Annotated in this window: 51 protein-coding genes and 1 other RNA gene (1 of these 52 running past the window's edge); 29 read left to right on the forward strand and 23 right to left on the reverse strand. The window is 33.4% G+C overall.

Features of this window, described 5'->3' with window-relative positions; genetic code table 11:
• Together IRZ99_RS20675 and IRZ99_RS20680 are read right to left on the reverse strand one after the other, a co-directional pair.
• A partial coding sequence (locus IRZ99_RS20675; RefSeq protein WP_194659274.1) for a VWA domain-containing protein occupies window positions 1-2,162 on the reverse strand: 2,162 nt, incomplete at its 3' end.
• Window positions 2,163-2,200: 38 nt separating this feature from the next.
• A complete protein-coding gene (locus tag IRZ99_RS20680) occupies window positions 2,201-2,749 on the reverse strand; it encodes a hypothetical protein (protein WP_194659275.1) in 549 nt (182 codons plus the stop codon).
• Between the two features lie 497 nt (window positions 2,750-3,246).
• Here IRZ99_RS20680 and IRZ99_RS20685 point away from each other — a divergent pair, with 497 nt between their 5' ends.
• The 6 genes from IRZ99_RS20685 to IRZ99_RS20710 all read left to right on the forward strand — a co-directional run bounded on the left by IRZ99_RS20685 (window position 3,247) and on the right by IRZ99_RS20710 (window position 8,634).
• Window positions 3,247-3,732 (forward strand): histidine phosphatase family protein, encoded by a 486-nt coding sequence (locus IRZ99_RS20685; protein WP_072976070.1) that lies wholly within the window; start codon window positions 3,247-3,249, stop codon window positions 3,730-3,732.
• Between the two features lie 5 nt (window positions 3,733-3,737).
• Window positions 3,738-5,819, forward strand: coding sequence for a polyphosphate kinase 1 (gene ppk1, locus IRZ99_RS20690; protein WP_194659276.1), 2,082 nt, complete (start codon window positions 3,738-3,740; stop codon window positions 5,817-5,819).
• A gap of 32 nt (window positions 5,820-5,851) precedes the next feature.
• Window positions 5,852-6,742, forward strand: coding sequence for a Ppx/GppA phosphatase family protein (locus IRZ99_RS20695; protein WP_072976074.1), 891 nt, complete (start codon window positions 5,852-5,854; stop codon window positions 6,740-6,742).
• 110 nt (window positions 6,743-6,852) lie between these two features.
• Entirely contained in the window at window positions 6,853-7,428 is a 576-nt protein-coding gene (locus IRZ99_RS20700; RefSeq protein ID WP_194659277.1) for a TMEM175 family protein, read from the forward strand.
• Between the two features lie 10 nt (window positions 7,429-7,438).
• Complete coding sequence (locus IRZ99_RS20705) at window positions 7,439-7,999, forward strand: Crp/Fnr family transcriptional regulator (protein WP_194659278.1); 561 nt, start codon at window positions 7,439-7,441, stop codon at window positions 7,997-7,999.
• 56 nt (window positions 8,000-8,055) lie between these two features.
• On the forward strand, window positions 8,056-8,634 hold the full coding sequence (locus IRZ99_RS20710; protein WP_194659279.1) for an NAD(P)H-dependent oxidoreductase: 579 nt from the start codon (window positions 8,056-8,058) through the stop codon (window positions 8,632-8,634).
• An 18-nt stretch (window positions 8,635-8,652) separates the two neighbouring features.
• On the opposite strand, the gene IRZ99_RS20715 is transcribed toward IRZ99_RS20710, so the two are convergent.
• Both IRZ99_RS20715 and dnaX read right to left on the reverse strand, forming a co-directional pair.
• Entirely contained in the window at window positions 8,653-9,069 is a 417-nt protein-coding gene (locus IRZ99_RS20715; protein ID WP_228519139.1) for a DNA polymerase III subunit gamma/tau, read from the reverse strand.
• Window positions 9,070-9,323: 254 nt separating this feature from the next.
• Window positions 9,324-10,409, reverse strand: a complete 1,086-nt coding sequence (gene dnaX, locus IRZ99_RS20720) for a DNA polymerase III subunit gamma/tau (RefSeq protein ID WP_194659280.1) — start codon at window positions 10,407-10,409, stop codon at window positions 9,324-9,326.
• A gap of 260 nt (window positions 10,410-10,669) precedes the next feature.
• Between dnaX and IRZ99_RS20725 the strand changes: the two genes are divergently transcribed.
• The 7 genes from IRZ99_RS20725 (at window position 10,670) to IRZ99_RS20755 (ending at window position 14,892) form a co-directional block, all read left to right on the forward strand.
• The gene (locus tag IRZ99_RS20725) at window positions 10,670-11,374 is read left to right on the forward strand and encodes a hypothetical protein (RefSeq protein WP_194659281.1); all 705 of its coding nucleotides are present in this window, start codon (window positions 10,670-10,672) and stop codon (window positions 11,372-11,374) included.
• A 19-nt stretch (window positions 11,375-11,393) separates the two neighbouring features.
• Entirely contained in the window at window positions 11,394-12,188 is a 795-nt protein-coding gene (locus IRZ99_RS20730; RefSeq protein ID WP_194659282.1) for a peptidase, read from the forward strand.
• A 5-nt stretch (window positions 12,189-12,193) separates the two neighbouring features.
• Complete coding sequence (locus IRZ99_RS20735) at window positions 12,194-12,697, forward strand: LemA family protein (RefSeq protein WP_194659283.1); 504 nt, start codon at window positions 12,194-12,196, stop codon at window positions 12,695-12,697.
• A gap of 46 nt (window positions 12,698-12,743) precedes the next feature.
• Window positions 12,744-13,241: a hypothetical protein gene (locus tag IRZ99_RS20740; protein ID WP_194659284.1), complete on the forward strand. Its 498-nt coding sequence runs from the start codon at window positions 12,744-12,746 to the stop codon at window positions 13,239-13,241.
• Window positions 13,242-13,389: 148 nt separating this feature from the next.
• Window positions 13,390-13,875 carry a cupin domain-containing protein gene (locus tag IRZ99_RS20745; protein ID WP_194659285.1) on the forward strand — a complete coding sequence of 162 codons (486 nt, stop codon included), beginning with the start codon at window positions 13,390-13,392 and terminating at the stop codon, window positions 13,873-13,875.
• 155 nt (window positions 13,876-14,030) lie between these two features.
• Window positions 14,031-14,513, forward strand: a complete 483-nt coding sequence (locus IRZ99_RS20750) for a BON domain-containing protein (protein ID WP_194659286.1) — start codon at window positions 14,031-14,033, stop codon at window positions 14,511-14,513.
• 7 nt (window positions 14,514-14,520) lie between these two features.
• Window positions 14,521-14,892 carry a LysM peptidoglycan-binding domain-containing protein gene (locus IRZ99_RS20755; protein WP_194659287.1) on the forward strand — a complete coding sequence of 124 codons (372 nt, stop codon included), beginning with the start codon at window positions 14,521-14,523 and terminating at the stop codon, window positions 14,890-14,892.
• Window positions 14,893-15,225: 333 nt separating this feature from the next.
• Here IRZ99_RS20755 and IRZ99_RS20760 read toward each other — a convergent pair whose 3' ends face one another.
• Entirely contained in the window at window positions 15,226-15,519 is a 294-nt protein-coding gene (locus IRZ99_RS20760) for a hypothetical protein (RefSeq protein WP_194659288.1), read from the reverse strand.
• 123 nt (window positions 15,520-15,642) lie between these two features.
• On the opposite strand from IRZ99_RS20760, the gene rnpB reads away from it, so the two are divergent.
• From rnpB to IRZ99_RS20775, 3 genes are all read left to right on the forward strand, one after another.
• Window positions 15,643-15,962, forward strand: an RNA gene (gene rnpB / locus IRZ99_RS20765) — RNase P RNA component class A.
• Between the two features lie 30 nt (window positions 15,963-15,992).
• Window positions 15,993-17,243 (forward strand): cation:dicarboxylate symporter family transporter, encoded by a 1,251-nt coding sequence (locus IRZ99_RS20770; RefSeq protein WP_194659289.1) that lies wholly within the window; start codon window positions 15,993-15,995, stop codon window positions 17,241-17,243.
• A gap of 99 nt (window positions 17,244-17,342) precedes the next feature.
• The gene (locus IRZ99_RS20775; protein WP_194659290.1) at window positions 17,343-18,257 is read left to right on the forward strand and encodes a ketopantoate reductase family protein; all 915 of its coding nucleotides are present in this window, start codon (window positions 17,343-17,345) and stop codon (window positions 18,255-18,257) included.
• Between the two features lies 1 nt (window position 18,258).
• Here IRZ99_RS20775 and IRZ99_RS20780 read toward each other — a convergent pair whose 3' ends face one another.
• Window positions 18,259-18,453 (reverse strand): hypothetical protein, encoded by a 195-nt coding sequence (locus IRZ99_RS20780; protein ID WP_194659291.1) that lies wholly within the window; start codon window positions 18,451-18,453, stop codon window positions 18,259-18,261.
• Window positions 18,454-18,639: 186 nt separating this feature from the next.
• Here IRZ99_RS20780 and IRZ99_RS20785 point away from each other — a divergent pair, with 186 nt between their 5' ends.
• Window positions 18,640-19,188: a hypothetical protein gene (locus IRZ99_RS20785; protein WP_194659292.1), complete on the forward strand. Its 549-nt coding sequence runs from the start codon at window positions 18,640-18,642 to the stop codon at window positions 19,186-19,188.
• Window positions 19,189-19,223: 35 nt separating this feature from the next.
• Here the strand turns inward: IRZ99_RS20785 and IRZ99_RS20790 are convergent, their stop codons facing one another.
• Together IRZ99_RS20790 and IRZ99_RS20795 are read right to left on the reverse strand one after the other, a co-directional pair.
• The gene (locus tag IRZ99_RS20790; RefSeq protein WP_194659293.1) at window positions 19,224-19,913 is read right to left on the reverse strand and encodes a response regulator transcription factor; all 690 of its coding nucleotides are present in this window, start codon (window positions 19,911-19,913) and stop codon (window positions 19,224-19,226) included.
• Between the two features lie 10 nt (window positions 19,914-19,923).
• Window positions 19,924-21,303 (reverse strand): sensor histidine kinase KdpD, encoded by a 1,380-nt coding sequence (locus tag IRZ99_RS20795; protein WP_228519140.1) that lies wholly within the window; start codon window positions 21,301-21,303, stop codon window positions 19,924-19,926.
• 117 nt (window positions 21,304-21,420) lie between these two features.
• On the opposite strand from IRZ99_RS20795, the gene IRZ99_RS20800 reads away from it, so the two are divergent.
• Window positions 21,421-23,535 carry an outer membrane beta-barrel family protein gene (locus IRZ99_RS20800; protein WP_194659294.1) on the forward strand — a complete coding sequence of 705 codons (2,115 nt, stop codon included), beginning with the start codon at window positions 21,421-21,423 and terminating at the stop codon, window positions 23,533-23,535.
• A gap of 49 nt (window positions 23,536-23,584) precedes the next feature.
• Here IRZ99_RS20800 and IRZ99_RS20805 read toward each other — a convergent pair whose 3' ends face one another.
• Window positions 23,585-24,190, reverse strand: coding sequence for an RsmD family RNA methyltransferase (locus tag IRZ99_RS20805; protein ID WP_194659295.1), 606 nt, complete (start codon window positions 24,188-24,190; stop codon window positions 23,585-23,587).
• Window positions 24,187-25,008, reverse strand: coding sequence for a DUF3822 family protein (locus IRZ99_RS20810; protein ID WP_194659296.1), 822 nt, complete (start codon window positions 25,006-25,008; stop codon window positions 24,187-24,189). Before IRZ99_RS20810 ends, IRZ99_RS20805 begins: the two co-directional genes overlap by 4 nt.
• Before the next feature lie 342 nt (window positions 25,009-25,350).
• On the opposite strand from IRZ99_RS20810, the gene IRZ99_RS20815 reads away from it, so the two are divergent.
• From IRZ99_RS20815 to kdsB, 5 genes are all read left to right on the forward strand, one after another.
• The gene (locus tag IRZ99_RS20815; RefSeq protein ID WP_194659297.1) at window positions 25,351-26,775 is read left to right on the forward strand and encodes an ATP-dependent RecD-like DNA helicase; all 1,425 of its coding nucleotides are present in this window, start codon (window positions 25,351-25,353) and stop codon (window positions 26,773-26,775) included.
• A 66-nt stretch (window positions 26,776-26,841) separates the two neighbouring features.
• Entirely contained in the window at window positions 26,842-27,171 is a 330-nt protein-coding gene (locus tag IRZ99_RS20820) for a type II toxin-antitoxin system HigB family toxin (RefSeq protein ID WP_194659298.1), read from the forward strand.
• A gap of 2 nt (window positions 27,172-27,173) precedes the next feature.
• On the forward strand, window positions 27,174-27,530 hold the full coding sequence (locus tag IRZ99_RS20825) for a type II toxin-antitoxin system HigA family antitoxin (RefSeq protein ID WP_194659299.1): 357 nt from the start codon (window positions 27,174-27,176) through the stop codon (window positions 27,528-27,530).
• 37 nt (window positions 27,531-27,567) lie between these two features.
• Window positions 27,568-28,398 carry a 4,5-DOPA dioxygenase extradiol gene (ygiD, locus tag IRZ99_RS20830; protein ID WP_194659300.1) on the forward strand — a complete coding sequence of 277 codons (831 nt, stop codon included), beginning with the start codon at window positions 27,568-27,570 and terminating at the stop codon, window positions 28,396-28,398.
• Window positions 28,399-28,562: 164 nt separating this feature from the next.
• A complete protein-coding gene (gene kdsB / locus IRZ99_RS20835; protein WP_194659301.1) occupies window positions 28,563-29,297 on the forward strand; it encodes a 3-deoxy-manno-octulosonate cytidylyltransferase in 735 nt (244 codons plus the stop codon).
• Window positions 29,298-29,445: 148 nt separating this feature from the next.
• Here kdsB and IRZ99_RS20840 read toward each other — a convergent pair whose 3' ends face one another.
• The 10 genes from IRZ99_RS20840 to IRZ99_RS20885 all read right to left on the reverse strand — a co-directional run bounded on the left by IRZ99_RS20840 (window position 29,446) and on the right by IRZ99_RS20885 (window position 45,889).
• On the reverse strand, window positions 29,446-31,857 hold the full coding sequence (locus IRZ99_RS20840) for a thiamine pyrophosphate-dependent enzyme (protein WP_194659302.1): 2,412 nt from the start codon (window positions 31,855-31,857) through the stop codon (window positions 29,446-29,448).
• Between the two features lie 188 nt (window positions 31,858-32,045).
• Window positions 32,046-34,796: an aminopeptidase gene (locus tag IRZ99_RS20845; protein WP_194659303.1), complete on the reverse strand. Its 2,751-nt coding sequence runs from the start codon at window positions 34,794-34,796 to the stop codon at window positions 32,046-32,048.
• Between the two features lie 280 nt (window positions 34,797-35,076).
• Window positions 35,077-35,805 carry a TIGR00730 family Rossman fold protein gene (locus IRZ99_RS20850; RefSeq protein ID WP_072976115.1) on the reverse strand — a complete coding sequence of 243 codons (729 nt, stop codon included), beginning with the start codon at window positions 35,803-35,805 and terminating at the stop codon, window positions 35,077-35,079.
• Window positions 35,806-35,995: 190 nt separating this feature from the next.
• The gene (locus IRZ99_RS20855) at window positions 35,996-36,355 is read right to left on the reverse strand and encodes a cupin domain-containing protein (RefSeq protein WP_194659304.1); all 360 of its coding nucleotides are present in this window, start codon (window positions 36,353-36,355) and stop codon (window positions 35,996-35,998) included.
• A 445-nt stretch (window positions 36,356-36,800) separates the two neighbouring features.
• Window positions 36,801-39,632, reverse strand: a complete 2,832-nt coding sequence (uvrA, locus tag IRZ99_RS20860) for an excinuclease ABC subunit UvrA (protein ID WP_194659305.1) — start codon at window positions 39,630-39,632, stop codon at window positions 36,801-36,803.
• Window positions 39,633-39,723: 91 nt separating this feature from the next.
• Entirely contained in the window at window positions 39,724-40,680 is a 957-nt protein-coding gene (locus tag IRZ99_RS20865) for a tetratricopeptide repeat protein (RefSeq protein WP_194659306.1), read from the reverse strand.
• Between the two features lie 22 nt (window positions 40,681-40,702).
• Complete coding sequence (locus tag IRZ99_RS20870) at window positions 40,703-41,656, reverse strand: Fic family protein (RefSeq protein WP_194659307.1); 954 nt, start codon at window positions 41,654-41,656, stop codon at window positions 40,703-40,705.
• Between the two features lie 63 nt (window positions 41,657-41,719).
• On the reverse strand, window positions 41,720-43,504 hold the full coding sequence (locus tag IRZ99_RS20875; protein ID WP_194659308.1) for a chloride channel protein: 1,785 nt from the start codon (window positions 43,502-43,504) through the stop codon (window positions 41,720-41,722).
• Window positions 43,505-43,589: 85 nt separating this feature from the next.
• A complete protein-coding gene (gene ggt, locus IRZ99_RS20880; protein WP_194659309.1) occupies window positions 43,590-45,266 on the reverse strand; it encodes a gamma-glutamyltransferase in 1,677 nt (558 codons plus the stop codon).
• A gap of 38 nt (window positions 45,267-45,304) precedes the next feature.
• A complete protein-coding gene (locus IRZ99_RS20885) occupies window positions 45,305-45,889 on the reverse strand; it encodes an ACP phosphodiesterase (protein WP_194659310.1) in 585 nt (194 codons plus the stop codon).
• 224 nt (window positions 45,890-46,113) lie between these two features.
• Here IRZ99_RS20885 and glmM point away from each other — a divergent pair, with 224 nt between their 5' ends.
• Complete coding sequence (gene glmM / locus IRZ99_RS20890; RefSeq protein WP_194659311.1) at window positions 46,114-47,502, forward strand: phosphoglucosamine mutase; 1,389 nt, start codon at window positions 46,114-46,116, stop codon at window positions 47,500-47,502.
• Between the two features lie 101 nt (window positions 47,503-47,603).
• On the opposite strand, the gene IRZ99_RS20895 is transcribed toward glmM, so the two are convergent.
• Entirely contained in the window at window positions 47,604-49,088 is a 1,485-nt protein-coding gene (locus IRZ99_RS20895) for a glycosyl hydrolase (RefSeq protein WP_194659312.1), read from the reverse strand.
• A gap of 234 nt (window positions 49,089-49,322) precedes the next feature.
• A complete protein-coding gene (locus IRZ99_RS20900; protein ID WP_194659313.1) occupies window positions 49,323-50,195 on the reverse strand; it encodes a lysophospholipid acyltransferase family protein in 873 nt (290 codons plus the stop codon).
• A 111-nt stretch (window positions 50,196-50,306) separates the two neighbouring features.
• Between IRZ99_RS20900 and IRZ99_RS20905 the strand changes: the two genes are divergently transcribed.
• Both IRZ99_RS20905 and IRZ99_RS20910 read left to right on the forward strand, forming a co-directional pair.
• Window positions 50,307-50,954: a rhomboid family intramembrane serine protease gene (locus tag IRZ99_RS20905; protein WP_194659314.1), complete on the forward strand. Its 648-nt coding sequence runs from the start codon at window positions 50,307-50,309 to the stop codon at window positions 50,952-50,954.
• 52 nt (window positions 50,955-51,006) lie between these two features.
• Window positions 51,007-51,696, forward strand: coding sequence for an SIMPL domain-containing protein (locus IRZ99_RS20910; RefSeq protein ID WP_194659315.1), 690 nt, complete (start codon window positions 51,007-51,009; stop codon window positions 51,694-51,696).
• Window positions 51,697-51,817: 121 nt separating this feature from the next.
• Here IRZ99_RS20910 and IRZ99_RS20915 read toward each other — a convergent pair whose 3' ends face one another.
• A complete protein-coding gene (locus tag IRZ99_RS20915; protein WP_194659316.1) occupies window positions 51,818-52,288 on the reverse strand; it encodes an Lrp/AsnC family transcriptional regulator in 471 nt (156 codons plus the stop codon).
• 188 nt (window positions 52,289-52,476) lie between these two features.
• Between IRZ99_RS20915 and IRZ99_RS20920 the strand changes: the two genes are divergently transcribed.
• From IRZ99_RS20920 to IRZ99_RS20930, 3 genes are all read left to right on the forward strand, one after another.
• The gene (locus tag IRZ99_RS20920) at window positions 52,477-53,292 is read left to right on the forward strand and encodes a DUF1338 domain-containing protein (RefSeq protein WP_194659317.1); all 816 of its coding nucleotides are present in this window, start codon (window positions 52,477-52,479) and stop codon (window positions 53,290-53,292) included.
• A gap of 197 nt (window positions 53,293-53,489) precedes the next feature.
• Window positions 53,490-55,043 carry an aldehyde dehydrogenase family protein gene (locus IRZ99_RS20925; RefSeq protein ID WP_194659318.1) on the forward strand — a complete coding sequence of 518 codons (1,554 nt, stop codon included), beginning with the start codon at window positions 53,490-53,492 and terminating at the stop codon, window positions 55,041-55,043.
• A gap of 155 nt (window positions 55,044-55,198) precedes the next feature.
• On the forward strand, window positions 55,199-57,671 hold the 5' portion of the coding sequence (locus IRZ99_RS20930; RefSeq protein ID WP_228519141.1) for a TonB-dependent receptor. 650 nt of this gene lie beyond the right edge of the window; the window shows 2,473 of its 3,123 coding nt (coding positions 1-2,473); the start codon lies at window positions 55,199-55,201; the stop codon falls past the right edge of the window.

Below are 57,671 nucleotides of genomic sequence, written 5' to 3' on the forward strand. Positions count from 1 at the left end.
TGAGTAAAAGTTTGCGAGTTGTTTCCGCAAGCGTCTGTTACTGTCCATGTATTGGTGTATGTTCCAGCATTGGCACAAGATGTAGAAACTGCAAATGCACCGCTTGTTTTGGTATAAGTTACTGTTCCGCCGCAATTATCAGTAGCCACTGGCGACTGGTTTAGAGCTGTTGTCAAACCTGCAGTATCGCTACATTGCAACGTAACATTTAAGGCGTTTGCAGCAGTTGTCCATGTTGGAGCTGTATTGTCCTGAATGGTTATTACCTGAGTAAAGATTGCTGAAGTGTTGGTGCAAACATCTTTTGCAATCCAGGTATTGGTGTATGTTCCAGCATTGGCACAAGATGTAGAAACTGCAAATGCACCGCTTGTTTTGGTATAAGTTACCGTTCCGCCGCAATTATCAGTAGCCACTGGCGACTGGTTTAGAGCTGTTGTCAAACCTGCAGTATCGCTACATTGCAACATAACATTTAAGGCGTTTGCAGCAGTTGTCCATGTTGGAGCTGTATTGTCCTGAATAGTAATTGTCTGTGATTTCGTTATAGTACCACAACTTGTTACAACTTTAAAAGTTCGTGTAACTACTATTGGGCATGTACCTGTTGCTGTATCAATATAGGATAATGTATAACTTCCAATATTTGCACTGTTGGAGATTGAACCTCCCGCAGTGTTCAATTGTGCTAAAGTTATTGTAGTATCTGTAGTTTTATATGCTAATCCAGTTATTGCGGCAGTATTACATCCTGAAATAATTGCATTTTGTGGGGCAACAAGTGCTGCAGCCGGACTAATTGTAACGGTAGATGCGGCTGATGTTAGCTCACAATTTGTCGAGCCATTTTTAACTTTTACTTTATAAGCCCCACTTGAAGTTACAACTAATGTTGAATTTGTCTCTCCGGAAATTACAGTATTATCTTTGTACCATACGTAAGTCGGTGAAGTGGCATTTGTATTTGCTATTAATGTGGTCGAGCCGCAAGCTGTTAATGTGCCGGTTATAGTTGGTAAACAAGGAACAAAATAGCTTGGAGAGGTTATTGTTTTTGAGTCATTGGCGCAAGCTGTATTTTTATAATTAAAAGTCGAAGAACTAACAGTTTGATTACCACAAGCACTTCCAGTAGGAGTAAGTTGATAGTTTAATGTTATGGTTTCGCTATTTAAAAAATCAGTATTCCACGTAATTACCTGCCCAGCCGTTGTTATTGTTCCTTTTGTAGTAGTTATGGAACCTATTGTAAAACCTGCTATTACAGTTTCTTTTTCAACCAAAGATTGTGCTACCCATGATAATTGTGTCGCGATCTGGTTGTAAATTGCTGTCAAATTAGAACCTGTGGTTGTAATGGAGGCGGCACTTCCTTGTATTTGATCTAACGTATATTTTGCAACATTTCTATCACTTCCTTCCGTATTTATATTTCCAGAAATACCTCCAACAAGACCTACTGCAAAAACCTGATTATTATAAACAACGCTGGATTTCGTTGTTGTTTTTGCATTTGTCGCAGCACTAATAGCGTCAGTAACACATTGTGATGTTTTGCTTACATTACAATCGGTATTTCCATTAGTCCCGGTTTTGTTTGTTACTCCATCTGTCAATATAATTATACTTCTTCCAGTACTACAATCAAAACGGCCATTTGTTTCTAATTCAGTTTCTGCTCTTACGATTCCTGCATAAATATTTGTGGAATTAGTTGCTTGCAAAAGATTAATTTGGGTTTTTATAGCCGTAACCCCTGCAGCATCTAAGTAAGTAAGTCCAATTTTTAAACTGGCAGTAGAACTGTATGCAACAATTGCAATACGATTTAGAGGGTTTACTTTAGCTTGATCTACAAAAGCTGTTGCCGCATCTTTAGCATAATCCATAGATGTTTTTAAGTCGCCTGAGATTGTATTTCCCATACTTCCGGAAACATCAATTGACAAAATTACATCTGAATTTCTAGTTGTGGGATTTGCCCCGGTTATATCTAATTTTACGTCCAAAACTCCACAATTAGTTGCATTAGCAGTAATTGTTTTTGTAGTTGTAATAGTTTGACCTAGAACAAAAGATGATGAAAATAGAAAGAATGCAATAAAGCATAATTTTTTTGCATCTTGAAAATAATTGCTGAAATTGAGTAATGTTTTTTTCATTTTGAAATTATTTTAAGTACTAACAGATGGAATAAGGTTTAGTCATTAACTGGGTTGATGACAAGAGTGTGTAGAACTGTATCTGACTGATTAGAACAGTTTTTAGATTTAGCAGTAACCTGATCACATGACCATTTATTAATATTTGTACCGCTCGGAACAGTTACATGAATGTAAAAATTGTAGGATTGCCCAGGATTGATCGTAATTTCACTGATTTTGTTTTTTTCAGGATCAATAAAATCAGCTTTAATTGAAATATTACCAGATGTTGAACTTCCATCAGTATTGGCACAACTGCTATTTACATTTGAAATTTCTAAGACATAAGTATCAGTTGAGACTCCGTTATTCGTTAAGATCATCGAATAATAAGTTCCATCCAAAGGTGTACTTCTAATATTTCTATTATTTTCCGCAATCAAAGTTGAATTACATGACTCTGATTGTGCAAATGAAATTGTTGTAATCAGACAGAACAGTATCGTAAAAATGTTTTTTTGGAAGATATTTTTTCTGAACGAAAAAATAAACTTACAATTGTTGACAAATTTTACAGCTTTTATTAGAGTAGTTTTAGTTCTCATAATTTCGGTTTTTGTTTTTTGGTAATTGTTGAATTTTAACATAATCAAAGTTATATAGACTGTTTTATTTTGATTTTTTTTGTCTGTAACTAACCTAAAAACTCGTTGAAAGGTATTTTTTTGTTAAATAATGATCAAAAAAGCATTTTTTTATGCCATTTCTAACAAATTTAAAAATGACTTTTTTTTAATTTTTTACTTAAAAAATATTTTTCTATTTATTGTAAATTATTGATAATCAGATAATTAAAATGAAATTTATTGATTTAAATATATCGACTAAGTGAACGGTTTAATAGATGAAGTACACTTTTTTTGAAAATCGGACATTTTTATTTTTTAATTTTCTTTATTTCGGCATCCTCGTTCTTCTTGTTAAAATTTTGGATGAAATGTTAACTGAAATAAAAAAGTGAGAACTATTAAAATTTCTTTTGTAAATTAGAACTTCAATAAATCAGAACTTCTTTTTTTGATGTTTCTAAATACTTCAGCCTATGAAAAATTTAATCTTAATACGTCATGCTAAATCAAGTTGGGAAGCACCTTTAAAAGACTTTGACAGACCTTTAATGAAAAGAGGGATTTTAGATGCGCATGATGTATCGGCCAATATTTCAAAATTTCTTCCAAAAACATATATTATATGGAGTAGTACTGCAGCGCGTGCCTCAGAAACTGCTTTAATTTTTGCCCAGAATATTTCTTATCCTATCGAGAGTATCGTTTATAAAGACGATCTTTATACTTTTGATGAAAGACAGCTCGAAAAGGTTATTAAATCATGTGATAATAGTTTCGAAAGCGTTATTCTTTTTGGACATAACGAGGCTATTACAAATTTTGTTAATAAATTTGGGGATGTTTTTATCGAAAACGTTCCAACTTCAGGTTTTGTATCATTACAATTCGATAGTGAAAGCTGGGATAACATCAATAAAGGCAAAACCCATAAAACAATTTTCCCCAAAGATTTAAAATAAATAAAGTGTACGAACAGAAATATATCGATAGAGAAAAAAGTTGGTTAGCGTTTAATGCAAGAGTGCTTCAGGAAGCAGCAGATAATACGGTTCCACTTTTAGACAGGTTGCGTTTTGTTGGAATTTTTTCGAACAATTTAGATGAGTTTTTTAGAGTTCGTTATGCTGCAATCCGTAGACTGAGCCTTTCAGGAATTTCTGGCGAAAAGTATTTAGGAGGCGTTTCTGCCCATCAATTAGTAAAAGATATTACAGAAATCGTTATTCAGCAGCAATCTGAAAGTCTTCGTATTTTAGGTAATATTGAAGCAGAACTTGAAGCTGAAAATATTTTCATTATTAACGAAGATCAAATTACGCAGGATCAGGAACGATTTTTAAAAGACTTTTTTACCCAAAGATTAAGTCCGGAATTAGTTACCATTATTTTGAATGATCTGGCAGAATTTCCTGTTCTTAAAGATACTTTAGGATATTTGGCTGTTCGTCTGGAGATGAATACAAACGACGAAATTCGTTATGCCGTAATAGAAATTCCTAAAACAATTAACAGATTTGTAGTCTTGCCATCAAATGATGAAAAAAAATATGTAATCTTAATTGATGATGTAATTAGGTACAACCTAAAAAATATTTTTAATATTTTCGATTATAAAAGTGTTTCTGCGCATATGATTAAAATTACGCGTGATGCCCAGTTGGATATTGACAGTGATTTGAGTAAAAGTATGCTCGAAAAAATTGCGACTTCAGTAAAAGATAGAAGAATTGGCGAACCGGTACGTTTTATTTATGATAATTTAATCGAAGAAGATACGCTTCGTTTCTTTTTGGATAAAATGAAAATTGTAGAAACAGACAGTATAATTCCTGGCGGAAGATATCATAACCGTCGTGATTATATGAGTTTTCCAAATTTAGGAAGATATGATTTGCTTTATAAACCAAATGAACCATTACCAATTCCGGGATTGAGTTTGGGGGGAAGCATTCTCGAAAAAATAAACAAAAAGGATTATTTATTGCATGCACCGTATCAGTCGTTTTCTTATTTGACGAAATTTTTGCGTGAGGCTGCCTTAGATCCTAAAGTAACCAGTATAAAAATTACCTTATATCGTTTAGCAAAGAATTCGCAGATTATCAGTTCTTTGATTAATGCAGCAAAAAATGGTAAAAAAGTAACGGTTCAAATTGAACTTCAGGCTCGTTTTGATGAAGCAACGAATATCTCGTATGCTGAACAAATGCAGACAGAAGGAATTGATCTTATTTTTGGAATTAAAGGACTAAAAGTACACAGTAAAATTTGTGTAATTGAAAGAGTTGAAGAAGGAAAAACACGTCGTTACGGATTTATTTCAACTGGAAATTTCAACGAATCAACAGCTAAAATTTATACTGATGTTACTCTTTTCACTTGTCATCAGGGAATTCTAAAAGACATTTCGAAAATATTTGAATTCTTTGATATTAACTATAGAGTACACCGATACAAACATTTAATTGTATCACCACATTATACCAGAACCAAATTTATCAAATTAATTGATCGTGAAATTTTACACGCTTTGGCGGGTAGAAAAACACATATTAAGCTTAAAATGAATAGTTTGTCTGATTTTAAAATGATCGATAAATTATACGAAGCCAGTAATGCCGGAGTGAAAATTCAGTTACAGGTAAGAGGAATTTGCTCGTTGATTCCGGGAATTCCGGGAATGAGCGAAAACATTGAAGCCATAAGTATTGTAGATAATTATCTGGAACACTCAAGAGTTTATATTTTTGGAAATGCTGGCTTAACCGAAGTATATATTTCATCTGCCGATTTTATGACCAGAAATCTTGACGGAAGAGTAGAGGTTACGTGCCCTATTTATGATCTGGAAATTAAAAAAGAATTAATTGATAATTTTAATATTGCATGGAAAGGGAATGTTAAAGTGAGATATCATTCCTATAAATTAGATAATAAATACAAGCCTAGAAATCATCATGCCCCATTTAGAGCTCAGCTTGAAACCTATAAATATTACCAAAATAAAATTGCGATGTTAGAAGCCGTTCCGCAAAAAATTAATTAAAAACCAAAATCAATTTCAAATCATAAGTGAGCATGATTAATATAAAGAAGTTTGCAGCAATAGATATCGGATCAAATGCCATGAGGTTACTGATATCGAATGTTGTAGAACAAGAAGGCAAAGAACCACAATTTAATAAAAGTTCCCTTGTTCGTGTACCAATTCGTTTGGGACAAGATGCCTTTACTGTAGGTGAAATTTCAGAAGAAAATATAGATAGAATGGTTGATGCCATGAAAGCATTTAACCTTTTGATGAAAGTACATAAAGTAGAACGTTATATGGCGTTTGCTACTTCGGCAATGCGTGAAGCTTATAATGCCAAAGAAGTTGTCGCTTTGATTAAGAAAAAAGCCGACATAAAAATTGAAATTATTGATGGTAAAAAAGAGGCAGCTATTATTGCTTCTACAGATTTGCATCATTTATTAAAAACGGACGAAACTTATTTGTTTGTAGATGTTGGCGGTGGAAGTACCGAATTTACCTTATTCTCTGACGGAAAAATGATTAATTCAAGATCTTTCAAAGCGGGAACAGTTCGTTTGTTAAATGATATGGTTTGTGATGTGGTTTGGGATGAAATCGAAAAATGGATTAAAACCAATACGGCAGATTACGAAGAAGTAACATTGATTGGTTCTGGCGGAAATATCAATAAGTTGTTTAAAATGTCGGGAAAACAGCAGGAAAAACCGCTTTCATATATTTACATCAATTCACAATATGCTTTCTTGAATTCGCTAACATACGAACAAAGAATCGCCGAATTAGGGCTAAACTCTGACCGTGCCGACGTAATTATCCATGCAACAAGAATTTATCTTAACGCAATGAAGTGGAGTGGAGCACGCCAAATTTACGTTCCAAAAATCGGACTTTCAGACGGTATCGTAAAAGCGATGTACTACGGTAAAATTTAATAAAAACAGCTAAAGATTTTGCAGATTCAAAAGGGTAAAGAATCTGTGAAAATCTTTTATCCGATAGCTATCGGGAGTGGCAAAAAAAATACAACAGTAATATCTTAAAAATGAATAAAACCAGACTCGAAGCTTTTAGTGATGGTGTTTTAGCAATCATTATAACCATAATGATTTTAGAAATTAAAGTGCCACACGGACATGAATTTGCCGATTTAAAGCCGCTCATTCCAAAGTTTCTAAGTTATATTCTGAGTTTTATCTATGTTGGAATTTACTGGAACAATCACCATTATTTACTTCATGGTTTATCTAAGGTAAACGGAAAAATACTTTGGGCTAATTTGCATTTGTTGTTCTGGTTATCATTAATTCCTGTTGCTACCGGTTGGATGGGCGAGCATAATTTTGCAAAAGCAGCAATGGCATTTTATGGAGGTATCTTATTGCTTTGTGCAATTGCTTATGTGATTCTTCAAAAGACCGTTTTAGATGTGGAAGGAAAAGATTCAGCATTAGCAAAAGCATTAGCAAAAGATTTTAAAGGAAAAGCTTCTGCAGTTTTATATACTGTTGGAATTGTGGCATCTTTTTATAACGAGTGGATTTCCGGTGCAGCCTATTTTATTGTAGCAATGTCATGGCTTATTCCGGATAAAAGAATCGAAAGAGTTTTTACGAAGTAATTTTTTTTAAATGAAATCTGTTTTTCAATCGATTCATATTTTACCTCAAGTTGAATTAGATCAATTAGATGATTTAATTACCTTTAGAAAGCTTAAAAAAGGAGAACTTTTATTGACCGAAAATCAGGTCTGTAATGAAATCGTTTTTATAAAAAAAGGAATTTTACGTTCTTATTTCTTTAATCATCAAGGAGATGAAATCACGAATTGTTTTGCTTTCGAAAACGAATTTATGGCTTCATTTTCCAGTTTTATAACCCGGGAATTAGCTCAGGAAAATATCCAGGCTTTGGCCGATACAGAATTACAGATTATCACTTATGAAAGTTTAGAAAAGCTTTATAAAACCGGAACTCATTGGCAGGAAATCGGTAGAAAATTAACTGAAATGGAATATGTGACGCTTCAGAAAAGAATGATTTCTTTTCAGAAATTATCAGGAAAACAGCGTTATGAAGAGTTGTATAAAAACCATCAAAAATATATTCAGTTAATTCCGCTTCAATATCTTGCTTCTTATTTAGGTGTTACACCAAGGCATTTAAGCAGAATCCGAAAAGCTATTTTATAGGACATTTGTCCAGTATCATTTTTCATACTAATAGTATTTTTGTAAAAAATGTATATATGAAAAAAATACTGATTATAAATGGACATCCAAATTCGGAAAGTTTCAATTTTGCTATCGCGGATTCTTACCAAAAAGGTGCTATAACTTCTGGTGCACAAGTAGAAAAAATTACAATTGCTAGTTTAAATTTTAGTCCAAATTTGAGATTTGGTTATCAAAAACGAACTGAATTAGAGCCTGATTTATTGGAAGCGTGGGAAAAAATCCAGCGAGCAGATCATTTAGTATGGATTCATCCTGTTTGGTGGGGCGGACTTCCGGCAATTACAAAAGGATTTATTGATCGTTTATTTTTACCCGGAATGGCTTTTCAGTATCGTGAAAACTCAGTTTGGTGGGATAAATTGCTAAAAGGAAAAACTGCTCATATTATAACAACCTTAGATCAGCCAGGCTGGTATTACAGATTATTTTATGCAAGACCAAGCGTTAATCAATTAAAGAAATCAACTCTGGAATTCTGCGGTATAAAACCTGTAAAAGTAAGTTATATTGGGATTATTAAAGGATCCAATGAAGCTCAAAGAAAAAAATGGCTAGATAAAGTTTATGATTTCGGGCTAAGAAATAAATAGCAGTATTAAGAACAAAAACTAAGTATGCAAATCTAATCCAAAGGTTGTACGTAAAAGTTCAATGTTTGGGTTGATTTCCAATAATCGGTTATAACGATCCTGATCATTGAAACTTCTTTTGGTTTCGATTGCCTCATTTACAATAATCTCAATAGTAATATCGTGATTGTGCAAATGTCCTCTCAAATGTCCTAAAAGTCCATTTAGCTGACTTTCAAAATCTAGTTTAGAACCTTCGTTTGGCAATTCAAGTGTAATTGAAGTGCCGTTTAATTTTGGATCGTTAATCAATAATAACGATTCCATGATTTTGAAACCTTTTTCACCAAGACGTTGTGCGTATTTATTCCACTGTACTAACATTTCTGTTTCTGTAAATTCTTCCGTAGGTAAAACGGAAGTAGGTTTTACATAAGATTTGTTACTTTCTTCCATTTCCTTTTTTGCACGAATACTCGCGAGAGAAAAAGCAGAAACTTTTTTCGGTTGGTTTTCAGTTGAAGATGTTTGGTTTTCAACAGTAGGAGAAACTGGATTTTTAGCTTTTGGAGTTGAAACTATTTCTTCTTTTTGTTGATTTAAAGCTTCAGAAGAATTATTTGAAGTTTCAGTTTGACCTTCGACTTTCGGCTTTTGACTTTTAACTTCAACTATAGAATACCCACCATTTTTAAAATAAGTAGGCGGAATTATGAATTGCTCAACTTTTTTTTTTCTCCATCAAAGTTGATAGAGGCTAATTGCATCAAACATAATTCGACCAAAAGACGTTGGTTTTGACTTAGTTTGTACTTTAGATCGCAATCATTGGCAACGTCAATTCCCTTTAATAAAAAGTCCTGAGAGCATTTTTGAGCCTGAACACCATACATTTGTTGTGCTTGTTCACCAACTTCAAGTAAACTCAAAGTTGCAGGCGTTTTGCTTACTAATAAATCTCTAAAGTGCGAAGCCAGACCCGCAATAAAATGATGCCCATCAAAACCTTTTGCCAGAATATCATTGTAAGCTAATAAAAGATCCGGAATTTTATTTTCTAAAAGTAAATCGGTAATGCTGATGTAAGTTTCGTAATCTAAAACGTTTAGGTTTTCGGTTACGGCTTGGCGTGTTAAATTAGTTCCGCAATAGGAAACTACACGGTCAAAAATAGATAAAGCGTCACGCATTGCACCATCTGCTTTTTGGGCGATAATGTGCAAAGCATCGTCTTCAAAATTGATCCCCTGACTTGTTGCAACTTCAGCCAAATGTTCTTTAGCATCTTTTACCGTAATTCTTTTGAAATCAAATATCTGGCAACGAGATAAAATCGTTGGAATAATCTTGTGTTTCTCTGTTGTTGCTAAAATGAAAATAGCATGTTTTGGCGGTTCTTCTAATGTTTTCAAAAAAGCATTAAAAGCTGCCGAAGACAACATATGAACCTCGTCAATAATATAGACTTTGTATTGCCCGGTTTGTGGCGGGATTCGAACCTGATCAATAAGGTTACGTATATCATCAACCGAGTTATTTGAAGCCGCATCTAACTCAAAAACGTTAAAGGCAAAATCTTCATTTGGATCATCATATCCTGGCTGATTTATTTTACGGGCCAAAATACGTGCACAGGTTGTTTTTCCAACACCACGCGGTCCAGTGAACAAAAGGGCAGAAGCAAGATGGTTGCTGTCAATAGCATTTAGCAAAGTGTTGGTAATGGCTTTCTGACCTACAACATCCTTAAAGGTTTGTGGGCGATATTTACGAGCCGATACTACAAATTGTTCCATATTCTTTTTTATTCGATAGCAAATATAGGGTATAATTTAATGATTTGAAAATTTAAAAATTGAAAGATTTCATGTGTTTTAAACATTAAAAAGTAATCTGTTTTTTTAGAGAATGTTGCGTTTTTAAATTGAAGTTTTTTGCTTTAATTATTTCTAGTGAAATATTGTTTGGTAACTATTTTGTAATAAAAAATGTACTATTTTTAATCCCAAACAAATTGATTATTTCTATAAATACTAACCTTCAATTTCTAATTAAAATGAATTTTTCAAAATTTCACTTCGGTCTGCTATTACTGTTTTTTTCGATTTCTATAAATGCACAAAAACAAGATGAAAAAGCTGTTGCAATAATTAACAAAGAGCTTGACGCAATGGGAGGAAAGGATTTTATAAAAAGCATTAATACACTTTATACTAATTCTGTAACTCAAATGGAAGGCCGCACGGCAAATTGGGTTGTAAAGGAAATGAAACCTAATATTGGAAGTTTTGAAATAGTTTATGGAAACAGAGTTGTTTTTAAATCTTGGTATGATGGAAAAACTGGTTATAATTTAAGTGGAGGTGAAAAAACACTTGCAGACCAGGAGAATTTTAAAGACAAACTATTCAAGAAAAACATCTTCAATGAACTGGATTATTTAGATCCATCATTATACAAATTAGAATACTTAGGAACTGAAGATTTTGAATCTTCAACATGTCATAAGATTAAAGCAACTTGCATCAATAAAAAAGTTGAGTTTCTGTATTTTGATGATAAAACTTCCTTTTTAATTAAATCAGAAACGGTTAATGGTGAGAAAGAATCGTTTTCGACTGTTGTTTATGGAGATTTTAAAAAATTTGGCAAACTAACATATTTCACCACAATGCGATTTGGAGCTGATAAGGATTCTCAAACGGCAAAAATAGAAGAGCTTTTTTATAATGAAAAAGTGAGTGAAAACGATTTTAAATAATTAAATAACATAGAATTTTATGAATGCTAAACAAATAGTTAAATTAAGTAATATCATCGGAATTACATCAATTCTGTTATTAGTCTATTGGGTTTTTACTTTTATAATGATTCAGGTTTTTGGCTTAAAAGTGTTTAAAGAGAATATGACCGAAACATTTTATCTAAGTATTTTAGGAATTCTTGCTTTGATGGTCGGTTCTTTGATAATCAATTTAATGTTTAATTTGACCCGAATTGCCGAAAGACATAATCTTGATGCAGTAACTAATAAATCAAATAGATTGAGATTTTTGACTTTGATTTTAATTTTTCCCTTGATCGCTATAATTTTATTTGGCGGTGATTATTTAACCTCTGCAAGGAAAGAAGAACGATTGATTAAATCGGCTGAATCAATTATTGCGCTTAATAAAGCGAATAGCGATAAATTGGTAAACTATAATTTTTCTGAAAGTTATATAAAAGAGACTGCTGATATTTTGGATATTTTGTCCAAAACGGATAAAAATTTCCCTAATGTTACTGTGATTGTAAAAGATTCGGTTAAAGGTTCTCAGGTTTATTTAGGCTTTAGTGATTATTATGAAGGGAGTTTGAAAGACACTATTCACCCGCAGAAAAAACGATATATTTATCAAACTACTAAAGAAGAAAGAGATTATCTGAAAAGTGTTTTTGAAAAAGGGAATGATGAATTACGATATAGTTCTTATAATGGTTATTATGAATTGTTTTATCCTTATGAAAAAAACGGAAAGAAAATAATTCTGTATTTTTCTGAACAACAACGTTATGGAAAACTAGGAAGTTAATTAATATGAAAAGCATAATTATCATAACGTTATTTTGTCTTTTGCAAAGTTTAAATCTTTTTGCTCAGAATGAATCAGAAATTAATCAAAAGTGGGCAGTGCTAAAAGATCAATTTAAACATAAAACAGAGTTGGTTATTGAATTCACATCGAAACTTCAGAAATCAAAAAAAATAGATAAAAAGGAATTGGAACAAACTACTTTTTACGCCAAGGAATTTAGTAAAACATGTGAGAATAAAGTATTGAATAAGGATATAGTTGGTAAAGTAAAACAAGCAAATGATTTATTGAATACCCATTTGGTAAGGACTTTAGTTAATTTGGAATTTGATATTAAACTCAAAACGGAGGAATCAATACTTTCATTATATGATCAATTAACCGCTGTGGAAAATCAGATTTTGGTAGCCATCAAAAAGTATAATGAAGTGTGCATAAAACAAAATAGAAAAGAACTAATATTCGAAATCCATAGTGAAGATCGAGCGGCTTCAATTAAATTTTGATGTTTTTCCTTTCATAGAATTGATTCTAAAATTAATTATCACAAAAATGCATCAATATAATTTCAGTAATAATATTTTAAAATTAAAAGTTAAAAAATCTCCCTTTGCAGTCAGAATTGTAATGTTCTTCCTGGCTTTTGCTTTTTGTGTATTTCCAATTGCTGGAACGACGGTTGGAGTATTAACGGGAGGCGGATTGCATTTTGGTTATTTTATTGGAATAGGCTTGTTTTCATTAATGGGATTTTACCTTCTGCGACTTTCCTTATGGAATACATATGGGGAAGAAACGATCGAAATATTAGAAAATAAAATCATTTATGAAGCCAATTATGGATGGTTTAAAGATGCAAAGAAAGAATTTGCAATTACGAATCCTAATTATTCATTTAAAGCAGTGGGCTATGAAGAAGACAATGAAGGTGTTCTGATTATTTTTTTTGATGAATCGGAAATGGAATCAGTGGTAAAAATGCCTGCTTCTGCTTTAGAAGAATTGATTTGGATTTTACAGCCTGTAAATAATGAAGTATTGGGTAATTAAAATGAAAAAAATAATTATTACCGGAGCAATTGTTTTTGGAATTTTTCTAGTTTTTATTGGATTAATTATATTCTATTTTTTGAATGTATTTAGTTTTAATTTTGAGTAAATCGAAAAATTGAATCGCTAGAACTAAAAACAGTTAAAAATGAAAACTCAAAACCCAATCATAACCGTCAACGAATTCGAAGGTCAAAAACTAAAAATAGCCGGAGGCAATTACCGAGTCATAATCTCGGGAAAACAAACTAATGGAGAATATGCTGTAATCGAAATGTCTGTTCCTCCAGGTGCGGGACCCAATCCGCATTCGCATGCTGATTTTACAGAAACCTTTTTTGTTTTAGAAGGCGAAGTTTCTTTTAAATCAGAATTGGGAAGTTATGTTGCCAAAAAAGGTTCTTTTGTAAATATCCCAAAAGGCGGAATTGTACACGGTTTTAAAAATCTTTCTAACGAACCGGCAAAGCTTTTATGTACGGTAGCACCTGCCGGATTGGATGATTTATTTGGAGAAATAGCGGAGTATCTTGAAAGAGTTTCTTCAAACACAGAAAGCCAAACAAAGGAAAAATTAAATTTCCTCTTCGAAAAATACGGGCAGCAAATGTTCCCCCCTGATTATTTAGACTAGCTTTCAATTTTATTGTTAGTTCCATGCACTAAAAACTGTTGCTGAGAGTAGGTAACAAAAAACTGGGAAAAATATAAATTTGATAACATAATTTTGTAAAATGTTGATTTTTAATTTTTTAACTTTAGGAGTTACTAAACTAAAAAAATATCATTATGAAAATTAAATCAATTTTATTAGGAATGAGCTTTGCTTTTCTGTTGGTTGCCTGTGGTCCTAAAGACGCCGATATTGAAAAAGAGATAGACGCAAAAATCAGTGGCTTAGCGGGAGTAGATGTTACGGTTGTAAAAGGTGTTGCTACTATTTCGGGTACTTGCCAGGATGATAGTGTTAAACAAAATGCAGAAAGTATTGTAAAAGGAGTAAAAGGCGTTAAATCGGTGGTTAATAATTGCGAGATTATGGCTCAGGAACCTGTAGTGGCCGAGCCTGCTCCGGTTGAAATTAATCCAGACACTGTTTTGACAACTTCTGTTAATGAGGTCGTTAAAGCTTACAGTGGTGTTAGTGCTAGTGTTGCTAATGGTGTTGTAACACTTACAGGGGAAATTAAAAGAAGCCAATTAGCACCTTTAATTCAAAGTGTGCAGGAATTGAAACCTAAAAAAGTAGAAAACAAATTAACTATTAAATAATGATGTTATGAGTTTACAAGAGAAATACAAAGAGTTAACAGATTTGGCTTCTACTTTGGGGGTAGCAAATTTACAAGTTAGAGAACAGGATAATGTATTGTATATTGATGGTACAGCAAAATCTGCAGCGGATAAAGAGAAGCTTTGGGATAGTTACGGAACATTAGATCCGGATTACAGATCAGCAGATGTGGTGATGAATATCGAAGTGGTGGAAGGAGTAACTACTGAATATATTGTAAAAAGTGGGGATTCATTATCAAAAATAGGAAAGGATCATGACGTTTCGTGGCAGGATATTTTCGAATTAAATAAAGATATTATTAAAAATCCGGACCTGATTCAGCCGGGTTGGAAATTGAAGATACCAACTTCGTAATTTAGTTACGCGTTGTTTTGAAAGTCTGTCATTTTATGATGGACTTTTTTGTTTTATTGCACGCCGATGACACGGATTTTGGCAGATTTACACGGATTTTTTTTATTTCATTTTATGTCATTGCGAGGAACGAAGTAACCTCATTTGCGTAATCAATTATTAGTGTGGTTGCTTCGTTCCTCGCAATGACTTAGATTGTGGTTAATTGGTTTGAAAACATAAAACATCTTATGAAACTGAGTGCCCTAGCCCTGATGGGAGGGAAAATCCTTTTGTGTCCGCCGCGGCGGACACAAAAGATTTGGAAGGACAGCAGGATTAGCTCCTGAAAAATCACCTTCCCTTTATACTCAGATCAAATAAAAATTTTGCGGTTTCCTGATCGGAATCGGCGGAGAAACCTGCTACATAAACGCCCTTTTTGCCCGAATTCGATTTAATTCCGTATACAACTGCCTCATCGCCTGGATCTGAATCCCCTTCGTATCGATACACATGTACAATTTCAAATTTTTCAGGATTTTTTTTAATCATGTCCGATTTTAAATTAAAATCACATGTAAATCCTTTTTCATGAAGTTGATCTAAAGCTTTTGAAACAGTTGCGTAGTGATACATTCTTGTCATGATAATTGATTTAAAAATTAAGGATTTTAAAGGTAACCAATTTAAAATTAAATTGTTATGAAAAATTTATAAAAATCGGAAATTTAAATGGCTGATTCTTCGTTGATAAATCGCTACTTTTGCACCGCAGACCGCCTTATCGTCGTCCCGATTTATCGGGAGGGAGGAAAGTCCGGACACCACAGAGAAGCATAGCGGGTAACACCCGTCGGTCCCGATTTATCGGGACAAGGACAAGTGCAACAGAAAGTATGTACAGGTAATGCTGTAGTGAAACCAGGTAAACTCTATGCGGTGAAATACCAAGTAAATCAGCATTTAAGGGCTTCTCGTCCGTTGTTGAAGGGTAGGTAGCTTGAGTCCAGTAGTAATGCTGGATCTAGATAAATGATAAGGCCCTGATTTATCGGGGACAGAATCCGGCTTATAGGTCTGCATTTTTTATATATTTGTGAAAGCGCTAAATCTCATTCATGAATATCACTACTCCAAATTCTTCTCCGAAAATTAAGAAAAGCACTTTTCATTCTATAATTACCAATCTTACTTTTTGGGTTTTAATCGCCATTATTGCCGGTGTTTTGCTCGGACATTTTTCGCCTGAGAATGGTGTAAAAATGGAAGTTGTCGGAAAAACATTTGTCGATATTATCAAACTATTTATTGGTCCGATTATATTTCTGACGATTGTTTTGGGAATTTCCGGAATGGGAAACCTGAAAAAGGTGGGCCGAATTGGAGTGAAAGCTTTGTTTTATTTTGAAGTGGTTTCGACTATTTCATTGGCAATTGGGGTTGGAGTGGCTTATTTTTTTCAACCCGGAAAAATAGATAAATCAGGTTTGGCTCTGCAGGATGCGAGCAAGTACACGAATCATGCTGCGGAGAATTTTTCGTGGCTGCAGTTTTTCCTTTCTAATTTTACGTTGCAGGTTTTATTAGCGGCGATTGTTTGTGGAATAGCCTTGAATTTTTATCAAAAAAGAGAACAGACGATTCTGGTTTTAGAACGTTTTTCAAAAGTGATTTTCCTCGGATTAAAATATGTGATGTATCTGGCTCCTATTGGTGCGTTTGGAGGAATGGCTTATACAATTGGTAAATTTGGATTGCAAACTTTAATTCCTCTTGGAAAATTGATGCTTTGCGTTTATCTGACGATGGCTTTATTTGTGTTTCTGGTTTTAGGAACTCTTCTGAAATATTACAAAATCAAAATTTTATCCATTTTAAAATACATTAAAGAAGAACTTTTGTTAGTTCTCGGAACCTCTTCTTCTGAAGCCGCTTTGCCAAGTATTATGGTGAAACTGGAACAAATGGGCTGCAGTAAATCGGTAGTAGGTTTGGTAATTCCGACAGGTTATTCTTTTAATTTGGATGGAACTTCGATTTATTTGTCGATGTCGGTTATATTTCTTGCGCAGTTGTATGACGTGCATTTGAGTTTTGCCGAGATTCTGAGCGTAATTGGGATTTTAATGATTACTTCAAAAGGAGCGGCGGGCGTAACCGGAAGCGGATTTATTGTTTTAGCCTCAACATTAACAGCAATTCATAAAATTCCGGTCGAAGGTTTGGCTTTTTTATTGGGCGTTGATAAATTTATGAGTGAAGCCAGAGCGATTACAAACTTAATTGGAAATACAGTCGCAACGATTATAATTTCGAAAACAGAGCACGATTTTACGGAGCTGAATTTGGAGCCTGTTGTAGAGGAATAATGTTTTTTTTGCCGCAAAGACACAAAGACACTAAGTTTTTGCTTTTGTTTGATTGTAGCTTTGTGACTTAGCGCCTTTGTGGCATTTTATTATTATACTATGAAAAGAATTGGAATTTTAGGACTTGGTGGAGTAGGAGGATATTTCGGTGGACTTTTGGCAAAAGCCTATTATAACTCAACTGAGGTTGAGGTTGTTTTTATTGCGAGAGGAGCAACAAAAGAAGCAATCGCAGAGAACGGATTGAAAATTATTAATGATGATTCTGAACTTGTTGCCTATCCAAAATTGGTTTCAAATAATCCTGATGGAATAGGTGTTTTAGACTATTTAATTTGTGCTACTAAAACGTATGATATTGAGGAAAGTTTACTTTCGCTGCAAAAATGTATTGCTTCAAAAACTGTAATTCTTCCTTTATACAATGGTGTTGATGCTCTAGAACGTATCAAAAAAATATTTCCTGAAAATGATATTTTGCAAGGCTGTGTTTATATAGTTTCGATGATTGCTTCGCCGGGAACAATTCGCCGATTAGGGTTTTATGAAAAACTCTTTTTTGGTTCAAAAACAACTTCAATTGCTAAGTTAGAAGAACTGCAAAATATCCTTCAAAAAGCTAAAATCGAAAGTTATCTGGTTGAAAATATTGAAGAAACGGTCTGGGAGAAGTTTATTTTTATTTCAGCATTGGCTTCAGCCACTTCTTATCTGAATCAGAATATTGGCGAAATTCAAAAGAAAAAGAAATCTATGAAGGTTTATGTGGAATTGCTTCACGAAATTGAAGCGATTGCAAAAGCAAAAGGATTGAAATTGCCAGATGATATTGTAAATCAAACTATTATTAAGCTTGAAAAATCGCCTAAAGAAGCAACTTCATCTATGCATAGAGATTTACTTGCAAATCGAAATACAGAAGTACCTTCGTTAACACAATTTGTAGTCAACGAAGGTTTAAAATATGGTGTTGCAACTCCTCTTTATGAAAAGATTACAAACGCACTATTATGATCTATGATTCGTCTTTTGTAGTTCTCACTAAACTAATTCCGGAGGTAAAGAAGACAATTCCAAGTATTCCGTAAATAATAAGCGATTTAATATCTCGTGTTCCTCCTGTAGTATCCGCAAAAATTACTGCAGTGTAAATAAGGCCTACGATTCCCAGAATGGTAAGCACTGCTCCAAAAAGTCTTTTAAGGTTCATGATTTATGTTTTTAAGATTCATACCAAATGTACCTTCTAAAATCTTTTTAGTTGTTATACAATTACTTAGGAAGCTTACATGATTTGCGGTACAATTTGTTATAAATTTTCTGTAAGAATTGTTTTTGTTTTTGATGCCTTATATTGTTTAAATACTATTTTTGCCCCAACTAATTCAAAACCAAAATGAAAAAGAAATACTTGTTCTTATTTTTATCCGTTCTTTTTTTTAATGCTGCTGTCGCTCAAGATGATGTAATAAGTGTTGCAAAAAATCAGTTTAAAATCAATCCTTTATTATCGCCAGGTTTTGTTTATGAGCATGGTTTCTCAGCTAAAAACACACTTTATTCTGAGTTAAGTATGGCGATTGGCTATAGATATAATGATTTTTACGGAGAATCCACATGGTATTTTGTACCAAGAATTAATGAGCAATTCCGTCATTATTATAATCTAGAAAAAAGAGCAGCTAAAGGAAAAAGAACAGCTAACAACTCCGGTAATTTTCTTGCATTACAAACTAGTTACGACTTTCAGTCTATTTCTACGAATAAGTGGTTTAACGAGTACTGTCCCTCATTTACAATCGCTCCAGTTTGGGGAATTCAACGTACTTATAAAGGGAAATTTAATCTTGATTTAAATCTTGGGCTGGGAGCAAATTTTGATAAATATGATACTGAATTAGTGCCTGTTGCCAACTTTAGTATAGGCTGGGTAATCGGAAATTAATTTTTATAAATAAAATATTAAAAAGCCTTGATTTATCAGGGCTTTTCTATTTTAAATTCCAATCCAATATTACGAACACTTTCAATCTTGATTTTAGGATCTGAATTAAAATATTTTCTTAGTCTGCTTATAAAAACATCCATACTTCGTCCTGAAAAATAATCATCTTTTTTCCAGACAGACATTAAAATTTGATCTCGCTTTAATAACTGGTTATGGTTTAGATATAAATACTCGATGAGAGAAGCTTCCATTTCTGTGAGCTGCTGAACGTGATTTTTATTGTTGAGGGTTAATCTTTCATTATCAAAAACATAAGAGCCAATTTCGATTATATTATTTCCTTCCAGAGTTCTCTTTTGTTCGATTCTCTTTAGAATATTCTGGAGACGCAAAATCAGTTCGTCAACTTCAAAAGGTTTTATGATATAGTCGTCTGCACCTAGTTTTAAGCCAATAATTTTGTCTTCTTTTAATTTTCTTGCGGTCAGAAAAATAAATGGAATTTCAGGATTGATTGTAATGATTTTTTCGGCCAATGAAAATCCGTCCATTTTAGGCATCATTACATCAAAAATGCAAATATCAAAAGTCTGGTTTTTAAAATAGTCTAAAGCTATTTCTCCATTTTCTGCCCAGATTACTTCGAATTGATGCAGTTCTAAATATTGTTTTAAAATGGCAGCAAAATCAAAATCGTCTTCAGCTAAAAGTAGTCTTTTCAAAATAAGGTAATTAAACTTTTAATAAAATAGTAAACTCGGTTCCTTTTCCTAAATCACTCACAACTTTAACAGAACCCTGATGTGCTTTTACAATTTGATTTACATAATATAGTCCTAAGCCTAAGCCTTTTGTGTTGTGCAGGTTTCCTTGTTGTACGCGATAAAATTTATCAAAAAGAAGTGATTGTTTGTTTTTTTCAATTCCAATTCCGTCATCTTCAATACTGATCGAAAATTGATTTTCTACGATTCTAGTTTTTATGGTAATCGTTTTTGAACCATATTTTACAGCATTTTCCAGAACATTTAAAAAAGCGGTTGTCAAGTGGAATTTATCTAAAACTAAAATGGTTTTCTGTGTTTGGAAATCGGTTTTAAGATTAATTTTCGGAAATGTAATTTTAAAATCATTTACAATGGAAAGGAGAAAATCTTCGGTTTCTATTTTTTCTTTCTGTAATTCAATTTCATTTTCTGCCAATGAATTCGCCATTACCTGATCAATCAGATTTTGTAAACGGTTGTTCTGGCGCGAAATCGTATTAACAATCATATTAAAATTTTCATCATTGTCACGAATGTTTTTCTGTTCTAAAATTTTAGTAGAAATACCTAAAGTTGCCAACGGTGTTTTGAGTTCGTGCGTAATATTATTGATAAAATCAGTTTTAACGTCACTCACTTTTTTCTGTTTGATTAAAGCTTTAATAGCAATTACAAAAAGAGTAATTAAGGTTAATATAGAAAGCAGAGACAAAATCAGAATGAATGTCATCCTTCTTAAAATAATCATTTCCCAATCAATAACAGAAACGTACATAGAATCTTCTGTCAATAATTTATAATCTTGATTTTCAAAAGTTCCATTGGTGGTGCCAACATAATTCCGAACCAGAAAGGCATTATTTAAAGAGGCTAAATTGCCATATAATTTATTACTGATAAAAGGTTTTTCCGAGAAAATAGTATCTGCTTTTTTAGCGTTTTTATACAGAATGTATTTGTTCAATACGATGGCAAAATCAATTTTAAGATTGGGTAATTCTCTTTCAAACTTACGTTGGATTTTCTGCGTTAAAAGAGCACTGAATTCATTTTTAAGAATACTGTTTTTAATATCTATTTTAGAATTTTTCCCTTGAAGATAATTCTCTGATAATGATTTGTATAGTGCTTCTTTTTTAGCTACCAGAACCGAATCGATATCACTGTAATTATTAGAAATCTGAGCGATTTCATTTTTGATTTCTGTATGAAACTGCGCCACTTTATAATCGTAAGTGGTTTTTACCAAATAGTATTGCACCGTTGACAAAACGATTAACGCGACAACTGAAAATGCTATTAATAAATTGATTCTTTGTTTCATACAGCTTGAAATTCTTTCCAAAAATAAAGCTTTTATGATAGAATTTTAGCATTAACCCCGCATTAACCTTCAATTAACTTTCGCAGTGCTTTTTTAGAATCATTTTTGCATTCAATCTAAACCAAAAATCTTTTTAAAATGAATGTTTATCTGCCTGTAAAACTTTTTATAATCCTATTGTTGTTCTGTTTTTCTCTTTTGGGAAACGCACAGAATAAAACTCCAAAAGACAGTATTTCGAATAACCTGAAGGAAGTTGTTATCACTCAAAATAAAAAGGCATTTTCGAATCAAAATGGGAATATTAAATTGGATGTTGCCAATTCAATTTTCAATTCGATTCCAAATACAGTGGATCTTTTGTCTAAAATACCAACAGTTCAGGTTAGTGCTGATCGCGAAAATATTTCGGTTGTAGGTAAAGGAAATTCACTGATTTATATTGATAATCAAAAAGTGGGCATGAACGATTTAAATGCTTTGGCTGCCGCCGATATTAAAACAATTGAAATTATTCAGAATCCATCTGCTAAATATGAAGCTGAAGGCCGTGTCGTGATTTTGATAACCCGAAAGTTTAGCAAAAAAGACAGTTTTAGAACGGAGATTTCAGAAGTTGCTTCGTTTAAGAAAAATTACAATAATTATCTCGGATTTAATTCTAATTTCAAAAAAAACAAACTGGAGTTGAAAGCTAATTTCAATTACAATAGATTGAATCCGTGGGAAGGCCATAGTATCGATTATCATATTTCTGATGTAGATATTGCTTCAAAATATGATGTTACGGCGAATACAAAAAGAAAGCAATATATTTTTGGCGGCGGTTTGTTTTACAAAATAAACGAAGAGGATTATTTTTCGTTTAGTATAAATAGTAAGCTGCAGATGGATATTTTTCCTATCAATACGATAACAAAAAATAAAAACCAGAACGTTGTAAATAATGTTGTTACGTACAGTGATAATGATGGTAAAAAGGATTTTGTAAATTCTTCTTTAAATTACAATAAAAAGATAAATTCACTCGATGCACAGATTTTTACTGGATTTCAGTATTCTAATTTTGATCAGACTTCCTGGAGTCAGGTTCAGAATAATTTTAATGATACGGAATTTGAATTGGCTCAAATTCGGGATCAGAAGTTTAAAGTCAATGTTTTCTCGGGCAGAATTGATATTGAGAAAAAGCTTAAAAATGAAATGAAATTTGAAATGGGCGGATTGTATTCAGCTGCAGATTCAAAATCTGATTTTGATATTTTTTATTATGAAACCAATACAAATAAAATAAGTCATTATGATTTTAAAGAAGAGAACTTAGCCGGATATAGTCAACTATCAGGAAAAATTAAAAAAATCGATTTCTCTGTTGGAGTTCGTGTTGAAGAGACTAACATTAACGGAAAGTTTAAAACCGATTTATTACCGCTGATAGCTAAAAAGTACACTAATTTTTTCCCGAAAGCACAGTTTTCATTCCCCATTGACAGTACAAAAAGTATTAGTGTAAATTATGCCAAAAGCATTTCGAGACCTAATTATTCCTCTTTAAGTCAGGGAGCCACTTATATAAATCCTTATTTTTTGTATGCTAGGAATATTAATTTGGGTCCAACAATTATTGATGAAATTTCGACCACTTTTCAGTATCATGATAAATCAGTTAAACTGAGTTATACGCATGCCAAAGATCCTGTACACAATAGTTTTTCGTTTGATGATGAAAAAAATATAATGACTTTTCAGGATATTAATTTTGATAAAAGTTCTGGATTTACAGCCGATTTCACATTGCCGTTCACGTATAAATTTTGGACAACAACTAATTCGTTGGTTTTTATTTTAGAAAAAATTGAAGATCAGTCTGCAGCGTTTCTGGCGTCAAAACCATATTGTTATTATAGCTCCAATAACGAATTTAAATTTCCAAAAGACTATTCTTTTGTTTTGAATTTTTGGGGATTAACAAAACAATATACAGGAGTTTTTGAAACAGCTCCGATGTTTGTAGTAGACATGGCGGTTTCAAAAACCTTCTCTAAAAATTGGAATTGCACTTTAAGCTGTAATAATGTTTTTAAAAATAATATTCAGTCCGAACAATTTACTATTAATAGCATTAATTCCAAAGCAAGATATGTTGTAGATAATCATGAGATTTCACTAGCAATACGATATTCTTTTGGAAAAGTAAAAGAAACAGAATTCAAAGAGAAAAACATCGATGAAAATTCAGATAGAATTAGATAAAAGAAAATGCCCTTGAATTTCAAGGGCATTTTTATGTTTTAAAAGGAAATTATCCTTCGTCTTCTTCTGTAACTTTTTTTAGTGAATCATCTGGTAATTCTTCATCGTCGTCAGTTGAATTCAATTCGAAGAAACTAAAAAACGAACCGCCGTAACTTTTCTGGAAAGAAAAATTACTCAAGTGCTCCATTTTGGTGTATTTGGAATGTTCGATAATCATCATCCCGTCTTCGTGCAATAAATCTCTTTCAAAAACGGTTAGCACAATTTTTTCAAACGCAGCCTGATCTAATCCATAAGGTGGATCGGCAAAGATAATATCGTAAGAAGTTTTGCAGTTTTCTAAAAATTTATAAACATCACTTTTAGTAGCAGCAATATTAAAATCATATTCTGATGCAACTTGTTTGATGAATTTTACGCAGCCAAAATCGCCATCAACAGACGTAATTGGTTCGCTTCCGCGTGAAGCGAATTCAAAGCTAATATTGCCAGTTCCCGAAAATAAGTCTAAAACTTTTAAACTGTCAAAACTAAAATGATTGTTCAAAACATTAAATAATGCTTCTTTACTCATGTCAGTTGTAGGTCTTACAGGAAGGTTTTTTGGCGGAAAAATGCGGCGTCCTTTGTATTTTCCAGAAATGATTCTCATGATTGAAATAAGATATAATGTTTTTGATTTTGTGCAGTAGAAAAGTCATTTTTCTCTTGTAATGTGCTTACATCTAAGAAGGAAACATTACGAATGTATTTATACGCGATGGCATAAAAAGGATCATTTTTTTCTATAGTACCCAACAATTCGAGTGGAAAAATCTCAGGATTTAAATTCGATTGTTCGGCTGTAAAAAGCAGGTAATAAATAAAATCTTCCGGTGTATTATATTCAAAGGAATTGAATAACAACAGCTTTTGATTTTGAACTACAATAATTTCAAAATGCTCCGGATTAAAATTAACGATCATTTTTTTATCGTCATTGTTTCTTGAAGCATCAAGAATTTTTTCGACTAAAATGCTGTTAACATGTTTGTAGTCAAAAGATCCAACATTATCAATCAGGAAATTATTGATGTTTACATACGGAATGTAAACGGCATTCATTTCGTAATTTGAAATGGTATCGAAAGTAAAAAAATCAGTTTCGAAAACTTTTGTATTGTATTGCAAATAGCTGCCCAGATAATTTTCGTCAAAAAGCGCAGTTGGAACAAAAGTGGAAAGATTGTTATTATGAATGACCATAATTTCGTCGTAACTATCTTTTAGTTCCGGATATTTTTTAAATGCATCACTAAATGACTCTTCAATTTTGGTCGCCTTTTTAGTGGGATCAAATTGAATTTCATTAAACGAAGTAATGGTATTATTTAAGGTATCAAAACAACAAAAAGAAAATCCTGTCAGTGAAACCTGAATAGAAAGTTTTTTATAATTTTTTGATGTAATATTAGTATTTTGAAATGCCATAATTTGATTTTCAATTCATTACCTGTTGTAGTGTCAAGAAAGAATTTAATTCGAACACAAACTTACAAATTAAAAAGCAAGAATAATAATTGCAATTTCAAAAAACAATTTAATATACATTTTAAGGCAACGTTAAGTTTTTTTCTCCACCATATAAGTGATATAAGTTCAATTAATTTCTGATTTTAAGTATTCTTATATTTACTTTAGATCACTTTGAATTAAAAGCGATTATCAGGCTGTGCTTAACTGAACTTATATCACTTATATGGTGGAAAATATTGATCTTGCAGATTGAAATTGCCATTTAAAAAACCGTACTTTGTTGTTCAATTTTTCCCTATGAATTCAGCATTGTTTTACGGCATTTTACAAAGAAAATTTCCTTTTGCACCAACTCTGAAACAGGATATTTTTTTTCAAAAAATTGCCATTTTTTTGACCGAGCCCGCTAACGATACCATTTTTGTACTGAAAGGATATGCCGGAACCGGGAAAACAACGGTGATTTCGACTATTGTAAATAATCTGGGAGAAATTAATAAGAAATATGTTTTGCTGGCGCCAACAGGTCGTGCGGCAAAAGTAATCGCTAATTATTCGAATACTTCGGCTTTTACCATTCATAAAAAAATATATTTTCCTAAAAAATCTTCTGGTGGAGGCGTAGCTTTTACCAAACAGGTCAACAAACATAAAAATACGATTTTTATCGTCGATGAGGCTTCGATGATTTCTGACAGTAATTCTGATTCGAAATTGTATGATAATGGATCGCTTTTAGATGATTTGATTCAGTATGTTTATTCTGGAACCAATTGTAAAATGATTCTTTTGGGAGATACTGCCCAGTTGCCTCCGGTGAATTTAGATATTAGTCCTGCGCTTGATGTACATACTTTAAATGTACATTATGACAAAGAAATCGAACATATCGAATTGGATGAAGTAATGCGTCAGGAAGAAAATTCAGGGATTTTGTACAATGCGACTGAATTGCGTGAATTACTAAAAGATAGTTTTATTACCGAATTTAAATTCAATGTAAAAAAGTTCAAGGACATTGTTCGTTTAACTGATGGATATGATATTCAGGATGCTATTAACACAGCTTACAGCAATTATAGTATTGAAGATACCGCTTTTATTGTTCGTTCCAATAAAAGAGCTAATCAATACAACGAACAAATCAGAACCCGAATCTTGTTTAAAGAAAGTGAACTTTCGGTAGGTGATTTTTTGATGGTGGTAAAAAATAATTATTTCTGGTTAAAAGAAACCGATGAAGCCGGATTTATTGCCAACGGAGATATTATCGAAGTTTTGGAAATGTTCGGAATCAAAGAACTATACGGCTTTACTTTTGCAAATGTAAAAATCAGAATGGTCGATTATCCGGATCAGAAACCTTTTGAAACCGTTTTGCTTTTGGATACGATTAAAAGCGAATCTCCGTCATTAACCTACGAAGAATCAAATCGTTTGTACGAGGAAGTAATGAAAGATTATGAAGATGAAAGTACGAAATATAAGAAGTTTCACAAAGTAAAAGAGAACGAATACTTCAACGGTTTACAAGTGAAATTCTCGTACGCCATAACCTGTCATAAATCGCAGGGAGGGCAGTGGAACACTGTTTTTATTGAACAGCCCTACTTACCAAACGGAATCGATCGCGATTATATTAGATGGCTTTATACAGCTATGACTCGTGCGAAAAATAAGTTATATTTAATAGGATTTAAAGACGAAAGTTTTGAGGAGTGATTTAAATTTAAATTATACAATATTTAAAAGTTTGCAATTTGAAAACTTTTATAATACATTTGTTCTATGAAAATTCTTGTAAAGAAGACGATCTTACATTATGTTAAGAAATATCCAATTGCATCTACACAGTTACTAATTTGGTATAATGAGTTTTCTAAGCTTCCATTTAATAATTTTAATGAATTAAAAAAGATTTATGGAAATTCTAGTATTGTAAATAATAATAGAGTTGTTTTTAATATTAAAGGAAATGATTTTCGATTAGTTGTTTCAATTAATTTTTTACAACAAGCTTGTTATGTAATTTGGTTTGGGACACATAAAGAATATGATAAAATTAATGTTGAAACTGTAGAATTTGATACTACAATTTTGACGGATAAAACTTTATAATTATGAATTGGAAAGTATTAAAAACAGAAGAAGATTATAATAAGGCATCACTAAGGTTGATGGAAATTTTTCATGCTTTACCTAATACTGTAGAAGGTGATGAGCTAGATTTGTTAATTGTTTTGGTAAAGGATTACGATGAAAAAAATTATCATTTGCCAGAATTAGATGCATTAGAAGTCATAAAATATAAAATGCAGGAAAGAGGGATGAAGGCAAAAGATCTTGAACCAATAATTGGGAGTAAAGGTCATGTTTCTGCAATTTTATCAGGTAAACGTGAAATTACTTTGAAAATGGCACAAAAACTTAAAAATTACTTTAGCATTCCTGCAGATGTATTTTTGCATAGTGCCTAGAAATTTTTACTTTTTAGCTTAAAAATGCAATGCTAAAATGACAACACTAAACGACTTACATTCGATTTCCTCTACGTTTTCGAATACAGATAAAATGCCGGTTTTGTTTTTAGGACACGGAAGTCCGATGAACGCTATTGAAGAAAATCAGTTTGTGGCTGGTTTTCGCGATCTGGCTAAAACTTTGCCACAACCGAATGCGATTTTGTGTATTTCAGCGCATTGGTTTACCAACGGAACCAAAGTTACTTCCATGCAAATGCCAAGAACTATTCATGATTTTGGAGGTTTTCCGCAGGCACTTTTTGATGTTCAATATCCTGCAAAAGGAAGTCCGGAATTGGCTGCAGAAACTAAAAAAATATTGGAACCTGTAAATGTTGATTTAGATGAACATTGGGGATTAGATCACGGTGCATGGAGTGTAATCAAACACTTATATCCAGAAGCTAATGTTCCGGTTATTCAGTTGAGTATTGATTATACAAAATCAGGTCAATATCATTTTGAGTTAGCTCAGAAATTACAATCTCTTCGTCATAAAGGGGTATTGATTATAGGAAGCGGAAATATTGTTCATAATCTTCGTTTAGTAGATTTCAGAAATTTTGATAAAGACAATTACGGTTTCGATTGGGCTATTGAAGCGAGAGAAACGGTAAATAATTATTTATTGGATGGAAATTTTCAGCCGTTGATTGACTTCGAAAAGATGAGTAAAGCAGTTCAGGTTGCCATTCCAACTCCGGATCACTATTTACCTTTGTTGTATACTTTAGGTTTAAAAGAAAAATCAGAAGAATTGAGTTTGTTTAATGATAAATTGTTGGCTGGTTCTTTGAGTATGACTTCAGTAAAAATTATGTAAAGAAAAAAAACTTTGAACTTTGTGAAACTCTGTGAAAACCTTTGTGCAACTCTGTGGTAAAAATTATAACACAAAGCAGCATCAATACTTTACAGAGATCATCAATAAAAAAATAAATTAATAATGAGGATGAGATCGCTTCGTTCCTCGCAATGACATAAAAAATGAAAATAATAGCTGTAATTCCGGCGCGATATGCATCAACACGTTTTCCTGCAAAACTAATGCAGGATTTGGGTGGTAAAACCGTAATCCTAAGAACTTATGAAGCCTCAGTGGCAACAAATTTGTTTGATGATGTATTTGTTGTAACCGATTCTGATCTAATCTTTAATGAAATTGTTTCAAATGGTGGAAAAGCCATTATGAGCATTAAAGAACACGAATCAGGAAGCGACCGAATTGCAGAAGCTATATTTAGTCTCGATGTTGATATTGTAGTGAATGTTCAGGGTGATGAACCTTTTACAGAAGCAGGACCTCTTGAACAAGTTTTATCAGTATTTAAAAACGATGAAGACCGCAAGATTGATTTAGCCTCATTAATGCGTGAAATCACAGCTGAAGACGAAATCAATAATCCTAATAATGTAAAAGTGGTTGTAGATCAGTCCCAGTTTGCGTTGTATTTTTCGCGTTCTGTAATTCCGTACCCGAGAGATAAAGATGTTGGTGTTCGTTATTTTCAACATATCGGGATTTATGCTTTTAGAAAACAGGCCTTGTTAGACTTTTATAGCTTGCCTATGAAATCTTTGGAAGCTTCTGAGAAACTAGAACAATTACGTTATTTAGAATTCGGAAAACGTATTAAAATGGTTGAAACAACGCATGTTGGAATTGGAATTGATACGGCTGAGGATTTAGAAAAGGCTAGGGGTATTTTAGCTTCTAAATAGTTATGTTGCTGTGAAGATGGTACGCGGATGAAACGGAGTCGCTAAAGCGAAAGCGCGGATAAAAACGGATTTTTGTCATTGTAACAAAACAAAAAAGCTCCAAAATATTGGAGCTTTTTTGTTATCTAAAAAAATATAAAATCTAAAATTAGTATAAATCCGGGAATTTAGAAGGATTAACTTCATGCATCATACTATATACTTTTTCAAAAATATCTTCGGCAGAAGGTTTAGAGAAATAGTCACCATCAGTTCCGTAAGCCGGTCTGTGGGCTTTTGCAGCAAGAGTTTGTGGTTTGCTGTCTAAATGAACATATGCATCTTGCTCTTCCAAAATTTGTTGTAAAATAAACGCTGAAGCTCCACCAGGAACATCTTCGTCAATTACTAACAGACGATTTGTTTTTGCAATACTTTTTACAATATCCTTATTGATGTCGAACGGAAGTAAAGACTGAATGTCAATAACTTCACAATCAATTCCTAAATCTAATAATTCAGTTGCCGCTTGTTCTACTAATCTTAAAGTTGAACCATAAGAAACAAGAGTAATATCAGATCCTTCTTTTAATGTTTCAACAACTCCAATTGGTGTTTTGAACTCACCAAAATTCAAAGGTGTTTTTTCTTTTAAACGGTATCCATTTAAACATTCAATTACCAAAGCCGGTTCATCAGTCTCTAAAAGAGCGTTATAGAATCCTGCCGCCTGTGTCATGTTTCTTGGAACCAAAACGTGAATTCCGCGAATAGCATTGATTATCATTCCCATTGGTGAGCCAGAATGCCAGATACCTTCTAAACGGTGTCCACGAGTTCTGATGATCAAAGGTGCTTTTTGTTTTCCAACAGTTCTGTATTGCAATGTAGCCAAATCGTCACTCATGATTTGAATTGCATACAGTAAATAATCTAAATACTGAATTTCAGCAATTGGACGTAAACCTCTCAAGGCCATTCCGATTCCCTGACCTATAATGGTAGCTTCACGAATTCCGACATCGGCAACACGAAGTTCTCCGTATTTTTCCTGCATGCCTTCTAAACCTTGGTTTACATCACCAATGTTTCCTACATCCTCACCAAAAATTAGTGTTTCAGGGTATTTGGTAAACAAAGCGTCGAAGTTATCGCGAAGGATCATTCGGCCATCTGAATCCGGTTTTGCATTTTCTGAATATTCAGGAAGTACTTTTTCTACAGAATAAACATTCAAATCTGAATCAGAATGTAAATGACTGCTGAATCTTGGTTGTGTTTTTGTAATGTAATCTGTAATCCAGTTCGATAACAAAACTTTACTGTTTGGTACTTCTACAAAACGTAATATTTTGCGTGCTATAACTAACATTTCCTTTTTTAAAGGCGATTTAATAGCACTTAATTCTGAAATATACTTTCCAATTCTTTCTTTATGATTGATGCTTGCTTCTGCAATTTGCTCCAATAATGCCAAAAGATTTTTTTGATCTTCAATAATTGGGTTGATGAAAGAATTCCAAGCCTCTTTTTTAGCCTCAAGAACTTCTTTTTTCAATTCAAAATCAATTTCTGAAAGTTCTTCAGGAGATGCAATATTGATGGCGATCATCCATAAACGCATCTGACGAATACAATCGAAATCTCTTTCCCAGGCTAGTCTTTCTCCATTTTTATAACGTTCGTGAGAACCTGAAGTAGAATGCCCTTGTGGTTGTGTTAATTCATTAACGTGAATTAAAACGGGAATATGTTCTTCGCGGGCAATAGCACCTGCTCTTTCGTAAGTCGACACCAACTCAGCATAATCCCAACCTTTTACTCTAAAAATTTCATAACCTTTAGAATCTTCATCGCGTTGATATCCTTTAAGGATTTCTGAGATGTTTTCTTTGGTTGTTTGATGTTTGGCGTGAACCGAAATTCCGTATTCATCATCCCAAACACTCATTACCATAGGAACTTGTAGAACTCCTGCAGCATTTATTGTTTCGAAAAACAAACCTTCAGAAGTACTCGCGTTACCAATAGTTCCCCAAGCCACTTCGTTTCCATCTACAGAGAATTTGTCTTTGATTTTGATACCATCGACATTTCTGTAAATTTTAGAAGCCTGTGCAAGTCCCAATAATCTTGGCATTTGTCCGGCTGTAGGTGATATATCTGCGCTTGAATTTTTTTGTTTTGTCAGGTCTTTCCAGGATCCATCTTCGTTTAAACTATGCGTTACAAAGTGTCCGCCCATTTGTCTTCCGGCTGACATTGGATCAAAATCTAAATCGGTATGACCATATAAACCTGCGAAAAATTGTTTTGGAGTTAATTCGCCAATCGCCATCATAAAAGTCTGATCGCGGTAGTATCCTGAACGGAAGTCACCATTTTTGAAGGCTTTTGCCATTGCAAGTTGTGGAACTTCTTTTCCGTCACCAAATATTCCAAATTTGGCTTTTCCGGTCAATACTTCTTTACGACCTAAAAGGCTACATTCACGGCTGGTTACTGCAATTCTGTAGTCATTCAATACCTCAGTTTTGAAATCCTCAAATGTTAATGTAGTATTGTTTTTTTCTGTAATCATAATCTGGAATGGTCATGTTGAGACTGCGAAATTACTTAAAAACAATCAATAATCATAATTCTTTAAAATAAATATAATTTAATTATTTGTATTTAAAATCAAAAAACTACGTATTTTATTTATGTTATTTTAAATAAAAAACATAATTTAATAATAATAATGCATCTTTTTGATTAAAATTTATTCAATTAAAACCATTTTCGGGTAAAAAGATTGACTAATGTTTTAGGTGATAATGTTATAACAAATCTTATTTTTTCGTTATATTTTGTTTGAGTAATTTCCCATCCATTATTTGAATAAACCGGAAAATAGAGTTCAAAATAGTCCGGAACCAGATTTAAACGAACTCCTGTATCATAAACAAAATCGGCACTTTGATGTTTACTTTTCATAAAACCAATATCGCCATACATTTCAACCCAGTTCCAAACAGAGTAACTTGCATTTAATGTTGTCATCCACTGGTTAGCAAATGAGGGTTCGATTTTGGACTTAAAACCACCTTCGGCCATGACAAACTGCTGACTAAAAAAACCGCTGCTTTCAGATCTTCCATAAAAATTATAATCAAACATATAATCTGTAGGACGATCTAGACCAAAACTGAAATAATCCGAATCTGTTTTATTATAAAGAAAAGTTCCGGCATACATTCTCAGATTTAGTTTATGATTGTTCTCAAACAATCTTCTATATTCAATTTCTCCAGCTACTTTTCCAAAATCTCCTGAAAACTGAACATCAGTCATGAAGTTAAAATGATTGATTAACTCCGTTTTTGTATTCGAGTAACGCGCATTGAAAATAGAATAATTTGGTGGTGAATTATCAGTAATATAATCGCTTGCCTCTCTATTTACAATAACCTCACGCAACAAGAAAAGTTGTTTTCTGTTGTCTCTGAAATTTTTCTCCCGAATACGAAATTGCACCATTGGATTCAATCTAAGATAAGTTGCATCCGGCGCGTAGTGAAAATAGTTCTGACTAATCGAATAACGTACATTATAGAGTGTGCTGTTGCGATAATATTGACTCCATGAAAATGCCGATGAGCCAGAAATTGTTCCTGCATTTATAGAATATGCCGGATTAATATCAAACGTAAAAGGTTTGTCTAAAATGGTTTTATTATGAAAACGAATTCCAGGCGTCAATCCATCATATAAATTATAATTAAGTGTCGGAATATATAAAATCTGATTGTAGTAAGGATCTTCCAGATCTTTGGCAAAATTAAATTTGATCGGGCGATTGACAATAACTACACTTTTTAACGATTTCCAATTGTTTCTTTGATTGTATTCCGGTACCTCATTGTCGTAATTAATAACAATTTTATCTGCATTTTTTCGATCAAAGTTATAAACCGAATCATTCTTTGTTGGTTCAATCCAGGTTTTAAAAACGACTTCATTTTTCTTGATTCCGTAAACAGGAATCGGAGCGTAAATGCCTGTTTTGTTTTTTATCTGAAATTGTACACTGTCTTTTGTTCTCGAAACATTGGTGAATTTATAATCGATAATTTCACGGGAATCAATAATAGTTTCAAAGAACCAATTGATTTTTTTTGGACTATTTTTGGTCAGGATTTTTTCAAAGTCAAATCGGTTTGTCTGTTTTGCTTTATTCAAATTATAAAATTCCTGAACACTTTCAGGAACAATATTATGATTGAGATAATCATCTAAATAACTCAAACTTAAACCGGCGCGATATTTACTGGCAATTTGTTCGTTGAATTTTATCAGTGTATTTTTAGGATCACCAAGAGGCTGATCCAGGTTTTTTCGTGCCATCAGCATATAATAATAGCTGTACTGCTCGTTGAAAGTTATATTGGTAATGTTGTAACTTTTAAAGAGTTTCATGTCAGAAAGTCTACCCAGCATTTTCTGATCCAAATGATGTTCTTCCATGTATTTCATCATGGTATATATCTGAATTCCGTCATAAACCCAATTGTCTCTTCTTGGATCAAGACGTAAACTATTCTTGAGATAATTGTTAAGGTAGGTTTTCAAGAAAGTAATCTCAAATATAAATTCATCTGTAAACGGGCTAATAAAGGATGGCAATTGATTTAATCCATAAAACGGATTTCGATCATAATCAGCCTGAGAAACTGTGATTCTTTTGTGCGGATATTTTCCAATAAATTCATTGGCAAAAGTTGCTACTCTGTCGATAACAATAGCTTTTTGAATGTCGTTAAGTTTTTTTGTTTTTAAATCTGAAAGAACTTCTAAGTCTCCCATAGTATAACTTCTGAAACTATTTTGTTTTTCGATAAATAAATTAAAATCACTTCTTTTATTTCCGGAAAAAGAATAGGTGCTGTACGAAGAATTGGAATCATCTTTTGAAACAGAATCCAAATCGGTGGTAATAGAATAATTATTTGGAATCTTTATTTCAACTTGGTAATCTGTGCTGGCATTAGCAATATCATCCAGATTAAAATTGTTGTTTTTTACAAAATGATGGCTTTCAAATCGGGCAGGGCTTATAAACCAGTTTTTTAGGTTCATTCCTCCATTCTGATCAAAGCCGTAATGCGTAAATTTAGCACTCGGAATTTTAGAAATGTAAGTAAGATGAAGATTGATTTTTTCGCCAGGGTATAATTTTCTATTCAGCTTTACAACAATATAATCAGGGTTTTTAACGGTTCTTTGCCATTCTAAAGCCAAATTATCAGAACCTGTCAAACTCAAAATGGTTGTATTTCCTCTTTCCTCTGGTTTGGCAACATGAAAGCCCCTGTAAAATTCATCCGAAAAGCGTTTAGCCAAAGGTGTATTTTTATCTGAAAAAGCATTGTTCCAGTCATTCAAAACAATTGAATCCAAAGAATCATTTGAGGTGTTGTAAAATGTTATATCCTGTTTTACATTCAGTGTTTTAAGTTCAAGATTAACCGCCACATCCATCCTAGACTGATGTTGTGCATATTGTTTTATCGAACTGAATAAAACTAAAATGAAGAATATAATTTTATAAAATGATTTCAAGGATGACTCGGGATAATTTAGCGTATACTTAAGTTACGAGTGTAAAGTCGTTTTGGTTTTTTGTAAAAATAGCATAAAAAAAGCTGTTTTTTAAAACAGCTTTCAATTTTTGTGATACTTAACGTTATTTATTCATTTGAACGATTTTTTTTCCTTTTATTAAAGTTACAATAACTTAAAAAGCGATAAAATTTAAAAATTAGAAATTTGGACTTAAATCGTACTTTTTATAGAATTTATCTAAAACATCAACTACTTCATCTTCAGTATCTACTATTTTGAATAAGTTCAAATCTTCAGGACTTACAGTATGCATTTTTTCAACTAGAACTGTTTTAACCCATTCAATTAATCCTGACCAGAATTCCACACCCACTAGAATAATTGGGAATTTCCCGATTTTCTTAGTTTGAATTAAGGTAATCGCTTCAAACATTTCGTCCAAAGTTCCAAAACCTCCTGGCATTACTACAAATCCTTGAGAGTATTTTACAAACATTACTTTTCTAACAAAGAAATAGTCAAAATTCAGGTTTTTGTCGTGGTCGATATAAGGGTTAAAATGCTGTTCAAAAGGCAATTCGATATTTAAACCTACTGAAGTTCCACCACCTAAATGAGCACCTTTATTTCCAGCCTCCATAATTCCGGGGCCACCGCCTGTAATTACACCATAACCGGCTTTACTAATTTTATAAGCAATTTTCTCCGCCAATAAATAGTATTTATCATCTGGTTTTGTTCTCGCTGATCCAAAAATTGATACACACGGACCAATACGACCCATGCTTTCGTAACCGTTTACAAACTCAGACATAATTTTAAAAATCGCCCAGCTGTCATTGGTTCTAATTTCATTCCACGTTTTTTGTTTCAAACGATCCTGAATTACTTTATCCTCATCATTATCAAAATCTTCTAATCTCATTTTAGGTATTTTAATTATTTATATTTTTATTTCTAGCTGTGTCGTTTTTATTATTGTCATCCTGAGCGGAGTCGAAGGAGAAGGAGCTATTTCCTGCTGTCCTTCCAATCTTTTGTGCCGAACCCCGGCACAAAAGGATTTTCCCTCCCATCAGGGCTAGGGCAATCATTTTCAAAAGAAGAATCCGTTACTAATACGTTTGTTCTTCAATTGATTTCGTAATGTGACTTTTAACTTTTCCGGTATGCTCTGTTGTTTTAGATTCTATAAGCATTATGAGACATTCGTCAACAGATGAAACTCTGTGATTTATTCCTTTTTTCACAACGAATAACTCGCCTTTCTTCATGGTGAATGCTGGCTCATTTTCAATTTCCATTAAAAGCTCACCTTCGACAATATAAAATAGTTCGTCTTCATTCTCATGATTATGCCACGGTATTTCCTGACCTTTTATTTTAGCCACTTTAATATATTGATCATTTACTTCATCAATTATTTTAGGCGAAAAATATTGGTCTACGTTACTGAACTTGTCTTTTAGATTCATAGATTTTATATTAGTCCTTACCGAAATCAAAAGCTTTTTCAAAAACGGCTAGCTAAATTAAGCCTTTTTTTCAGAATTGTCACAAGAATGTCCATTTATTAATTTAAATGTAACATTTGTGATTGGGTAGTTTTTGGGTTTTAATTCATTATCAATTGATTATAGAAAATGAACTCTTGCAACAATTACAACATTTGGTAAATAGATGTCGTTCCTACGGAACTTAATTACTAAATGTCAAAATTATCAACAGATTAAATCTGTTGCTATAAACATTTCGTTCCTGTGGAGCTTCATTATGATTATTTAAAAAAGACCCTTAAGCTCGATTCACTTTGTAGCGACTGATTTTAATCCGTCGTTATTATCACGAAGTCCTATAGAGCTGTAGGTTCTGCAGATATTGTAGGGATGGATTTTAATCCATCCCGTATTGTAAATTTGGTTATTCCAATTCCTTTTTTAAAAACTTAGCAGTATAGCTTTTTTTACTTTTTGCTACTTCTTCAGGAGTTCCTTTGGCAATTAATTGTCCACCGCCTTTTCCTCCTTCAGGGCCAATATCTATAATATAATCAGCAAGCTTTATTACATCCATATTGTGCTCAATCACCAGAATTGTATTTCCTTTATCAACCAGTTTATTGATCACATCCATTAAAACACGAATGTCTTCAAAATGCAATCCTGTCGTTGGTTCATCTAGTATATAAAACGTATTTCCCGTATCTTTTTTAGATAATTCTCCAGCCAATTTAATACGTTGCGCTTCACCACCAGAAAGCGTTGTACTTTGTTGACCTAGGGTGATATACCCTAAACCAACATCCTGAATTGTTTTTACTTTTCTATAAATCTTCGGGATATTTTCAAAGAAAGGAACTGCTTCATCAACCGTCATATTCAAAACATCCGAAATTGATTTTCCTTTGTATCTAATTTCCAAAGTTTCTCTGTTGAAACGTTTTCCCTGACACGTTTCGCATTCTACATAAACGTCTGGTAAAAAGTTCATTTCGATAGTTCTAACACCAGAACCTTCACAGGTTTCACAACGTCCGCCTTTTACATTAAAACTAAAACGTCCGGCCTTGTAACCACGAATCATACTCTCAGAAGTCATGGTAAACAGGTTTCTGATTTCTGTAAAAACCTCTGTGTAAGTTGCTGGATTCGAACGTGGTGTTCTTCCAATCGGACTTTGGTCGATATCAATTACTTTGTCGATATATTCTAAACCTTCTATTTTTTTATAAGGCTGTGGTTTTTTCACGCCATTAAAATAGTAGGCATTTAAAATAGGGTAGAGTGTTTCGTTGATCAAAGTAGATTTTCCACTTCCTGAAACTCCAGTTACACAAATCAACTGTCCTAAAGGCAATTCAATCGAAACATTTTTTAGGTTGTTTCCTGTCGCTCCGGTTAGTTTTAAAAACTTGCCATTTCCTTTACGACGCTCTTTTGGAATCTCTAGTTTCATTGTACCGTTCAAATATTGAGCGGTAATCGTGTTCGATTTTAAAGTTTCAGCCGGAGTTCCGATACTGATAATTTCTCCACCGTATTTTCCTGCTTTCGGACCAATATCAATTACATAATCTGCAGTTTCGATCATGTCTTTATCGTGTTCTACGACAATTACTGAGTTTCCGATATCACGTAATTGTTCTAGTGATTTAATCAGTTTTTCATTGTCTCTCTGGTGTAAACCAATACTTGGCTCATCCAAAATGTATAAAACACCAACCAATTGTGAACCAATTTGAGTTGCCAAACGAATACGTTGTGCTTCACCACCGGAAAGTGATTTTGAACTTCGGCTTAAAGCCAAATAATTCAAACCAACATTCATCAGGAAGTTCAAACGATCTTTAATTTCTTTAACCACTTCAGAAGCAATCAAAAGCTGTTTGTCTGTTAAATGGCTATTTAAATCCTGAAACCAGGCTGTTAAATCGGAAATATCCATATCACACAATTCGGTGATGTTTTTTCCATTTACCCTAAAAAACTGCGCTTCTTTTTTTAAACGTGAACCTTCACATACCGGACAATTCACTTCGTCCATAAAATCTTTTGCCCAACGCTTTATAGTCGTTGAAGCGCTTTCATCATATTGATTTTTGATAAAATGTGAGATTCCCTCAAAATCAATTTTATAATCGCGCGTAACACCCAAATCTTTTGAGTTTATAGTAAATTTATCTTTTCCACCATGAAGAATCATCTCCATCGCTTCTGCTGGAATTTTCTCAATAGGATCCGTAATTTTAAATCCGAATTTTTCTCCGATAACTTCCAGTTGCTTGAAAATCCACGATGATTTATATTCACCAAGTGGCGCAAAACCTCCAGATTTAATAGATAATTTAGGATTCGGAATAATCTTTTTGATATTGATTTCGTGAACCGTTCCCAATCCATTACAATGCGGACAAGCTCCTTTTGGAGAGTTGAAAGAAAATAAATTCGGCTCTGGATTTTGGTACGAAATTCCTGTTGTAGGACACATTAAATTTCTACTGAAATAACGTACTTCATTGGTGTCCTGATCTAAAATCATCAAGACATTTTCACCATGATGCATGGCAGTATTAATGCTTTCAGACAAACGTTTTTGATTGTCTTCGGTATCTTCAATCAACATTCTGTCAACGACAATTTCGATATCATGGGTTTTATAACGATCCAGTTTCATACCTGAAACCAAATCCTGAACTTCGCCATTAACGCGAACTTTCAGGAAACCTTGTTTGGTAATTTGTTGGAATAATTCCGCATAATGTCCCTTTCTGGCTCGAATAATTGGTGCCAAAATATTAATGCGTTTTCCGTTAAAATCTTCCATGATCAAATCTTTAATCTGATCATCAGAATAAGAAACCATTTTTTCGCCTGTGTTGTAACTGTAAGCATCAGCACCACGAGCATATAGAAGTCTTAAGAAATCATATATTTCAGTAATAGTTCCAACAGTCGAACGCGGACTCTTACTGGTTGTTTTTTGTTCAATAGCAATTACAGGCGAAAGCCCATCAATTTTATCCACATCCGGGCGCTCTAAACCACCAAGAAACTGTCTGGCATAAGCTGAAAAAGTTTCTACATAACGACGCTGTCCTTCGGCATAAATCGTATCAAAAGCCAAAGACGATTTTCCCGATCCTGATAGACCGGTAATTACAACCAGTTTTTCACGCGGAATTGAAATATCGATATTTTTTAGATTATGAACTCTTGCACCAAGAACTTCAATAGTATTGTCTTTTTCTAACATAATTTTGAGCAAAACGCAAAGTTACCACTTTGATTTGTTCTTTTTATACTAGAGTACAAAACTTTATGTTACAATTAGTAACAAAAAAACGCTAATTAGATTTAATGTTGTTTGCTGCTAGAATTTTATTAAAAGTATCTTCCTTACCGGCTTTTTTCAGATCAGCATATATCATTTGAATGATTTTTTCTGCATCCGCTCTGTATGGCGATTTTTGTTCAACATACAAATTGTAAGCTTTGCACATATTGTCAAGACCTTTTTCAGGATCATTTAAATGAAGGGCATACATTTGTCCAATGCCGTAAAAAACCTCAGGATTATTTGATTCAATTTTAGCTAGTTTTTCGTAGCTTTTTACTGCTTTTTTATATTCTTTTTTATAAGAGTAGGCCACTGCAATATTTTGTAATGGCATTAATCCATTAGGATCTATCTTTAGGGATTTTTCATATGAATCTATTGCTAAATCAAATTCTTCCAGACGTCTATAGCATATTCCCATATTGTCGTACGCAAATGCAAAATTTGGGTCAATTTTTACGGCTTTTTTGTAATATTCAAGTGCTCCTTTAAAATTATCTTTTTTAGTTTCATCGATGCCCAGGTTGTAAAAATCCAATGCTTCCTGATTTGTAGACATTGAATTTTTATTTAATTGATTATTTGAAGCAACTTTATCTTTTAAAGTAGAACAATTATCCATAAGGTATTTCTCCATTTTATAATAGATATCCTTATACTCCGTAGAATTTTTATCTAGATTTAAAGTAACATTAATCTCTTTTTTTTCTCCCGTTGGATTCGATAAGTCTATGTTCGCAAATTTTTCACCTATTTGATATGCTCCAACTTTATCATCAATGCAGGAACTAATATTAGCGGTAATAGAGTCTTTTATTCTATTGTATGTTGGAATTGAATCAATACAAGAGCATGCCTGGTCTGTAAGTTCCTTGAATAATTTTTCGGGATCAATTTTATCTTTTGTTTGGGCATTAGAAGTTAAACTAAGAGAAAAAAGTAGAAAAAATAACGTTTTTTTCATTTTATAATTGGTTTTTGGTTGGTTAGCGTTTTCGTTTTCTGGTTGCCATATATTCTTCAATGGCTTCTTTGGTTGTGTACCAATTTCGGCCTTCTTTATAAGCGTCTATTTTGCCGGTTCTGGCCAATAAACTAATGTATTCGTGTCCGTAAGGAGTTTCGGGTTCGCTCACGATATTTTGTATCGATTGAAAATCGTAATTGCTTCCTGGCATGGCACTTAAATAGATGTTAAGTGTACGCTCTAGAGCCTGACACATCAAAAGCGTTAGTTTTTGATAATTACCGTTATTAGCCTGATTGAGTGCTTCGTAATACTTTTTTCGATCATTTTTTAAGATAATCGCCGGCGGAAAACCACAGCGCATTAATAATAAATTCATACTCAATCGAACTGTACGCCCATTTCCATCAAAAAATGGATGAATCCAAACTAATTTATGGTGGTAAATAGTTGCCAATTCAATATCATTTAACCCTAAAGGATTGGTATTGATAAATTCAATTAATTCATCAAGATAATCAGAAACTTTGTTGGCGTTTGGAGGCATAAAGTTCGCTCCCGAAATTCGAACTCCACCATTACGTATACGACCAGCAAAATCATCTTCGATAGAACGTAAAACCAATCCATGAATCGATAGAATATCAATACTTCGTAGTTTATAATTATCATCAACAATCGAGTACAAATAATCAATGGCCTTATCGTGATTATGAGTTTCAAAATGTTCCCGAAGTGATTTTCCTTTAATGGTAATTCCTTCCTGGATTACCATTTGGGTTTCTCTTAAGCTCATAGTATTTCCTTCAATACTATTCGAATTGTAAGTCCATTCAAGGGATAAACTTTCGCGAATTTTATGCAAAGCGATATTGGGCAATGGTCTGCTGTTTTGCAGATCAAGCCTTTTTTGGTACAATCGATCAAATGTTGATTGAAATTCTTCTCTGTATGTTAAGTCAATATTCCACATAATCCTACAAAGGTACTTCTTAATATCGGATAAATCAAAATTTTAACCTATCCGATATTAAGCTTACTCAATTGTCATAGAACGTAACTTCATTCTATACGCTTCAAGTGCTATGGATTTGGAAATGAAGCCGTAATATTTTTCATTTCGTAAAACGGGAAGAAAAGCTGTTTTTGATTTTTCGAATTTACTCATTACAATTTCCATGCTGTCATAAGAAGATATTGTAGCAGCTGGTGTTTTCATAACATCTTTAATCAGGGTATATTTTACTCGATAAGAATTAAAAATAATTTCGCGGATATCATTAAAATGAACTACTCCAACTAATTCTTTTTCATTATTTACGACAGCAAAAACAACCTGATTGGAGTGCGAAATAAGATCAACTAATTTAGTAAGGTTTTCGTCTGGATGAACGGTTAGGTAGTCGCATTGAATGATAGTATCAATATCTAAAGTTGATAAAATATTGGAGTCTTTATTACTTGTAAAAGCATGACCTTTTTTAGCCAGACCCTTTACATCTAATGAATATTTTTCAAAACGTTTTGAAATTGCAAAACTTATTGAAGAGACAATCATTAAAGGAATCATTAAACTATAACCACCCGTAATTTCTGCAATTAAGAATATTGCAGTTAAAGGAGCGTGAAATAATCCACTCAAAATACCCGCCATTCCAACCATGGTAAAATTACTGATTGGTAGTTTTGACAAACCAATCATGGTTACAAATTTTGAAAAAAAGAATCCGAGATAAGATCCTAAAAATAGAGAAGGAGCAAAGTTACCTCCATTTCCTCCACTTCCGATAGTTAGTCCTGAAGCGAAAACTTTTACCATCATCGTGCATCCAACGAAAAGAAGTAAGACCCATTGGTTATTTCTAAAATCTCCAAATAACGTATTATCCAGAATTTTACCGGGATCAGATTCAGATAAAGTTTTAATGCTTTCATATCCCTCACCAAAAAGCGTTGGGAAAACAAAAATAAGCAGCGCTAATAAGGACGATCCAATTAATGCTTTTTTATAAGCGCCCATTTTTAAATTTCCAAAATAATGCTCTACTCTTTGAAAATTTCTTGCGTAATAAACCGCTATAAAACCGGTTAATATACCTAGAATAACATAAAAAGGAATATTATGATAATTGAAAGCTTCTTGTTTTTTGAAAGACAATAAGATTGTTTCATCCAAAACAATTGCAGAAACCAAAGCACCGGTCGCCGCCGAAATCATGATAGGAGTGAAGGCAGAAATACTGACATCAACCAATAAAACTTCGATAGCAAACAAAACTCCGGCAATTGGCGCATTAAAGGCGGCTGCAATTCCTGCCGCGACACCACAGCCAATTAGCAAAGTTCTATCTTTATAAGCTAATTTATAATTTTGTGCAAAGTTAGATCCAAAAGCTGCTCCTGTAACAACAATTGGGCTTTCAAGACCTGCAGAACCTCCTAAACCAACCGTTAACGAACTGGTTACAATTTGCGCATACATTTGTTTTCTCGGAATAATACTTGCTTTTTTAGCAACAGCATATAAGATTTGAGAAGTTCCTTTTTCAATGGTTCCGTTTAGCACTTTTTTGATAACAAAAACAGTAAGCAGTATACCAATTATAGGCAAGATACTGTTGATGAAACTCAATTTTAAAATACCATTGATGTAGGTTGCAAAAGAAAATACACTATGCGCAAAAGTTTTTAAAACTATTACCGCTAAAGAGCATGAAATACCAATTAAAACACTTGATAAAAAAATAAACTGCTTTGGCGTCATTAAGGACTGTGCCAAGGCAATAATGCTTTCTAGTTTTCTGAAATATTTTTTTAGCATTCTGTCTGTAAAAATTAGGGGGATACTGCAAATTTAGGGTATAACATTCAAAATTGTATGATTTTTATTTAAAATCTATTTTAATTTAAAAGCCTACAGCAGTATCATCACCTCTAAAATCAGCTCCTCCTTCTAAAGTTTTATTTGGAAGTACTAAAATAGCATCTACTTTACCGATTATTGGTGTTGGATTCTCATTAATTAAATAGCCTTTCGTTTTAAGCTTACTGATAGTATTGTTGTCAAAAGTACTAGGTTCAAAAGTAATAAGATCTGGTAACCATTGATGATGAAATCTTGGCGCGTTTACAGCTTCCTGCATGCTCAATTTATATTCGTAAACGTTTAAAATAGTTTGCAAAACTGATGTTATGATAGTAGATCCTCCAGGAGTTCCCACCACCATAAAAAGCTTTCCATCTTTCTCAACAATTGTAGGAGTCATTGAACTCAACATCCTTTTTTGAGGTGCAATACTATTGGCTTCATTTCCAACTAAACCAAACATATTTGGAGATCCAGGCTTGGCGCTAAAATCGTCCATTTCATTGTTTAAAAAGAAACCCAATTCATCACAATAATATTTAGAGCCGTAACCGTCATTTAGGGTTGTTGTTGCTGCAATTGCATTTCCGTATTTGTCAACTATAGAATAATGTGTGGTTTCTGTACTTTCATTGTAAGTTACTTTTCCTTCTTTTATTTCTGAGGATAAACTGGCTTTGTCAACGTTAAAAGTGGACATTCTATCTTTTAAATAATCTCCAGAGAGTAAGGCGTTGACCGGAATTTTTACAAAATCAGGATCACCAAGAAACTGACTTCTGTCAGCGTAAGCTCTTCTTTCTGATTCCACAATGACCTGAATGGCTTCAGGAGAATTATGTCCCATTTTTGCCAAATCATAAGGAGCAATCATTTTTAGAATTTGAGCCAGACAGATTCCACCACTGCTTGGCGGAGCCATTGAAGTGATTTTTAAATCTTTATAAGTAAACTGAAGCGGTTTTCTCCATTTAGCTTCATATTTTGCTAAATCTGGAAGGGTGATAATTCCGCCTTTTTTCTGAAGATAATCTACTAAAATTTTAGCAGTTTCTCCTTTATAAAATTCATTTCTTCCATTCTTAGAAATTCGTTTTAAAGTCTTAGCAAGTGCCGGATATTTAATAGTGTCTTTTTCTTTAAAATTTGCTGCTAAAAGTGTCGTTCCTCCATTTACTTTTACAATAGCATCACGATAATCATTTAGGCTTTTTTCTTGTTTTTTGGTAACCACAACACCTTTCTCGGCTAAAGCAATGACAGGTTTTAAAATTTCGGATATTGGCATCGAGCCAAATTTTCTATGAACTGCAAAAACGCCGGCTACCGTTCCCGGAACACCAATTGCCAAAGCAGTTTCGGTGCTTTTTCCTTTAATTACATTTCCGTCCTGATCTAAAAACATATCTTTTGATGCTGCTAAAGGCGCCTTTTCACGATAGTCCAATGAACCAACCTCTCCATTTGCTTTTCGGTACACCATAAAACCACCACCGCCAATATTTCCGGCAAACGGAAAAGCAACAGCAAGAGCTAATTCAGTTCCAACCATAGCATCAAAAGCATTTCCTCCTTTTTTCATGATATCAGAACCAATTTTAGAAGCTTCTTCTCTTGCTGAAACGACCATTGCTTTTGAAGTAACCAATCCGGTTGGATTTTGTTGCGCAAAACTAAAAACGGAAATAAATGAGAATAAGAATGTAATTTTTTTCATAAAGTAGAAAATATGGGTTTTTATAGAATCAACTGACTTTATAAGGAAAGTAATTTTTGTTTGGCCTGATGTTGCATTTCTTCAAAGAAAGTAGCGAATTCCTGCTCAAATTCGACGTAAAATTCTTTAAGCTCTTCACTTGCAAATTGCATTTTTGAAAGGTTTTTCGACCTTCGATCCATTTGGGTTAGAATCTGATGAATACCATCAACAGTTCTATAACTTAAAAGCCAGTTTCTTTCGATCATATAAGGCATTAAACCTTGAGTTTTTTCGGTCAGAATATCATAATTGGTATGAAGTGAATTGTAGAAGCGATTGATAAAATCTTCTAGTTTTTCATCCGAATATTTGCTCCAGTTTTTTGCTAAAAAATGATCGTAAACAATGTCTACAATCACGCCGGCATAATGATGATATTTTTCATGTAACCGTTTGGTACTTTGTCTAAATACGTCATGCGAATCTGTATAAGTATCTATAAAACGGTGTAATATAATTCCTTTTTGCACATCTTCAGGAAAATGCTCAAACTGTTTTCCACGAATACCATCCGCCATAAAATTGCCGATTTTGATCAAATCATTATCACCTGAAAGATATATGTGGGCTAGGAAGTTCATTTTTTTTTGAGTTGCTAAGGTTCTGAGATGCTAAGATTCTAAGTTCTCTCTTGTAAATGTATAAAAACTTTTTTAAATCGGTTTTGTAATAAATCATAGCAACTTAGTCCCGAAGCCTCGGGATAGCCCTTCGCAACTTTTTTTTAAATCTTAGCACCTTAGCCCCTTAGCATCTCAGCAACTTTTCTATATTTGTAAATAAAAAATAACCATATCTCAAAAAAATGACTTTAATAAAATCAATATCCGGAATTCGCGGAACTATAGGAGGAAAAGTTGGTGATAATCTGACTCCGGTTGATGCTGTGAAATTTGCATCAGCTTATGGAACTTTTCTGAAAAATAATACTTCAAAAGAAAAATTAACGGTTGTGATTGGTCGTGATGCCAGAATTTCTGGTCCGATGATTCATAATTTGGTTGTAAATACTTTAATTGGTTTAGGAATTAATGTAATTGATCTTGGACTTTCAACAACACCAACTGTAGAAGTTGCTGTACCATTAGAAAAAGCTGATGGGGGAATTATCTTAACGGCTTCTCACAATCCAAAACAATGGAACGCTCTTAAATTATTGAATGAAAAAGGAGAGTTTTTAAGCGGAGCTGAGGGAGCTAAAATTCTTGAAATTGCAGAAGCAGAAGCTTTCGATTTCTCTGATGTAGATAACTTAGGAGAAATTATAGTTAATGATGCTTATATGGATATTCATATTGACGAGGTTTTAAACTTGCCTTTGGTTGATGTTGAAGCGGTAAAAGCGGCTAAATTTAAAGTTGTTGTTGATGGAGTAAACTCTTCTGGAGGAATCATTATTCCGAGATTATTAGAATTAATGGGCGTTGAAGTTGTAAAATTATATTGCGAACCAAACGGACATTTTCCTCATAATCCAGAGCCTTTGAAAGAACATTTGACTGATATTTCAGAATTGGTAGTTAAAGAAAAAGCACATTTGGGAGTTGTAGTTGATCCGGATGTAGATCGTTTGGCTTTCATCAGCGAAGACGGTGAAATGTTTGGAGAAGAATACACATTAGTGGCTTGCGCCGATTATGTTTTGAGTAAAACTGCAGGGAATACAGTTTCAAATATGTCATCATCACGTGCTTTACGTGATGTTACTAAAGCGCATAACGGAAACTATGAAGCAAGTGCTGTAGGAGAGGTGAATGTAGTGGAGTTGATGAAGAAAAATAACGCTATCATTGGTGGTGAAGGTAACGGTGGAATTATTTATCCGGAATCGCATTACGGACGTGATAGTCTGGTTGGAGTTGCCTTATTCTTAACGCATTTGGCAAACAAAAAAATGTCGGTTTCGGCTTTGAGAGCTTCTTATCCGGAGTATTATATGAGCAAAAATAAAATTGAATTAACACCACAAATTGATGTTGATGCTATTTTGATTGCCATGACTGAAAAATATAAAAACGAAGATATTACTACGATTGATGGTGTAAAAATTGATTTCGCTACAGAATGGGTTCATTTAAGAAAATCAAACACAGAGCCGATTATTCGTATCTACACTGAAGCTCCTTCTCAGGAAAAAGCTGATGTTTTAGCACTTCGAATTATCGATGAAATAAAAGCAATTGCCGGAATTTAGTTAAAAAAGATTCTAAGATTTTTAAATCTGTTTCAAACAAAAAAAACTCTTTCATTAAGTTGAAAGAGTTTTTTTTTGGAACTATTTTAGAGAGGTGGTTATTAGTCTTTGATAATTTTAAGTGATTTTTTAACTGTGCCATAAGTGGCTGTCACGATATAAACTCCAGTTGAAAGTTTATCCCCTATTTTAATATCTTCATTCGTAAAATGATCATTTGAAGAATAACAAACAATCCCTTTCATGTCGATAATTTTTAGACTTAAAGGCTCAGTTTTATCCGATTTTATATGAAGTGTTGCTTGTGTTTTAACTGGATTTGGATAAACAGTAAAGAAATCTTTTTCAAGTATGGGATCGTTTACACCTAAGTTGGCAGCAGCAACATCGATAAAGTTAAAATTCATATCATTTGATTTAAACTTGATTTTAAGATAAACTTCTCCTTTTGGCAATGTAACGCCAGTCACAAGTTCATCAGCATAGGTTTGGTACCCGCCAGTAACTGGAAAAGTTTCATCTGTTTTTACTACAATATCATTCACTAAAACATCAAATTTACCTGGAACCGTTGGAGATGCTACTCTAAAAGTCAAATTATAAGTTCCGGCATCGGCAACATTTAGTATAAATTCATTCCAGTCTCCTGCTTCAATAAAACAAACATTTTGACCAGTTCCGGAATCTGTAGTACTTTGTAAGCCAGTTCCTTTTCTTCTATAATGTTTGTTGGCTGTAATTCGGCCAGGAACATTCATTTTTTTTGAAGTGTAAGTTGTATTTATGTATTCAGTACCAATAGGTTTTAAAACACCACTTTGAGGAGCTAACAATTGTCCTTCCTGCATGTCTATCCAATCGGCAGGAACTCTTCCTGTAAACCAGGAATATCTGTAAATGTCTGGATCATTTTCAAAACTGGTAATGATTTCTTTCATGAAGGTAGTTTTCTGATCAGCAGTTTGAATAACTCTATTTGCAAATTCAGTTACCCAAACTGGACGATTGTATTTTTTAAGAAGACCTGTAACGCCAATGACAGAGCCTGATGTATTATCATAAGTATGAAAAGCAATATAATCGACTTTACAATTTGGGCATAAAAGGAAAAATTGATCGTGCCAGGCTACAGGATCAGAAAAACCACCGTAGTTATTTGGACCATTGTAAGCTGGTGAAGCACTAACAATTTCCAGATTTTTTGCTGCTGCAATTTTTTCTACATTACCCCATGCATTTACAGCTTCTTGCGGCGTTAATCTGGCACCATCATTAAAATTTGGTTCGTTAAAGGCCAATAAATATTTGGCACCTGGTTTTATTCTGTTAATGAAAGCCTGTACTTCGGCATCGCTAATTTTTCCCCAGGCCATTGGTACATATTCAACACCTAGCGATTCATAATTTGTATTAATATCGTTTTCAGGTGATGAACCCCAATTGTACCACCACGAAACTCCAGGTTTTAGAGCGAGTAAATCGGCAGTAGAATTGTTTCCATAAGCAATACCTCTTTTTGGACTTTGAGCAAAAGTGGTTATGTAGATAACAGATATAAAAAATGTAAAAAGTAATTTTTTAAACATGGTAATAATTTTTAATGTGGTTTTTGGATAGATTTTAATCAACTTCAAATGTATACTGTTTGTGTAGATTATCATTTATTCAAATTCATAAAAAATCATTACAAAAACCCATCAAAATGTTCTTTAGATGTCTTAAAAACATTGTTTTCGAGTTTTAGCCGACTTACATAAAAGCAAAAGTCCAAAAAGCATTACTGCCTTTTGGACTTTTAAGTGTTTTTTAATTAAAAAGTTTTATTGAACGCGATGTTTCCATCTTTTATGCGTCCATAAATAATATTCAGGAGCTTCATAGATTTGTTTTTCTACTTCTCTTAGATATTTCTCCGTGATTTCGAAATTTTCATATTCTTTTGGATTATCAGCAATTGGTATAATCGTCGCTTCATAATAACCTCTGCCAACTTTTTTCACTTTGATGAAAATAACGCTTAAGTCATATTTTTTAGCCAACATTTCAGCTCCTGTATGAACCGGAACTTCAATTCCCATAAATTTCATCGAATGAAAAATTCTGTCCAGTTTTGGTGATTGGTCACTGGCCAAACCATAAAGACTCAAAATTCCGTCACGTTGGTTTTGTGCCATTAACGGAATTGCTTTCTTCGTTTCGACTAACTCAGCGTCATATTTTCCTCTGATTTTGCGAACCAGTTTATCAAAATAAGGATTTGCAATTTTTTTATAAACACCAACGCCATTAAAAAGCATTCTTTTGTTAAGTGTCAAAAGCCATTCCCAGCTTGCGTAGTGTGAAGCCACTAAAACAACACTTTTACCTTTTCTTTCATATTCATGAAAAAGATCCATATTGGTAATGGTAAATCTTTTCTCCATTTCCTCAGGCGTAATGCTCATTGTTTTGATCATCTCCAGAAACATATCACACATATGCTGATAAAATTTCTTTTCGATTTCTTTTCTTTCAGCGCCACTTAAATGTGGTAAAGTAAGTGCCAGATTTTCGCGCACTACTTTTCTGCGATATCCAATAACATGATATACAAGGAAGTAAACGAAATCCGAAAACCAATAAAATATACGAAAGGGAAGTATTGAAATAAGCCAAAGAAAAGGATAGGCTATTATATAAGCGAGAAACTGCATCTAGTTTTTTTTACAAAGATAAATTAAAAATGAATAACCATGGATGTTTTGGTTTCTTGTAAAGTTATCTTTGAGAATGATTATATTTACCGTTCACATTAAATATTTTTTATGAATACCGTTAATACCGTTTTGGTTGGGATTATAGTTGCCAATGCCTTGATTAGTTATAAAGGTTTTAATGATCTTGCTTTTTTTAGAAAATACGAATTTCACGTAGGAAGTATTCGTTCAGGTGAACAAATCAGAATGTTGTCGTCTGGTTTTTTACATGTTGACATGATGCACTTAATATTTAACATGTTGACACTTTGGTTTTTTGCACCGGTTGTTATTGAGTGGCTAGGTACAATTTCTTTCATTCTGATTTATTTTGGAAGTTTGATTTTTGGAAGCTTACTAACAATGTTGTTTCATAAAAACGATTATAGTTATAGGGCAGTAGGAGCTTCGGGCGCCGTGACCGGAATTTTATATTCTGCTATATTATTGCAGCCCGATATGATGTTGGGAATCTTTTTTGTCATTCCGATGCCCGCTTATTTGTTCGGAATTTTATATTTATTGTATTCGATATACGGAATGAAAGCCAAAAATGACAATATTGGGCACACAGCACACTTTGGAGGTGCTATAGGTGGTTATTTGATTACTTTGGTAAAAGAACCTTCCTTAATTGTAGACCATAGTTTGATGGTTATTTTATTAGCCATTCCTATTTTAATACTTTTTGCGATGGCTAAATTAGGAAAATTGTAAGGTTGGCATAACTTTTGAAATGCCCTTATCATAATTTTAAAATATAACAAAAATGAAGAAAGTAGTATTATTTTTAACAATCATGTTTATGACTATGTCTTACGGCCAGGAAACCAAACAAATTCCGCAGATCAATGTAAATGGAGAAGGAAAAGTAAAAGTAGCTCCTGATCAGGTTTCTATTTCAGCTACAGTTGAAACTAAGGGAAATAATGCTAAAGACGTCAAAAAGCAAAATGACGAAAAAATGGACGCTGTCTTGAAATTCATCAAAAAAATGAATATTCCAGCAACAGATTTCAGAACAAAACAAGTTGCTCTTAATCCGCAATACGATTATGAAAAAAAGAAAACAAGCTATAATGCTGTTCAGACAGTTGAAATTTTGGTGAAAGATTTATCTAAGTACGATGAATTGATGGAAGGTTTAGTTCAGCAAGGAATTAACCGTTTGGACAAAGTTTCTTTTGAATCATCAAAATTAGTGCAATATCAATCTGAAGCAAGAAAAATTGCAATGAAAGATGCTAAAGCAAAAGCCGAAGATTACGTTTCTGTTTTAGGTCAAAAAGTAGGTAAAGCTTTTGTGATTTCGGATAACTCACAAGTTTATCATCCACAACCAATGTATGCGATGAAGTCTATGGCAATGGATAATGCTGAAGGTGCTTCTAACGAAACATTAGCAATTGGAGAAATTGAAATCACAGCAAATGTAAGTGTGAGTTTTATTTTAGACTAAAAGATATAATAAATTCCAATATTTAAATCCCAAATTCCAACTTAACAATTGGAATTTGGGATTTTTTATTAAAAGTCTTTTTTTTTTAGGTTAGGGATTTAAAAATTTGAAATTTACGCTCTTAAACTGGCAGATTTTTTTCAAACGCAGCACCAAAAGAAAAAAACGAATCCGTGCTTCCAACGCCTTCAATTTGATGAATCTGCTCGTATAAAATTTTACGAAGCTCTTCATTATTAAAAGAAACAATTTTAATAAATAAGGCATATTTTCCCGATACCCAATGGCATTCGATCACTTCCGGGATTTCTTTGAGTTTTTCGGCTATAGAGTAGGAGTAACGGGCTTCTTTCGTAACAATTCCCGTATAGGTAATGGTTTCAAAACCAAGTTCTTTAGCGTTTAGTTTTACAGAGAAACCTGTAATAACTCCTGCTTCCTGCAATTTCTTCACTCTTAAATGTACCAAAGAATTGGATATATTTAATTCCTTCGCAAGATCTGAAAATGGTATTCTTCCATTCTCACTTAGTTTCTGCATAATTTCTCTATCTAAATAGTCAGTATTTTCATTCTTCTTAGTACCCGCCATAGCTCTTGATTGTTTAGATATTCTATTATTTTGACAATTCTTATGTTAAAACTAGATTTTAAAGTGTCAAAATTACAAAAAAAAGTGTTTAAGATGTCTATATATCAATAATCGTATCCTATGGCTGTTATATGTACATCTTTATGTATAGATTTGTGTCATAATAACAGTATTTTAACATAACAGAAATGAATAAAGATCAATTACTTACGAAACTATGGGAGCAATATGCTGATATTACTCCATCTGCAAAAAAAATACATGAATTGTTAGAAGACAGAGGTGAAGAAATTCAGAATGATCATATCGCGATTCGTACTTTCAATGATAAACGTGTTAATATCGAGGTTTTAGAAAAACCTTTTTTAAATGTTGGTTATGAAGCAAGAGGAGAATATAATTTTGAGACTAAAAAATTATATGCCAAACACTATGAGCACACTACTGATAAGAACGCTCCAAGAATTTTTATTTCTGAATTAGAATTAGAAAAGTGTTCAGCTGAATTGCAAGAAACAGTACAAGATATCTTAAACAGTTGTGATCAAAATGTATTCAACGATTCAGAATTGGTTTTAAGCGGTTCTGTTTGGAAAGGAAATTCACAAAAAATCTACAAATCATTATTAGAGGAATCTGAATATGCTGCCTGGATGTATGTTTACGGTTTTAGAGCCAATCACTTCACTATAAATACTAATGCCTTAAAAGAGTTTAAAACTTTAGAAGAATTAAACAGCTTTTTAGAAGAAAGCGGATGGAAATTAAACGCATCCGGAGGGAAAATCAAAGGTACACCGGAACAATTACTGGAACAATCAAGCACATTGGCAGATTTGTACGTGGTAGATTTTGAAGAAGGTGCTTTAGAGATTCCGTCTTGTTATTACGAATTTGCCCTGCGTTATCCAATGGCAAACGGAGAATTATACCAGGGATTTGTTGCATCATCTGCCGATAAAATATTTGAGAGTACTGATGTAAAGCTGCAGGAAACTAAATAATAAAATTCAAAATAAGTTTATTGACAATGCTTTATTCCTGCAAGGTTTTTTCAACCTTGTAGGTATGACTATATATTCAAAACCTGATATTTAAAACCTACAAGGTTGAAAAAACCTTGCAGGATAATGAACTTAGGGAGTTAAAAACAATCCTGCTTTTTGATAAAAGCAGTATAACAAATTAATAAAAAGTCGAAATGACAACAACAGAAATAGGATTCGGAATTAAAGAAGCTTTAGACCAATTGGGTATAAAGGAAATTAACGAAGGAACTTCAACAGGATTAAATAATTTTTCAAACGGAGAAATTTTAGAGAGTTTTTCTCCGGTTGATGGAGCATTAATTGGAAAAATTAAAACTTCAACAGCAGCAGATTATGAAAAAGTAATGGAATCGGCGACAGCGGCTTTCAAACAATTCAGAGTAATGCCAGCACCACAACGTGGAGAAATCGTGCGTCAGTTTGGTGAGAAATTGAGAAAAAACAAAGAAGCTTTAGGTAAACTGGTTTCTTACGAAATGGGAAAATCACTGCAGGAAGGTTTTGGTGAAGTTCAGGAAATGATCGACATCTGTGACTTTGCAGTGGGTCTTTCACGTCAGCTTCACGGTTTGACAATGCACTCTGAACGTCCGGGACATAGAATGTACGAACAATATCATCCTTTGGGCGTTGTTGGAATCATTTCTGCATTCAACTTTCCGGTAGCAGTTTGGGCCTGGAATACAGCTTTGGCCTGGATTTGTGGCGATGTTTGTGTTTGGAAACCTTCTGAAAAAACGCCTCTTTGCGGAATAGCATGCCAAAATATTATTGCTGAAGTTATCAAAGAAAACAACCTTCCAGAAGGAATTTCTTGTTTAATAAATGGTGATTATAAAATTGGGGAATTATTGACAAGTGATAAACGTGTGCCGTTAATTTCAGCTACTGGTTCTACTCGTATGGGTAAAATTGTCGCACAGGTAGTTGCGGGACGTTTAGGAAATTCATTATTAGAATTAGGTGGAAACAATGCCATTATTGTAACGCCGGACGCAGATATTAAAATGACTGTGATTGGTGCTGTTTTTGGTGCTGTGGGAACAGCCGGACAAAGATGTACTTCAACGCGTCGTCTGATCATTCACGAAAGTATATATGATAAAGTTAAAGATGCAATAGTTTCTGCCTACAAACAGCTACGCATCGGAAATCCATTAGACGAAAAGAACCATGTTGGTCCGTTAATCGACAAACATGCGGTTGAAATGTATAATGAGGCGCTGGAAAAAGTAGTTGCCGAAGGTGGAAAAATCCTAGTTGAAGGTGGTGTACTTTCAGGAGAAGGTTACGAAAGTGGCTGCTATGTGAAACCTGCAATTGCTGAAGCTGATAATACATTTGAGATTGTACAACACGAAACTTTTGCCCCAGTATTGTACTTATTAAAATATTCAGGAACTGTTACAGATGCAATTGAAATCCAAAATGGCGTAGGACAGGGATTATCATCTGCAATTATGACCAATAACTTAAGAGAAGCGGAACTATTCTTATCAGTTACAGGCTCTGATTGTGGTATTGCAAATGTAAATATCGGAACATCTGGTGCTGAAATTGGCGGTGCTTTTGGTGGAGAAAAAGAAACAGGCGGAGGAAGAGAGTCAGGTTCTGATGCCTGGAAAGTTTACATGCGAAGACAAACGAATACAATCAACTACACTACTAGTTTGCCATTAGCACAAGGAATAAAATTTGATTTATAGACCCCGGAACAGGTCTGTAGAAAAAATCAGAATAAAGAGAATACCGTAGTTTATTTGGTCAATGTTTTTTCGGCATTGACCAGATAAATTGCCTGCATAAACTAAAAAACAAAAAAAGAAAACGAGAAAAAAATTAATCAAAACTATTAACCAAAATGAAAAAACTATTAATCAGGAAATTAAATTTTATTCCTTTATTGTTATGCTTGTGGTTGCCAACCATCAACTTTGCACAAGCACAGAAAACAATTTCAGGAAAAGTCACGGATGAAAAAAATAATACGCTGCCAGGCGTAAGTATTTCGATTAAAGATTCAAAATACAATGCAGCAACAGATATTGACGGAAATTATACACTGGTCTATTCGTCAAGTCTCGTAGATCCGGTTATCATTTTTTCATATATGGGATTCATAGGAAAAAGCGAAGCCGTAAATAACCGTGCAGAACTTAATATAGTAATGCAGGAAGAGACCAATAAACTGAATGAAGTAGTAATTATTGGTTATGGTTCTCAAAAGAAAAGTAACGTAACAGGAGCAATTTCGACCGTTAAAAAAGAAAGCCTTGAAACCAGGGCTACAACAAACCCGGCTGAGGCACTTCAGGGTTTGGTTGCCGGAGTAAATGTTCAAAAAAGCGGTGGTGTTGCAGGCGCCTCTGTTAGTGTAAAAATCCGTGGAGTAAATACCTTTGGCGCAACAGAACCACTTTATATTATTGACGGATTTCAAGGATCAATTACAACAGTAAACCCAACAAATATAGAATCTATGGAGGTTCTCAAAGATGGTGCCGCGGCTGCAATTTATGGATCTGTCGCTGCTAATGGTGTTATTATTGTAACGACAAAAAATGGTCAGAAAGAGGGCGTAAAAGTAGATTTTAGCTCTTTTTTAAGCATTACAAATCCTTCAAAAACCTTAGATTTATTAGATGCTGACGGATATCGTACAGTTAATAAAAGAATGTACGATGAGTACAATAAATATGCAACTTCACCAAAACCGCTTCCAGCCTATATAACAGCTCCATCTGATGTTAATACAGATTGGCAGGATGAGGTTTTCCGTTCAGGACTTACTCAAAACTACGGTTTAGGTGTCCAGGGAAGACAAGGTGATTTTAAATTTGCTTTATATGGTAATTACGTAAAGCAAAAAGGAATCGTGATTGATAATGAATATGGTCAGCAAACCGCTAGTGCAAGAGTTAGTTTCAAGAAATCAATTTTTGATGTAGATGGAAAAATGGCTTATATGGCAACACAAAATGCATTGCCTAATTTTCAACTAAAAGAAGTATACACAATGGCGCCGCTGGTTCCTGTTTATGATGAAACAGAGCAATATGGATATGGGCTGTCAGATAAGAATGGTTTACCAGCAGGAACAAATCCGGTTGCTGAAGAACACTTTAGAAAGAGCAACGACATAGGACAAGATTTAACAGCAAATATTGCAGTAACTGCAAACCTTGCTTCATGGATAAAATATAAACTAGCTTATTCTTACAGAGTAAAAAACAACCAGCAAACGGCTCACTTTCCACCGTTTATTGCAAACCCAAAAGAGGTTCATCTTTATCCAATGCAAACGGAATTGAGAACAACGTGGGATGAGCAAATATTAGATAATATTATTACGATTGATAAAACTTTCGGAAAACACGTTTTTGGATTAATGTTGGGAAATACTTTTAATAGTCAGTCTTCAAACTGGAATCAGGTTAGTGTGGAAGGAAAAACAACAGATTATTCTGTAGAAGACGGACAACTGGTTTCTATCGATCGCCCATCTGGATTCCTGGATCCTGGTTTTGAAACTATTGGTGCAGGAAAAGGAGGAACATATGCTGCCGATGGTTCAAAGTTTCAATACAATCGCGTATCTTTCTTTAGCAGATTAAACTACTCTTTCAATGATCGTTACTTAGTTCAAATGACAGTTAGAAAAGATGGTTCTTCTAAATTTGGAGAAGACAGCCGTTGGGGAACATTTCCATCTATCGCTTTAGGATGGAAAATAGAACAAGAAGATTTTTTCCCGAAAGACATGATTCTTTCAACTTTAAAATTACGTGCGAGCTGGGGACAATTGGGTAACGAAGCAGCGTTAGGATATTACTCAGCAAATACTTTAATTAAAACAGGTAATTCTTTAGGTTCAGGTTACGTACAAGGAAACGGAAGTAACCCTTGGCCGGGAAGTATTGCAACGGCATTAGAAAATAGAAACCTTCAGTGGGAAACTACAGATTCTAAAAATATCGGTATCGATTATACCCTTTTGAAAGGAAAAATCAGTGGTTCGATGAACTATTACCATAATGTAACAGATAATTTATTGATTACAAAAAAAATGGCTCCATCTGCAGGTATCGACGACCCGATTCTTAACGTAGGTAAAATTAGCAACAGCGGATTTGAATTTGAAGTAAATTATCGCGATCAGGTTAATGAATTCAAATACAATGCAGGTTTAAATTTTACTACGCTTAAAAACAAAGTAGAAGAATTGGCAAATGAAGGACAGACTATCTACGGAGAAGGATTGAAATTCGGAGATGAACACTTTCCAACTCAGGCTCGTGTAGGAAGCCCAATTAGTGGATTCTATTTATATCAAA

The organism is Flavobacterium sp. LC2016-12 (genome assembly GCF_015351595.1).
Taxonomy (GTDB): Bacteria; Bacteroidota; Bacteroidia; order Flavobacteriales; family Flavobacteriaceae; genus Flavobacterium.

Coding starts and splice junctions, on each gene's coding strand:
- IRZ99_RS20680 (WP_194659275.1), bottom strand. CDS start 2,749: ATGAGAACTAAAACTACTCTAATAAAAGCTGTAAAATTTGTCAACAAT.
- IRZ99_RS20685 (WP_072976070.1), top strand. CDS start 3,247: ATGAAAAATTTAATCTTAATACGTCATGCTAAATCAAGTTGGGAAGCA.
- IRZ99_RS20695 (WP_072976074.1), top strand. CDS start 5,852: ATGATTAATATAAAGAAGTTTGCAGCAATAGATATCGGATCAAATGCC.
- IRZ99_RS20700 (WP_194659277.1), top strand. CDS start 6,853: ATGAATAAAACCAGACTCGAAGCTTTTAGTGATGGTGTTTTAGCAATC.
- IRZ99_RS20705 (WP_194659278.1), top strand. CDS start 7,439: ATGAAATCTGTTTTTCAATCGATTCATATTTTACCTCAAGTTGAATTA.
- IRZ99_RS20710 (WP_194659279.1), top strand. CDS start 8,056: ATGAAAAAAATACTGATTATAAATGGACATCCAAATTCGGAAAGTTTC.
- IRZ99_RS20715 (WP_228519139.1), bottom strand. CDS start 9,069: ATGGAAGAAAGTAACAAATCTTATGTAAAACCTACTTCCGTTTTACCT.
- dnaX (WP_194659280.1), bottom strand. CDS start 10,409: ATGGAACAATTTGTAGTATCGGCTCGTAAATATCGCCCACAAACCTTT.
- IRZ99_RS20725 (WP_194659281.1), top strand. CDS start 10,670: ATGAATTTTTCAAAATTTCACTTCGGTCTGCTATTACTGTTTTTTTCG.
- IRZ99_RS20730 (WP_194659282.1), top strand. CDS start 11,394: ATGAATGCTAAACAAATAGTTAAATTAAGTAATATCATCGGAATTACA.
- IRZ99_RS20735 (WP_194659283.1), top strand. CDS start 12,194: ATGAAAAGCATAATTATCATAACGTTATTTTGTCTTTTGCAAAGTTTA.
- IRZ99_RS20740 (WP_194659284.1), top strand. CDS start 12,744: ATGCATCAATATAATTTCAGTAATAATATTTTAAAATTAAAAGTTAAA.
- IRZ99_RS20745 (WP_194659285.1), top strand. CDS start 13,390: ATGAAAACTCAAAACCCAATCATAACCGTCAACGAATTCGAAGGTCAA.
- IRZ99_RS20750 (WP_194659286.1), top strand. CDS start 14,031: ATGAAAATTAAATCAATTTTATTAGGAATGAGCTTTGCTTTTCTGTTG.
- IRZ99_RS20755 (WP_194659287.1), top strand. CDS start 14,521: ATGAGTTTACAAGAGAAATACAAAGAGTTAACAGATTTGGCTTCTACT.
- IRZ99_RS20760 (WP_194659288.1), bottom strand. CDS start 15,519: ATGACAAGAATGTATCACTACGCAACTGTTTCAAAAGCTTTAGATCAA.
- IRZ99_RS20770 (WP_194659289.1), top strand. CDS start 15,993: ATGAATATCACTACTCCAAATTCTTCTCCGAAAATTAAGAAAAGCACT.
- IRZ99_RS20775 (WP_194659290.1), top strand. CDS start 17,343: ATGAAAAGAATTGGAATTTTAGGACTTGGTGGAGTAGGAGGATATTTC.
- IRZ99_RS20780 (WP_194659291.1), bottom strand. CDS start 18,453: ATGAACCTTAAAAGACTTTTTGGAGCAGTGCTTACCATTCTGGGAATC.
- IRZ99_RS20785 (WP_194659292.1), top strand. CDS start 18,640: ATGAAAAAGAAATACTTGTTCTTATTTTTATCCGTTCTTTTTTTTAAT.
- IRZ99_RS20800 (WP_194659294.1), top strand. CDS start 21,421: ATGAATGTTTATCTGCCTGTAAAACTTTTTATAATCCTATTGTTGTTC.
- IRZ99_RS20805 (WP_194659295.1), bottom strand. CDS start 24,190: ATGAGAATCATTTCTGGAAAATACAAAGGACGCCGCATTTTTCCGCCA.
- IRZ99_RS20810 (WP_194659296.1), bottom strand. CDS start 25,008: ATGGCATTTCAAAATACTAATATTACATCAAAAAATTATAAAAAACTT.
- IRZ99_RS20815 (WP_194659297.1), top strand. CDS start 25,351: ATGAATTCAGCATTGTTTTACGGCATTTTACAAAGAAAATTTCCTTTT.
- IRZ99_RS20820 (WP_194659298.1), top strand. CDS start 26,842: ATGAAAATTCTTGTAAAGAAGACGATCTTACATTATGTTAAGAAATAT.
- IRZ99_RS20825 (WP_194659299.1), top strand. CDS start 27,174: ATGAATTGGAAAGTATTAAAAACAGAAGAAGATTATAATAAGGCATCA.
- ygiD (WP_194659300.1), top strand. CDS start 27,568: ATGACAACACTAAACGACTTACATTCGATTTCCTCTACGTTTTCGAAT.
- kdsB (WP_194659301.1), top strand. CDS start 28,563: ATGAAAATAATAGCTGTAATTCCGGCGCGATATGCATCAACACGTTTT.
- IRZ99_RS20840 (WP_194659302.1), bottom strand. CDS start 31,857: ATGATTACAGAAAAAAACAATACTACATTAACATTTGAGGATTTCAAA.
- IRZ99_RS20845 (WP_194659303.1), bottom strand. CDS start 34,796: ATGGATGTGGCGGTTAATCTTGAACTTAAAACACTGAATGTAAAACAG.
- IRZ99_RS20850 (WP_072976115.1), bottom strand. CDS start 35,805: ATGAGATTAGAAGATTTTGATAATGATGAGGATAAAGTAATTCAGGAT.
- IRZ99_RS20855 (WP_194659304.1), bottom strand. CDS start 36,355: ATGAATCTAAAAGACAAGTTCAGTAACGTAGACCAATATTTTTCGCCT.
- uvrA (WP_194659305.1), bottom strand. CDS start 39,632: ATGTTAGAAAAAGACAATACTATTGAAGTTCTTGGTGCAAGAGTTCAT.
- IRZ99_RS20865 (WP_194659306.1), bottom strand. CDS start 40,680: ATGAAAAAAACGTTATTTTTTCTACTTTTTTCTCTTAGTTTAACTTCT.
- IRZ99_RS20870 (WP_194659307.1), bottom strand. CDS start 41,656: ATGTGGAATATTGACTTAACATACAGAGAAGAATTTCAATCAACATTT.
- IRZ99_RS20875 (WP_194659308.1), bottom strand. CDS start 43,504: ATGCTAAAAAAATATTTCAGAAAACTAGAAAGCATTATTGCCTTGGCA.
- ggt (WP_194659309.1), bottom strand. CDS start 45,266: ATGAAAAAAATTACATTCTTATTCTCATTTATTTCCGTTTTTAGTTTT.
- IRZ99_RS20885 (WP_194659310.1), bottom strand. CDS start 45,889: ATGAACTTCCTAGCCCACATATATCTTTCAGGTGATAATGATTTGATC.
- glmM (WP_194659311.1), top strand. CDS start 46,114: ATGACTTTAATAAAATCAATATCCGGAATTCGCGGAACTATAGGAGGA.
- IRZ99_RS20895 (WP_194659312.1), bottom strand. CDS start 49,088: ATGTTTAAAAAATTACTTTTTACATTTTTTATATCTGTTATCTACATA.
- IRZ99_RS20900 (WP_194659313.1), bottom strand. CDS start 50,195: ATGCAGTTTCTCGCTTATATAATAGCCTATCCTTTTCTTTGGCTTATT.
- IRZ99_RS20905 (WP_194659314.1), top strand. CDS start 50,307: ATGAATACCGTTAATACCGTTTTGGTTGGGATTATAGTTGCCAATGCC.
- IRZ99_RS20910 (WP_194659315.1), top strand. CDS start 51,007: ATGAAGAAAGTAGTATTATTTTTAACAATCATGTTTATGACTATGTCT.
- IRZ99_RS20915 (WP_194659316.1), bottom strand. CDS start 52,288: ATGGCGGGTACTAAGAAGAATGAAAATACTGACTATTTAGATAGAGAA.
- IRZ99_RS20920 (WP_194659317.1), top strand. CDS start 52,477: ATGAATAAAGATCAATTACTTACGAAACTATGGGAGCAATATGCTGAT.
- IRZ99_RS20925 (WP_194659318.1), top strand. CDS start 53,490: ATGACAACAACAGAAATAGGATTCGGAATTAAAGAAGCTTTAGACCAA.